Genomic DNA, 57671 nt, shown 5'->3' with positions numbered 1-57671 from the left:
TCGTTGGTCAGCGCGATGAAATGGTGCACCTGGCCGGGCATCGGGCCGAAGCCGCCCATCTGCCACATCAGCCATTCATAGACCGGAATCCGCTCGGCGAGGGATCTCGGCAGGAACTGCCCGGTCTTCTCAGCCAGATAGAGCAGGATGGCGCCGGATTCGAATACGCTGACCGGCTTGCCGTCGGGGCCGTCCGGATCCACGATGGCGGGAATCTTGTTGTTGGGGCTGATCGCCAGGAACTCCGGCGCCATCTGGGCGCCCTTGGTGATGTCGACCGGAACGACGCGGTATCGCAGCCCCATCTCCTCCAGCGCGACCGAGATTTTGCGCCCGTTCGGGGTGTTCCAGGTGTACAGCTCGATCGTCATGCGGGGCATCCTTCCCAATCGTCCTTGCTTGGTCGCGGGCTCCCATTAGCTCGAAACTGCATCCGGCTTCAAACGTACCGTTGTTGATGGGACATCGTGGCGGCTGGTCTCCGCCGCCCGCCCCCGATAGATTGCGCCACCCAAGAATCCACCCTCAGGGGAAAACGCCGTGTCCAAATCCGCCTCCCGCGCCCGCCTCCTCGAGATCATCCGCAGGCGCTCGTTCGGCCGTGGCGAGGTCACGCTGGCCTCCGGCCGCAAGAGCGATTTCTATTTCAACCTGAAGCCGACCATGATGGACCCGGAGGGCGCCACCTTGCTCGCCGAGCTCACCTATGAGGCGCTGAAGGACGAGGGCTTCGATTATATCGGCGGCCTGGAGATGGGCGCGGTGCCGCTCGCCGGCGCGATCGCCCAGATCTCCTGGATCAAGGGCCATCCGATCGCGGCCTTCTTCGTCCGCAAGAAGCCGAAGGAGCATGGCGCCAGGCTCGCGATCGAGGGCCTGACCCGCGACGAGACCCTGGCCGGCAAGCGCATCGTCGTGGTCGAGGACGTCACCACCACCGGCGGCTCGGCGATGAAGGCCGTGGAAACCCTGCGCGAGGCCGGCGCCGAGGTGACGCTGGTGTTCACGATGGTCGACCGCGAGGAAGGCGCCGCCGAGACCTTCGCCCAGGCCGGCCTGCCGTTCCAGGCGCTCTTCAAGGCGCACGAATTCCTCTGAGGCGCTTGGCGCGCGGCGCAATTCGCCGCCCGCGCATACCGCTCATTTACCAACGCCCGTTAAGGTTACCGCAAAGCTGATGGCGCCATGCCTTGGGCAAGGCGCGTTCGATCGCACATGATCGAGCGACGCGGGTTGCCGCGTCACGGCGTGGCTTTGCGGTGAAGATCCTGGCGATGGAGCGGGCGTTGCGTAGCGTGTTGTCGTTTCGGCGGAGGTCCCGCCACGTCGCTGTCGCGGCGACGGTCGGCCTCGTCGCGGCCGGCGCGCTGGCGCCGCGGATGGCGTCGGCCCAGGGCCTGTTCGACTTCCTGTTCGGCGGCTTCAACAAGCCGCAATCGCAGCGGCCGGCGGCGCAAGGCGGCCTCTTCGCCGATCCGTTCGGCACCAACCCGCAGGCCCCCGCCCAGCCGCGCGCCGCGAGCGGCGGATCGGGCGCAGCGTTCTGCGTGCGCACCTGCGACGGCCGCTATTTTCCGCTGGCGCGCGGCCTCGCCTCGCCGGCGCAGATGTGCCAGGCGTTCTGCCCGGCCAGTGCGACCAAGATCTATTTCGGCTCCAACATCGACTACGCCACGGCGGCGAACGGGGAACGCTATGCCGACAGCGAGAACGCGTTCGCCTATCGCCAGGCGCTGCGCGCCGACTGCACCTGCAACGGCCGCGATCCGGCCGGGCTGGCGCCGGTCGATCTGTCGCTCGACACCTCGCTGCGCCAGGGGGACGTCGTCGCCACGGCCGACGGGCTGGTGGCCTATTCCGGCGCGCGCGGCAGCGGCGGCCAGCCGGCCGACTTCAAGCCGGTCGCGTCCTATCCCGGGCTCAACTCGGACATGCGGGCCAAGCTGAGCGAGATGAAGGTCGCGCCGGTGCGCGCCGACATGGTCGGCGCAGACGCGCAGGCCATGGCTCTGCCGGCGGACGTCAATGTCAGCACCGCACCGCCGCCCCTGAGCATCGCGCCAAAGCCCGCCGCAAGCCGGCTGAAGCAGGCGGATGTGAATTGAACACGCGCTGCGCCAAGGCGCAGCGCCGGCGTCGGTGCAGGCCAGCTCGGCACAGCGACCTCTGGAGCTTGAGCGCGCGCTGTCCGCCGGGACTGACGGCCAGGGCTAGCGCGCGACGATCACGCCGATGACGTTCGGCGCTTCCAGATATTTCTCCTCGATCGCTGCCCGTGCTGCGGCGCGGTTGTCCGGCGTCAGCAGGCCGCGCTTCTCGGCCAGGATCATCCAGCAGAAGCCCCACCAATCGGTCAGCATGCCCTCGTCGTCGACCAGGTCATAGCCCTGCTCCGCGGCGAAGATGCGCGCTCGCGCCTCGTCGAGGCCATCGAGGAAGGTGTGGTCGGTGGCCGAGAACAGGTCGTCGGAAATGTCGTCGATGGTGTAGCCCCAGACCGACATGCACACCGCGTTGAAAGCGCGGTCGATCTGGTCGTCGTCGACGGCCCGCCGCCGCGCCGTCTTGTGCAGCCGCGTCAGGCTGCGCGCGAAATCGGCAATGCGGGTCAGGGCCAGGGGATCGAAGGCGATATGGGACATGGGTGTCCTCGCGGGATGCACTGATGCCGGTTTGTCTGGGGCGGATCGAATCGCAATCAGGATAATCGATCGCCTGCTGAATTGTTCTTAATTTGTTCTTGCGGAAAAAGGAAGTGCTGATTTATCGTCGTCCCGGCCCCCGAGCCGGGACCCAGAGCCACCGCAGCAGCCCTTTGGTTTGCACGGACCGATGAGCACCCAGACCGCATGGACGGTCTACATTCTTGCCAGCGGGCATCATGGCACGCTGTACATCGGCATCACCAATGATGTCAGAAGGCGCCTCGAAGACCATCGTGCCGGGCGAGGCGCCAAGTTCGTCAGCAGGTACAAGGTTTTTCGCCGGGTTCACGTCGAGAGCTTTCCAACTCCGATCGAGGCGATCGCTCGCGAGAAGCAGCTCAAGAACTGGCACCGCGACTGGAAGGTCGAGCTGATTGAAAGGGACAGCCCCGATTGGAGTGACTTGTCGGGCCTCATCCTCGGCCGGTGAGTCTGGATCCCGGCTTTCGCCGGGATGACGATGTGGAGAGTCCTTTCAACATCACCGCATATGCAACCAGCCGCCAGCGTGTTCCGCCCCCGGAACTCCGGCCCCGTTTTTGCATCATTTTCCATCACCTAGCTGTGCGGACCAGCCTTTCCCCGGGTTTCGGACCGCGCGCAACCATCGTATGCTTTTACCGGTTCCTCGTAGCATCACAGGTTTCCAAGGTGACAGATCAGCCGTCCCAGCGCAGCTTCGTAAGCACCGGCCAGCCCGTCGACGAATTGGCGGTCGCGGAGATCAAGAGCGACATCCTGGCCAAGCTTCGCCTCGCCATCGGCAAGGAAGCGAGCCAGGCGACGCAGCAGGACTGGTACCACGCCGCGGCGCTGACCTTGCGCGACCGCATCGTGCATCGCTGGCTGACCGCGGACAAGGAGAGCTACGACGCCGGGCGCAAGCGCGTCTACTATCTCAGCCTCGAATTCCTGATCGGCCGCCTGTTCAGCGACGCGCTCAACAACATGGGCCTGATGAAGGTGTTCGAGACCGCGCTCGGCGATCTCGGCGTCGGCCTGATGGACCTGCGCAAATGCGAGCCGGACGCCGCGCTCGGCAATGGCGGCCTCGGCCGCCTCGCGGCCTGCTTCATGGAGAGCATGGCGACCTTGCAGATCCCGGCGATCGGCTACGGCATCCGCTATGATTTCGGCCTGTTCCGCCAGGTGATCGTCGACGGCTGGCAGCACGAATATCCCGACGTCTGGCTGTCGTTCGGCAATCCCTGGGAATTCCAGCGCCCAGAGGTGGTCTATCACGTCCATTTCGGCGGCGGCGTCGAGCATGTCGACGACAAGGGCCGCGACCGCGCGATCTGGCACCCCGGCGAGACCGTGCAGGCGGTCGCCTATGACACCCCGATCGTCGGCTGGCGCGGCCAGCATGTGAATGCGCTCAGGCTGTGGTCGGCCCGCTCGCCCGACCCGCTGAAGCTCGACGTCTTCAACTCCGGCGACTATCTCGGCGCCTCGGCAGAAGAAGCGCGCGCCGAGGCGATCTGCAAGTTCCTCTATCCGAACGACGAGAGCCCGGCAGGACGCGAGCTGCGGCTGCGCCAGGAATATTTCTTCGTCTCGGCCTCGCTGCAGGATCTCGTCAAGCGCCATCTCGGCTCCGACGGCCAGCTGCGCAGCCTGGCGCAGAAGGCCGCGGTGCAGCTCAACGACACGCATCCTTCGCTCGCCGTGGCCGAGCTGATGCGGATCCTGGTCGACCTGCACAATTTCCGCTGGGACGAGGCCTGGAAGATCACCATCGCGACCTTGTCCTACACCAACCACACGCTGCTGCCGGAGGCGCTCGAGACCTGGCCGGTCGAGCTGTTCGAGCGGCTGCTGCCGCGGCATCTCGAGATCATCTACCACATCAATGCGCAGCATCTCGCGCTCGCCGAGCAGCGCGCACCGGGTGACATCGACTACCGCGCCTCGGTGTCCCTGATCGACGAGAAGAGCGGCCGTCGCGTGCGCATGGGCCAGCTCGCCTTCGTCGGCTCGCACCGCATCAACGGCGTCTCGGCGATGCATTCCGACCTGATGAAGGAGACCGTGTTCCACGATCTCAACCATCTCTATCCCGGCCGCATCACCAACAAGACCAACGGCATCACCTTCCGCCGCTGGCTGACCCTGGCCAATCCCAAGCTGACGAACCTCTTGCGCGAGGCCTGCGGCGACGCCGTCGTCGACGATCCGACGCTGCTGTCGAGCCTCGAGAGCTACGTTGCCGACGCCAGCTTCCACCAGAAGTTCCGCGCGGTGAAGCATCACAACAAGGTGCTGCTAACGCGTCTGATCGTCGAGCGCATGAACGTGCGTCTCGATCCGGGCGCGCTGTTCGACGTGCAGATCAAGCGCATTCACGAATACAAGCGCCAGCTCTTGAACATCCTCGAAGCCGTCGCGCTATATCAGGACATGAAGGACGACCCGCAACGCGACTGGGTGCCGCGGGTGAAAATCTTTGCCGGCAAGGCGGCGGCGAGCTACCGCTACGCCAAGCTGATCATCAAGCTGATCAACGACGTCGCCGACACCGTCAACAACGATCCCGCGATCGGCGGCAAGCTGAAGGTCGTGTTCATGGCCGACTACAATGTCAGCCTGGCGGAAACGATCATTCCCGCGGCCGACCTGTCCGAGCAGATCTCGACCGCCGGCATGGAGGCCTCCGGCACCGGCAACATGAAGCTGGCGCTGAACGGCGCCCTTACCATCGGCACGCTGGACGGCGCCAATATCGAGATCCGCGACAATGTCGGCGCCGACAACATCGCGATCTTCGGCATGGAGGCCGACGAGGTCATGCTCCGCCGCAAGCAGGGGCTGGACGCGTCCGACGTGATCCACCGGTCACCGCGGCTGGCGCGCGCGATCGATGCGATCGCGACCGCCGCGTTCTCGCCGGACGAGCCCGGCCGGTTCGAGCCGATCGCGCATGCGCTGCGCCATCTCGACCACTATATGGTCTCGGCCGATTTCGATTCCTACTACGAGGCCCAGCGCGGCATCGATGCACGCTGGCAGACCGTGCCGGCCTGGACCCGCGCCTCGATCCTGAACGTCGCGCGCATGGCGTGGTTCTCCTCCGACCGCACCATCCGCGAATATGCCGACGACATCTGGAACGTGCCGGTCGGCCCGGTGATGGCGCCGGTGCAAGCGCAGCGGGCGTGAGGTGGTGATTTCTTTCCGTCGTCATTGCGAGCGCAGCGAAGCAATCCAGGGCCGAACAAGAACGCTGGATTGCTTCGTCGCAAGGGCTCCTCGCAATGACGGCAGAGATCGAGAGTAGTCACTGTCGATGCAAGAGCGCGAATATGTCAGCCCCGACGGCCAGCTGAAGTTTCTCGTCATCTGCCCCGACGGCGATCTGACCATGGGGTTCGATGGCTGCCCCTGGCATACCCACGGCAGCATCCTGGCGGACCTGTCCGGATTGACTGAGGCCGAAGCCACCGAGCGCCTGGTGACCGACCTCATGACGAATATCAGCGTCATCACGGTCCGGCGTATCGGCGGCAACATCACCGACGCCTGGATCTCGGATGATCCGTCCGATGATCTTGCAAGCTATCAGCAATACGGCGAACCGACCGAAACGATTGAATTTCGGCGGTGGGACGGCACGCCAGTCGAGGTGCGGACGGATCATGCTTCCTGAAAACTCAACTCATCTGTTCGACGACGCCACCCGCGTCACCGCAGGCGACAGCCGCTGGCAGGGCCGGACCAGTCCGGACTACTGGGCCTTCGTCGGGCCGTTCGGCGGCGTCACCGCGGCGACCGTACTGCGCGCGTTGATCCAACATCCGCAAATTCAGGGCGATCCGCTGGCCGTGACGGTGAACTATTGTGCGCCGATCGCGGAAGGGCCGTTCGATCTCGACGTGCGGCTGGTGAAGGCCAACCGCTCCTCGCAACATTGGTGCGTCGAGCTGAGCCAGGGTGATGCAGACGCGGCGACGCTCGCCACCGTCGTGTTCGCCGAGCGCCGGCCGTCCTGGTCGCATCAGCCGGCCACAAAGCCCGAGGCGCCGCCGCTCGACCAGGTCAAGCGTCATCCCGACACGAACATGTCCTGGACCAAGCAGTACGATTTCCGCTTCATCGAGGGCCGTCCGGCATTTGGCGCATCGTCGTCGGGTGAGCCGCACAGCAGCTATTCCCGGCTCTGGATCTCCGACCGCAAGCCGCGCAAGCTCGACTGCCTGTCGCTGCTGTCGATGTCGGACGCCTTCTTCGGCCGCGTCTTCCACGCCCGCGGCGAGCTGGTGCCGTTCGGCACGGTGTCGCTGACGACCTATTTCCACGTCAGCCGGGACGAGCTCGCGGCCGAGGACATCACGCATGTGCTCGCGACGGCCGATGCCAAGATCTTCAACCGCAGCTATCAGGACCAGCACGGCGAGCTGTGGTCACCCTCCGGCCGCCTGCTCGCGACGACGACGCAGATCGCGTATTTCAAGGCGTGAAAGCCGGGACGCAAGCCAAGAAAACGGCGTCGTCCCGGCGTTCGCCGGGACGACAGCTGTGGGTATGGCTTGAGCCCGCGCCTCTCGTGCATTGAACGGGGCGGAGCGGGAAAATGTGGGGTCAGCCGCAACGCGACCGCCCCCTTGACGTTTGCAGCCCTACTCCGCCGCCAGCTTCAGATCCGGCGCGGCGTTACGGACCTCGGCATCGACCTGGGCTTCGAACTTGGCGAAGTTCTTCTGGAACATGCCGACCAGCGCGCGCGCAGTCTTGTCGAACTCGGCCTTGTCCTTCCAGGTATTGACCGGGTCGAGGATCTCGGTCGGCACGCCCGGTAGCGCGGTCGGCACCGCGAAGCCGAAATATTTGTCGGTGCGGAACTCGACGTTGCGCAAGCTGCCGTCGAGCGCCGCCGTCAGCAGCGCACGCGTCACCTTGATCGGCATGCGCGAGCCTGTGCCGTACTTGCCGCCGGTCCAGCCGGTGTTGACCAGCCAGCAGTCGACATTGTGGTCGGCGATCAGCTGCCGCAGCATGTTGCCGTAGACGGACGGATCGAGCGGCAGGAACGGCGAGCCGAAGCAGGTCGAGAATTCCGGCTGCGGCTCGGAGCCCAAGCCGCGCTCGGTGCCCGCGACCTTGGCGGTGTAGCCGGACAGGAAGTGGTACATCGCCTGCGCCGGCGAGAGCTTTGCGATCGGCGGCAGCACGCCGAAGGCGTCGGCGGCGAGCATCACGACGTTCTTCGGATGCGGCGCGCGGCCGGTGCGCGAGGCGTTCGGGATGTAGTCAAGCGGATAGGCCGAGCGGGTATTCTCGGTCTTGGAGCCGTCGTCGAAATCGGGAACGCGCGTATCCTCATCGAGCACGACGTTCTCGAGCACGGCGCCGAAGCGGGTCGACGCCGCGAAGATCTGCGGCTCGGCTTCCTTCGACAGCTTGATGCACTTGGCGTAGCAGCCACCCTCGAAATTGAACACGCCGGACGGACCCCAGCCATGCTCGTCGTCGCCGATCAGGGTGCGGTTCGGATCGGCCGACAGCGTGGTCTTGCCGGTGCCGGACAGGCCGAAGAAGACCGCGGTGTCGCCCTTCGGCCCGACATTGGCCGAGCAGTGCATCGGCATCACGCCGCGCTCGGGCAGATAGTAGTTGAGCGTCGTGAACACGCTCTTCTTCATCTCGCCGGCATAATAAGACCCGCCGATCAGGACGATCTTGCGGGTGAAATCGATCGCGACGACGTTCTGCGAGCGCACGCCATGACGTTTCGGATCGGCACGGAAGCTCGGCATGTCGATGATGGTGAGCTCCGGCACGAAGGTGTCGAGCTCGATGGTCTCGGGGCGGATCAGAAGGGTGCGGATGAACAGCGAGTGCCAGGCGAGCTCGGTGAAGACGCGCGTCTTGATGCGGAACGTGGGATCGGCGCCGCCATAGAGGTCCTGCGCGTACAGGGTCTTGCCTTCGGCGTGCTTGATGAAGTCCTGATGCAGCGCCTCGAACTGCTCGGGCGTGATCGCCTGGTTGCCCGCCCACCACATCTTTTCGGTGGAGGCGTCGCGCACCGTGAACTTGTCCTTCGGGCTGCGACCGGTGAACTCGCCAGTATCCGCGCACAGCGCTCCGTCGGCCGACAGCACAGCCTCGCCCGCCGCCAGCGAATACTGATAGAGCTGAGGAGCGCCGAGATTCCAGTGCACCTGCTTGAGGTTCTTTAAGCCGAACTTGTCGGCACCGAAGGCGCCGTTGCGAATACCCGTCTCTTGCACGAAGATCCCTCCTGAGAGCCCGCATCTGTTGCGCGCAGTCGCGCGCGTTGCGCGGTGACCGTTGCCGTTACATCGCCTTATCGAAGCGCGGTCGCCGACCTAATACTGATCAACGCTGGTCTTGCCAAGACGATCCGGCCCAATTGGTTATTGGCAAGCCGTGATGCACGTAGCTCATGTTTTGCCGCGTCATGCACATTCCAGCGGCAGCCGCCTGCGCTCCGCCGAGATGCTGCAACGCAACAGATATATCAGCGCGGTTGGGTTTCACGAGAACGACGAACGACGCTCAAATCGACGAATTCGCGTGGGCAAGCGAAGACCGAGCGACGAAATGCGTCGGTGATTAGCCGTGTCGTCGCCCACCCGATCAGCCAGCTTCCATTCACGATTGTCTCGCGCTTGCGGGATCACTTAATCCGATTCTCCCGGCCGCGACGTCAACGAGCTCACTCGCGCCCACGCCATGGGTTTGCGCGGCGCTCACCTTCTGCTGGGCAGGGAGCGTGCACATCGAGCTTCACCACAAACTGCGTTCATGGGTGAACTTCACGGTCTTTCGTCACGAGACGATGAGCACAGCCATCAAAGCCCGCTCGAACTACACCTCACTTCGCGCGTGCCTCGTCAGCAAGCCTCACCAGCATCTTGCGCAATGCCCCGGGCGTGGTCACGCGCTCGGGAAACTCCAGCCGCAGCGTCCTGCCGTCGGCCATCAGATCCAATCCCTCCGGGTCACAGCCGCTACACCGCCACTCCGCGGCTTCGGCGCCGAGCAGCGTCGTCGCGTAGAGGGCGAGCGCCTCGCGATGATCTTCGTTCATGTGATCGACGGCGCCCTGCTCTGCCAGAATCAGTTCGTCAGCATCGGATATATCCGTGAGAAACTGCTCGGGCTTGAGATCGACGATGCGGCCGAATCCGGCGACGAGATGTGTGCCTGACGGGCGAATCACGAAGAACGAGAAGTCGGCGAAATCCGCGTAGTCCGCAGCAGACGGATGCGCATTGAGATACCGACGGCGCAGCATCTCGCGATTGTCGTCGCTGGCCTGCTCGGCTTTTCCCGACAGCATGATGCGCGAACCTTCGAGCGGATCGCCGGGCGCGCGTTCATCGAGCATCAGCGACACGCGCGAATCGGCAAGTACATTCCTGGTGTGCACGGCTAATCGCGAGATCAGGATGATCGGAGCACCATCGGACGCCGTAGCGACATTGACCAGCGAGCAGTAGGGATCGCCCGAGCCAACCATCAAGGTTGCAAGTGCGCCCTGCCGGCTCCGGCGCAGCAGGGAATGCGTCACGCGGTTAGGGTTAAAGCTCGCAGACATCATCTTTCCCTCGTCCAAGCAGTTGCAATGAAGGCCTTTTTTCGGCTAAACGGACCACAAACTTGGGCGGGGCACAAACTTTGCCATGCTATTTGTGGAACTCGGTCACACTTCAGCCCAGCTTGCATTGCTCGTTGACCATGTTCGAAGCCCAGTTATGCGGCCCTTAGCTCGATTCTCGTGTCTCGGCTAACCAGACTCTGAAAGCAGGCTCATGCCCACAATCGCCTTGGTCGATGACGACCGCAACATTCTGACATCCGTCTCGATCGCGCTCGAGGCCGAAGGCTATCGCATCATGACCTATACCGATGGTGCATCGGCGCTCGACGGATTCCGGACCAGCCAACCCGACCTTGCCATCCTCGACATCAAGATGCCGCGCATGGACGGCATGGAGACGTTGCGGCGGCTGCGGCAGAAGTCCGACCTGCCCGTGATCTTCCTCACCTCCAAGGACGAGGAGATCGACGAGCTGTTCGGCCTGAAGATGGGTGCGGATGACTTCATCCGCAAACCGTTCTCGCAGCGCCTGCTGGTCGAGCGCGTCAAGGCCGTGCTGCGTCGCTCGCAGCCGAAGGATCCGACGGCGCTGCCGAAGGAGAACGACGCCAAGGCGCTCGATCGCGGCCTGCTGCGCATGGATCCGGAGCGTCACACCTGCACCTGGAAGAACGAGCCGGTCACGCTGACCGTCACCGAGTTCCTGATCCTGCAGGCGCTGGCGCAGCGTCCGGGCGTGGTCAAGAGCCGCAATGCGCTCATGGACGCGGCCTATGACGACCAAGTCTATGTCGACGACCGCACCATCGACAGCCACATCAAGCGGCTGCGCAAGAAGTTCAAGATGGTCGATGAGGAGTTCGAGATGATCGAGACCCTCTACGGCGTCGGCTATCGCTTCAAGGAAACCTGAAACGATAGCTCTGAAGCCCTGGCCCTGAAGCAAGGGACCTGAAGCATTGCCTTGCGCGACGTCATGCGAAATTGCGCGCTGACGTCGCGGTCTCGATTGGATAGGCTACGCCTCCTGCGCGTTTGTCCGAGCGCAGATGCCGGAACGGGGCCATTGTTGCGGCGAATTCGGGTGCGGCAAGTCGAGTTCTCACGGGAATTCGCCGCACGACCCCTACGAAATTCGGAATCGGAGCACTCACATTGCTCGATCGCACGCAGCTTGACCCAGCCGTGAATGCCCACGACGCCGCGGCGACGATCGCGTCCGAGGCGGCGGACGAGACCCCGCAGGTCTCCGGCTGGCAGCGTCCGCTGAGCTGGCTGCGCCGCGCCGGACAGTTCCTGTTCGCACTGTCGTTCTCGAGCCTCACCCGCCGCATCGTCTCGCTGAACATCGCCGGCCTGCTCGCACTGGTTGCAAGCATTCTGTACCTGTCGCAGTTCCGCGCCGGACTGATCGATGCCCGCGCGCAGAGCCTTCTGGTGCAGGCCGAGATCATCGCCGGCGCCATCGCCGCCTCGGCCACGGTGCAGACCAACACCATCACCATCGATCCCGAGCGCCTGCTCGATCTCAAGCCCGGCGAGAGCTACGGCGCGCCGGACGAATATTCGCCGCTCGACTTCCCGATCAATCCGGAACGCGTCGCGCCGGTGCTGCGCACGCTGATCTCGCCGACCAAGACCCGCGCACGCATCTATGACCCGAATGGCGGCCTGTTGCTCGATAGCCGCAATCTCGAGAACGTGCTGCGCTTCGACCTGCCACCGCCGTCGAGCGAGAAGCCCGGCTTCGTCGAGCGCGCGCTGATCTCGGTACGCACCTGGCTCAATCGCGGCGACCTGCCGCTGTACCGCGAATATGGCCCCGAGAACGGCAACGGCTACGAGGAAGTCGCCGACGCGCTGAAGGGCCAGAAGCGCAGCATGGTCCGGGTCAATTCGCGCGGCGAAGTCATCGTCTCGGTCGCGGTGTCGGTGCAGCGCTCGCGCACCATCCACGGCGCCTTGATGCTGTCGACGCAGGGCGACGACATCGATCAGATGGTCACCGCCGAGCGTCTCGCCATTCTGAAGGTCGGCGGTGTTGCCTCCGCGGTCATGATCGTGCTGTCGCTCTTGCTCGCCAGCACCATCGCCGGGCCGGTGCGCCGGCTCGCCGACAGTGCCGAGCGGGTCCGCCGCCGCATCAAGACCCGCGTCGAGATTCCCGATTTCACCCGCCGCCGCGACGAGATCGGCCATCTCTCCGGCGCGCTGCGCGACATGACGGACGCGCTCTACAACCGCATCGAGGCGATCGAGATGTTCGCCGCCGACGTCGCCCACGAACTCAAGAACCCGCTGACCTCGCTGCGCTCGGCGGTCGAGACCCTGCCGCTGGCGCGCAACGACAACAGCCGCGCCCGCCTGCTCGCCGTGATCGAGCACGACGTGAAGCGGCTCGACCGGCTGATCTCCGACATTTCCGACGCCAGCCGGCTCGATGCCGAGCTGCAGCGCCAGGACATGACTCTGGTCGATCTGCGCCGCCTCCTGAACACGCTGACCTCGGTCGCCAACGAGACCAAGCTCGGCACCGACGTCGCCGTCGAGGTCCGGTTCGAGGGCCGCGGCGCCAACGACACGTTCTCGGTGCCCGGTCATGATTCGCGGCTCGGCCAGGTGATCTCCAACCTGCTGTCGAATGCGCAGTCGTTCTCCGCCGCCGGCGGCAAGGTGCGCATCACCTGCCGGCGCGTGCGCTCGGAGATCGAGATCACGGTCGATGATGACGGTCCCGGCATTCGCGAGGACGCCCTGCAGCGCATCTTCGAGCGGTTCTATACCGACCGGCCGCACCAAGGCTTTGGCCAGAATTCCGGCCTGGGCCTATCGATCTCCAAGCAGATCATCGACGCCCATGGCGGGCGGATCTGGGCCGAGAACCGGCCCGGCCCTGTCGACGCCGACGGACATCCGACCTCGGCCGGGGCCCGCTTCATCGTCCGGCTGCCGGCGTCGTGACGAACGAAGCGGCGAGCATCCATGCGTCTGCCGTCCAGGTGGGGGAACTGGCCGTCCTGATCCGGGGTCCCTCCGGGTCCGGCAAATCCCGTCTCGCCTTCGATCTGATGCTCGCCGGACGCGCGGGACAGCTGCCGCCGACGGTTCTGGTGGGCGACGACCGTGTTCATCTCGCCACACGCGGCGGGGAAATGTGGGTAAGTCCCGCACCCGCTCTGGCCGGACTGATCGAGATCCGCGGCCTTGGAATCCGCGCCTGCGACCATGTGTCGGAGGCGAAACTGGGGCTGGTGGTCGACCTGATGGCCGAGGATGCCGCCCGCCTGCCGAACGCCGAATCGCTTCGCATTCATCTCAACGGTATCAAATTGCCACGCATACCGGTTGGGCCGGGTTTTCCACCCCTCCCTTTGGTTGTAGCGGAGCTTATTACCACTCCGACTTTCATGTTCCGGTAATCTTTCGGCCGATTGTGTGGAGCAAATTGGTAACCATATCAGCCCCACTATCGCGACCGATTAGACCGCCGCCAGCTCCCATTCTGTATGCCAGAATCCGGGAGGCTCATGAATATGCCCTCTTGCGCGGGGGCTCCGGATGGTCAAAGTGGCGCGTTCGTGCGGTGCACCCAAGGCGCCCGCGAGGAGTATCCGATGATTGGCCTGGTACTGGTGACCCATGGGCGCCTCGCCGACGAGTTCAAGGCGGCGCTGGAACACGTCATGGGCCCTCAAAAACAAATCGAAGCAGTCACGATTGGCGCCGACGATGATTCCGATCTCTGTCGCAGCGACATCATCGAAGCCGTGAACCGCGTCGACACCGGCGACGGTGTCGCCATTCTCACCGACATGTTCGGCGGCACGCCTTCGAACCTCGCCATCTCCTGCATGAGCCGGCCCAAGGTCGAGGTGCTCGCGGGCATCAACCTGCCCATGCTGGTGAAGCTCGCCAAGGTGCGCGAGGAGCGCTCGCTGCCCGACGCCATCGCCATGGCGCAGGAGGCAGGACGCAAATACGTCACCATCGCCAGCCGCGTGCTCGCCGGCAAATGAGCGACGAGGACGCCCCGCAGGACAACGTCGCCGGCCCGGCGGTCCCTGCCGGAGCCCTCTCGCGAGAGCTGCTGATCACCAACAAGCGCGGCCTGCACGCGCGGGCCTCGGCGAAATTCGTGCAGATGGTCGAAAAGTTCCAGGCCGAGGTCTGGGTGACGCGCGGCGGCGAGACCGTCGGCGGCCGCTCGATCATGGGCCTGATGATGCTGGCGGCGGCGCCGGGAACCAAGATTCTGGTCTCCGCCACCGGGCCCGAGGCGGAGGCCGCGCTGCAGGCGATCACCGACCTGGTGAACGACAAGTTCCACGAAGAAGGCGTGTGAGGGACTCCCGAACCTCGCTTTGCCTGCAGCAATGGGCATTCTACCCGATGTGCGCCTATCCTCGCATAGCGACGCGGTAAGGATGGCATGTCCAATAGCGCTATTCGGCTGAGCGAGGCAGACCTGCGAGCCGTGGCTGAATACGCAGCCCTCTCTGCACTTCCCGCGCTGGCGATCTTCGAATGCGACCGACCGGATGATCTTCGTGCACGAGCCGCAATACAGGCCGCCCGAAGCTTTGCGAGCGGTGGGAATCGGAGCAAATCCCTACGGGATAGCGCGTGGGCGGCGCAGCGGGCGGCAATCGAGGCCCGCGATGAGGGGTTGCGCGCGGCCTATGAGGCCGCTCGCGCTGCCCTCGCCGCGGCGGGCGCGGGCTTCCTTCATCCCCTCCCGAACCCTTCCCAGGTCAAGCACATCCTCGGAGCTGCCGGCCACGCGGCGCGAGCTTTCGAAATCTCAGCCGGAGACGTTCCCGCCGTCGGCGCTGACTACCTCGCGCGATCACGGCTTCTTGCTTCTCAAGCGGTCGTGGACGTCCTCAGACGTTATCCTTGTCCACCGCCCGGCGGAGGCCGGGTCGGAGAGCTGATCCGCCAGCTCGATACCCTGCTCCGGTGATCGGGAGGCCTCGCGCGCAGGAGCGCTTGGCCGGGACGGCAGCGGAGCTATCTCCCCGGTCCCTGAATATACACCCTCCAAACGATTGCAGGACCCGCCTGGCCGTGGAAGAAGCGCTGGGTGGTCATCACCAGCGGCTCGGCCTTCGGCGCCTCCTTGGCCATCCAGGCCTCGCAGGCCGCGATCCGGTTGTCGGTGGTGTCGCAGATGCCGATGAATCCCTCGCGCTTGAGGTCCTCCAGCGTGCTCAGGCCGGAACTCCAGGTCTCCTCCGCCGTGGTGGGCACCGTGAACGGCCGCGGGTGGTCCGGGCTATAGAAGGTCATCGGCGTGTTCATCTCGGAAAAGCCGGCCACGAGGGGCCAGGGCGAGCCGAACCGGGCGTGCCAGGCCTTGGTCAGCTCCCGCGCCAGCTCCGAACGGGCGCCATAGCCGGTGGCGCCGTTCGGATTGGCGGCCATCTCGCGCCGGGCAATCCAGGGCGAGGCGACCAGCGTCAGCAGCGACAGCACCAGCCAGACAGCGGCGAGCCGCGGCACCATGACCCGCCGCAGCCGCAGCGCGGGGATCGCGACCAGCGCCAGCGGCACCAGGAAGAACAGCGAGATGCCCCAATCGGTCTTCATGTAGATCGTGAAAGCGAGCCCGCCGAGCGGCGGCCCGACGGCGACGATCGCCTGCACCAGCCAGACATTGATCGCCTGGCTCACATTCACGCCGGGATTGGGACCGCCGCGCCAGTTGTGAAACGCAAAGCGCGGCGGCCAGGCCAACACGAGGGCCGCCAACACGACCGGCAAAGCGAGCAGCGCGAGATTGTGGCCGACATAGCCGAGCACGAGCTCGGCGGCCCGGCCGCGGTCCGACAGCGTATAGACATCCCCGGCATAGGTGATGGCGACGAAATCGACCCGCCACAGCCACACCAGATGCGGGATCATCGCCACCAGCATGGTGACGATCGCGACCCACGGCGCGGGCGACGCCAGGAAGCGCAACCGTTCCGGGTGCAGCAGTGCCGCAAGGCCGATGGCGCCGATCATGGTCAGCACCCAGTATTTGGTCATCAGCGCCGCCGCGCCGGCGAGGCCGAGCCACAGGCCGGAGGCGGCGCTGCGCTTTTCGAACGCGTTGAGATAGGCCAGCACCAACAGCGGCAGGGTCAGCAGCTGGACCAGGTCGGCGTTGTACTTGAAGCCCTTGAAATTGAAGATCGGGTACAGCGCGACCATCACCACGACGAAGAAGGCGCGACGGCGGTCGACCACCTTGAGGCTCGCGAGCCAGACGATCACGAGGCCGCTGCCATTCACGGCCATCGCCAACGCATAGGTCGCCCAGTCCTTGATCGGAAACACTGCGAACCACAGCCCGGCGATCCAGCCCGACAGCGGCGGATGCTTGCCGTAGCCGAGCAGGAAGCGGCTGCCCCAGGCATAGGCCTCGGCGACGTCCATGTGGACGTCCTGCGCTGCCTTCAGATTGGTGAGGATCGCCGTCCACAGCACCGCGTGGACCACCGCGAAGCCGATGACGACCCAGATCGACGTTGCCGGCGCCGTGGCGCGCGCCACCAGCCAGGCGGCGATCCGCCGCGGTCCGAAACGGCCGCGCATGCGCGCCGCGAGAGGCGGGAGAGAGGTACTCGACATCCGCCCTCGGTAGCCTGTTTTCAGCGCCCGGGGAATCAGCTTGCCGTGAAGAAAGGCCCTGGAAATTCAGCAATATGGTTGCTGGTTGGGGGCTCGGGGTGCTATCTGCGCGACCCATGACGACCGTCCCCATTCCCAACATCCGTAACTTCTCCATCGTCGCCCATATCGACCATGGAAAGTCCACCTTGGCCGATCGCCTGATCCAGATGACGGGCGGGCTGTCGGACCGCGAGATGGCGGGCAAGGAGCAGGTGCTCGATTCGATGGACATCGAGCGCGAGCGCGGCATCACCATCAAGGCGCAGACCGTGCGCCTGCGCTACCGCGCCAAGGACGGCAAGGATTACATCTTCAACCTGATGGACACGCCCGGCCACGTCGACTTCGCCTACGAAGTCTCCCGGTCGCTGGCGGCGTGCGAGGGCTCGCTGCTGGTGGTCGACGCTAGCCAGGGCGTCGAGGCGCAGACGCTCGCCAACGTCTACCAGGCGCTCGACAACAACCACGAGATCGTCCCGGTCCTCAACAAGATCGACCTGCCGGCGGCGGAGCCCGAGAAGATCAAGCAGCAGATCGAGGACGTCATCGGCATCGATGCCTCCGATGCCGTGATGATCTCGGCCAAGACCGGCCTCGGCATTCCCGACGTGCTGGAGGCGATCGTCACCCGGCTGCCGCCGCCGAAGGGCGATCGCGACGCCACCCTGAAGGCGCTGCTGGTCGACAGCTGGTACGACGTCTATCTCGGCGTCGTCGTGCTGGTGCGCATCGTCGACGGCGTGATGAAGAAGGGCCAGCGCATCCGGATGATGGGCACGGGTGCGGCCTATGACGTCGAGCGCGTCGGCTTCTTCACGCCGAAGATGACCCAGGTCGACGAACTCGGCCCCGGCGAGGTCGGCTTCATCACCGCCGCGATCAAGGAAGTGGCGGACACCCGCGTCGGCGACACCATCACCGACGACCGCAAGCCGGTGACGGAGATGTTGCCGGGCTTCAAGCCGGCGATCCCTGTGGTGTTCTGCGGCCTGTTCCCGGTCGATGCCGATGATTTCGAGACCCTTCGCGCCGCGATGGGCAAGCTCCGCCTCAACGACGCCAGCTTCTCCTTCGAGATGGAAACGTCGGCCGCGCTCGGCTTCGGCTTCCGCTGCGGCTTCCTCGGCCTGTTGCACCTCGAGATCATCCAGGAGCGCCTCTCCCGCGAGTTCGATCTCAACCTGATCGCGACCGCGCCAAGCGTCATCTACAAGATGAAGCTGACCGACGGCGAGGAGATCGAGATCCACAACCCGGTCGACATGCCCGACGTGGTCAAGATCGCCGAGATCCAGGAGCCGTGGATCGAGGCCACCATCCTGACGCCTGACGAATATCTCGGCAGCGTGCTCAAGCTCTGCCAGGACCGCCGCGGCAATCAGAAGGAGCTCACTTACGTGGGCAGCCGCGCCATGGTCAAATACGACCTGCCGCTCAACGAGGTGGTGTTCGACTTCTACGACCGGCTGAAATCGGTCTCCAAGGGCTACGCCTCGTTCGACTATCACCTGACCGACTACAAGCCGGCCGACCTCGTCAAGATGCAGATCCTCGTCAACAACGAGCCGGTCGATGCGCTGTCGATGCTGGTGCACCGGACCCGCGCCGAAGGCCGGGGACGCGCCATGGTCGAGAAGATGAAGGACCTGATCCCGCCGCACATGTTCCAGATCCCGATCCAGGCGGCGATCGGCGGCAAGGTGATCGCGCGCGAGACCGTGCGCGCGCTGCGCAAGGACGTCACCGCGAAGTGCTACGGCGGCGACATCACGCGCAAGCGCAAGCTTCTGGAGAAGCAGAAGGAAGGCAAGAAGAAGATGCGGCAGTTCGGCAAGGTCGACATCCCGCAGGAAGCCTTCATCGCCGCGCTCAAGGTGGATAGCTGAGGCAGTGTGGTGTCCCGACACAACCGGCGTGCTACCTTAGATAAGTCCGTCGTTAGAGATCGGGAGACCAATAATGAGTTTATTGAGGGATATTCAAGGATCATTAGTCGAAGGAAAGCCGTTAGGTCCAATTCTGCTTAAGCTGCGTCTTCTAGCATCACGTTTAGGTAGCGAGACTCTTGAGGAATGGGTCAAACACGAGTCTGAGGGCTACCCTTCCGATATTGATTTACCGGACTACAGAAAGATCCCGATAGCTTACAAAGCCACCTTTACAGGTCCGTTTGGGAGCGGAATGCAGAATGCTCCCATACCTCCGTACTTAATTGAGAAATTTGCGGGCGCCAGCTGGAATTTCAGCCACATGCGCCAAAGCATCGCAGGCATCGATAAACTTGTAGGTGCAGAGCAAGACCCAGGACAGACTCTGCATATCAATGCGTCAAACCTGATCCTTCTGCTACAAGGTAACGTATACGAAGATTATGCCTGCAACAGCGTAACCGGCATAATATCGGCCGGGGCTCTGGTAGAAATACAGAACGTTGTTCGAGCCAAGATTCTCGAACTGACTATCCAGTTGGAAAAGTCAGTTCCTGATGCGGTCGAGATTGGCTTGGGTATCTCGCCGACAAATCAATTCAGCAAGGATCATGATCGAGTGACACAGATTACGCACCAGGTAATCAACGGCAATGTAACATCAATTTCGAACACTGGGGACAACGCTCTATTCTCTTTCAACAATTCAGCAGGCGACCGAGATGCTTTCGTAAACACGTTGACAAAGGCAGGCATAGCGAAATCGGACGCGCAAGAACTAGCCACGGTTATTGCTTCCGAGAAGCCAGATAGCAAAGCTGAGCCGTTTGGGCCTAGGGCCAAGGGGTGGATCGTGAAGAACATTGGCAAAGCTGCCGACGGAACCTGGAAAGCAGGAATGGCTGTTGCTACTAATGTGCTGACCGAAGCGGCATTGCGGTACTACGGACTGAAGTGAGCTCTTGAGCGGCTTGTTGATTTTGGGCAACGAGATCAGACGCGCCCTTCTCCAACATTCGCCATCGAGCGGATCGGCGGTCGGAGACGCATTCGCGCCAGCCGACTGCTCTGACGGACTGCCGCCCTGCCCGGCGCAGCCCGACAACATCAATCCCAGGAGCGCCACGACAGCGCGCGGTGGCACTCGCCCTTGGCGCGAGCCCGATATAAAGGCACAGCCTACACGCTCGTTTCAGAGGTATTGCACTCGCGTACGGACGACGTGTGGACCAGTGAGAAGCAATCACGGCCCTGCAACCCGCGCGGAGAGGAGGGGATGTCCGTAAGGATGATCAACAATCCGCGCCCCCGTAGAATCACGGTATTCGTTCCTTAATGGTATTCTGGGACCCTTGCTGCAAAGCAAGGAATGCCCCGAATGTCCCGCCTCCGGTCCATCTCCGCCCGCCTCATCGTCGCGCTCTCGCTCACCGTCGCCATCGCCTGTGCCGTGCTCGGCACCTTCTCCGTCATCCAGCAGCGCGCCCTGACCCGGCTGGCGCTGGAGCAGCAACTCAAGCTGCAGTTCGACAGCGTGTCGGCCGGCATCGACTATGAAGGCCGCGCCGCGCTGGCGGTCAGCTCCACCCTGGCGGCGCTGCCGCCGATCGCCGATGCCTACCTCAAGGGCGACCGCGACGCGCTGGGCGCCCTGCTCGGCGGCGCCATGACATCGCTGAAGGCGCAAGGCATTCCGCTGGTGAACGTATGGGCGCCGCCGGCCACCAATTTCTATCGCGTGCACGAGCCCAAGGTGTTCGGCGACGACACCTCCAAGCGCCGCATCACCGTGGTGCAGGCCAACCAGACCGGCCGCCTGATCGCCGGCGTCGAGCAGAGCCGGCTGTCGCTCGGCATCTTCGGGATGACGCCGATCGTGCGCGACGGCAAGGTGATCGCGACCGTCGACGTCGGCGCCGCCTTCGGCAAGGAATTCGTCGAGCGCGCCAAGCAGCGCTTCGGCATCGATCTCGCGGTCTACTGGATCGACAACGGGCAGCCGAAGCGGCTGTCGTCGACGTTCGGCGACGATGTCGTCGCCACGCCGGACGAGGTGCTCGCGGTGTTCAAGGGCACGGCGCTGCTGCGCGACGCCACCCTGGCCGGCAAGCCCGCCGCGGTCTATGCCGGCCAGATCAGGAACTACGCCGGCGACCCGATCGCCGTGCTCGAGCTGATCAAGGACACCACGGCCTATGAGGCCGCAGCCAGCAGCGCGCAGCAGCAGCTGATCATCGGCACGGTCGTGATCCTGCTGCTCGCCGTCATCGTCGCGCTGTTCGTCGCCCGCGGCATCTCGCGGCCGCTGGTCGCGATCACCGCCGTCATGCACCGGCTGTCGAGCGGCGACACCGAGGTCGCGATCCCCGGCGGCCAGCGCAAGGACGAGCTCGGCACGATGGCGCAGGCGGTCGACGTGTTCCGCCGCAACATGATCGAGACGGCCAGCCTGCGCGAGGCGCAGGAGGCGACGCAACAGCGCGCCGAGCAGGAGAAGCAGGCGCTGCAGCGGCAGATGGCCGACCGGTTCGAGGCCGACGTCAAGGGCGTGGTGTCCTCGGTGGCCAAAGCCACGGCGGACATGGAGCGCGTCGTCCACGAGATCACCGTCAGCGTCAACGGCACCTCGCAGCGCGCAGCGGCCGCCGCTGCCGCATCCGAGGAAGCCTCGAGCGGCGTGTCGACCGTCGCTGCGGCCTCTGAGGAGCTCGCCTCCTCGGTGACCGAGATCGGCCGCCAGGTCGCGCATTCCAGCAAGGTCGCCGATGCCGCGGTCGTCAAGGCGCGCCAGACCACCGAGATGGTCGGCAGCCTCGCCGCAGCCGCCGAGAGGATCGGCGACGTGCTGCGCCTGATCGACGCGATCGCGAGCCAGACCAACCTGCTGGCGCTCAACGCGACCATCGAGGCGGCGCGTGCCGGCGAGGCGGGCCGCGGCTTCGCGGTCGTGGCCGCCGAGGTCAAGGAGCTGGCCGGCCAGACCGCCAAGGCGACGGAAGAGATCGCCGGCCAGGTCAGCTCGATCCAGGCCGCGACGTCCGACTGCGTGACCGCCATCGGCGGCATCAGCACAACGATCCAGGAGATCAGCGGCATTGCCGCGACGATCGCCGCCGCCGTCGAGCAGCAAGATTCGGCGACGCGCGAGATCGCGCGCAGCGTCCAGCAGGCGGCGTCAGGCACCAACGAGGTGTCGCAGAACGTCGTCGGCGCCAGCGACGCAGCCGAGCAGTCACGCCAGCTCGCCGACCACGTCATGGTCGCCACGCGCGACCTCGGCAAGCGTGCGAACGACCTGTTCAAGAGCGTCGACACCTTCCTCGCCGGCCTGCGCAAGGCCGCGTAGCTGGCGGGCCGCTTGCGCTCAGCCGCCCGGCGTGAGCGCAAAGCCCTCGTCGAGCCAGCCGGCAATGCCGCCGATCATCATCTTGACCGGCAGCCCGAGCTGCGCGAGGCGGATGGCCGCCCGGTTGGCGCCGTTGCAATGCGGACCGGCGCAGTAGACGACGAAAAGCCCGGTCTTCGGATACTCTGCCATCCGCTCCGCGGTCATGGTCCGGTGCGGAATGTTGATGGCGCCCGCGATGTGGCCCTTCGCGAACGAGGCCGGGCCGCGGACGTCGACCAGGATGAAGTCCGGAGCGGCCGCGCGGAGGCTCTCGTGAACGTCCCAGCAATCGGTCTCGAATCCGAGCATCGTCTCGAAATGCTGGAGCGCCAGCGCTGAGGGAGCGGCGGGTACTTCGGTAACATGCGTGGTCATTGGGTCTCCATTCGGTGATGTAAACAGACCCGAAGCTCGCCCGAGATGCCCGGCGCCCCAAGTGACGGATCCGACAAAGTCCGGTAAGTTTCCGCCAATGCCTCCAGCCGCAGCCAGCAGCCATCGTCAGGATCCCGGCCTCGTCGCCGTCATTGCCTATGACGGGCTGTGCACGTTCGAGTTCGGCATCGCGGTCGAAGTGTTCGGACTGCCGCGGCCGGAGTTCGATTTCTCCTGGTATCGGTTCAAGGTGGTCTCGGCCGAGGGACGGCGGTCACGCGCGATCGGCGGCATCGTCGTTGAGGCCGGCGCGCCGCTCTCGCGCCTGAAGGACGCCCGCACGATCATCGTGCCGGGGTGGCGCGATCGCACCGAGCGGCCGCCCGAGCGCCTGCTGCGCGCCATCTCGCAGGCGGCTGCGCGCGGCGCGCGATGCCTGTCGATCTGCTCCGGCGTGTTCGTGCTCGCAGCCGCAGGCCTGCTGGACGGCAAACGCGCCACGACGCATTGGCGGCACATCCCCGACCTGAAGCGGCTCTACCCCCGCATTCAGGTCGAGGAGGACACGCTCTATGTCGACGAGGGCAACGTCATCACCTCGGCCGGCAGCGCGGCGGGCATCGACGCCTGCCTGCATCTGGTCCGGCGTGATTTCGGCAGCAAGGTTGCGAACACCGTTGCGCGGCGGTTGGTGATGCCGCCGCACCGGGACGGCGGGCAGGCGCAGTACGTTGTCGCACCGGTCCAGGCGCGCCCGGGACGGACGATCGGCGAGGTCATGGACTGGGCACGGGCGCGACTAGCGCAGCCGATTGCGATCAGCGCGATGGCAAAACGCGCCGGGATGAGCGAGCGGACTTTGCTGCGGTCGTTCAAGGACAGCACCGGCGCGAGCCCTGCGGCTTGGCTGCAGCAGGAGCGCATGGCGCGGGCGCGGGAGCTGCTGGAGACTGCGACGCTCTCCCTGGCGGACATCTCGGCGCAGTGCGGCTACCGGTCGCTCGAAACGTTTCGCGTCGCTTTCCGTCGCATCGTCGGAACATCGCCCGCGGCGTATCGCCGGCGCTTCGAGGCGCGCCCGACATCAGCCAGCGTCGCTCGCTCAAGCCACCAGCGCGTTGCCAGATGAGGCACCGTCCATGGCATCTCGCTGCGCCTGCAACAGCCGGACGATGTCGACATTGGGCCGGGGCCGGCTGAACAGATAACCCTGCCCTTCATGGCAGCCCTCGGCGCGCAGGCAGCGCAGCTCGGCCTCGGTCTCGACGCCCTCGGCCGTGATGATGACGCCGAGCCCCTTGCCGAGGCTGACGATCGAGCGGACGATCGCCTGCGCCTCGCGATTGGCGGCGAGATCGCGGATGAAGGATTGGTCGACCTTGATCTTGTCGAACGGAAAGCTGCGCAGATAACTCAAGCTGGAATAGCCGGTGCCGAAATCATCCATCGAGATGCGGACGCCGAGCGCGCGTAGCGCATGCAGGGTCGCCAGCACCTGGCCGCTCTTTTCAAGCACCAGGGTCTCGGTGATCTCGAGCTCGAGCCGGCTCGGTGGCAGGCCCGACTGCTTCAGCACGTCCATGACCAGCGACAGCACGTTGCCGACGCGAAACTGCAGCGGCGACATGTTCACGGCGACGCGGACGTCGTCCGGCCATTTTGCAGCGTCGCTGCAGGCCTGGCGCAGCATCGCGCGGCCAAGCGCCGAGATCAGGCCGGTGTCCTCGGCGACCGGGATGAACTCCGACGGCGGGATCATGCCGCGCTCGGGATGCGGCCAGCGCACCAGCGCCTCGAACCCGGTGATGCGTCCGGTCGAGAGGTCGATCAGCGGCTGATAATGCGGCTGCAGCACGTCGCGCTGGATGGCCTCGCGCAGCTCGGATTCGATCTTGCGCCGGCTCTGCGCGCGGGCATCCATGCCGGGTTCGAAATAGCTGAAGGTGCCGCGCGTCTCGTTCTTGGCACGCGACAGCGCCATGTCGGCATTCTTGAGCAGCTTCTCGGCATCGTCGCCGTCGTTCGGCGCCATGGCGATGCCGATCGTGGCGCCGATCGTCACCGAGCTGCCGTCGATGAGATAAGGATCGGCGATCGCCTGCAACAGCCGGCGGCAGAGCTGGGCCGCATCCTCCGGCCGTGCCTGCCCGCCTTGCACCACCGCGAACTCGTCGGAGTTGAGACGGGCGACGATGTCCTCCTGGCGCAGGATCGAGCGCAGCCGCTTGCCGACCCCGCGCAGCAGCCGGTCGCCGACGGCGTGGCCCAGCGTGTCGTTGATCGACTTGAAATGGTCGAGGCCGAGCACCAGCACGGCGATTTTCTCGGAGCCGCGCCGCATCTGGGCGAGCTTGTCATCGATCTTCTGGCGCAGCAGGTTGCGGCTCGGCAGGCCGGTCAGTGCATCGTGCTGGGCCAGGAAGGCGAGCCGCGCCTCGGCGCGCTTGCGTTCGGTGATGTCCATCAGCGCCAGCAGCACGGCGGGCTGGCTGTTGTGGACGAGATGGCGTGAATAGATCGCGAGATCGATCAGGGCGCCATCGGCGCGGACATGCTTCCAGGTGCGCGCCGCCTGCTCCTCGCCGGACTGCTCGCCGGCCCAGGGCGGCTCGCTCTCATAGGCCTGCAGGTTGCGGATGCCGAGCCGCTCGAAGGCGGCGCGGCTATAGCCGTAATGCTGGGCCGCCGCTTCGTTGACGCCGAGCACGCGCCCATCATCCGTCGCGCAGACGATCATCGGCACCGGATTGCCGTCGAATAGCAGGCGGAACGACTCCTCGCGCTGCTTCAATTCGGTGATGTCGACGCGCAGGCCGACGATCCCGCCATCGCCGGTCAGGCGCTCCTCGATCAGGATGGTGCGGCCGTCGGACAATTTCTGCTCGTGGCGGCCGCTCGGCTGGAACAGCCTCTCCAGCCGCTCGGCGATCCATTCCTCCTCGCGCCCGGCGGCTTCCGGATAATCGCCCCGCGCCACGCCGACCCGGATGGTGTCCTGCAGCCGCGCGCCGGCTTCGAACAGGTCCGAGCTGCGGTTGTAGATTTCGGCGTATTTCTTGTTCCAGAGAATGTAGCGGCCGTCGGCGTCGAGGAACACGATCCCCTCGGGAAGAATGTCGATCGCTTCGATGAGACGATCATGCGCCTTCTTCGCCTCCGCCATCGCCACTTCGGCGCACTTGCCCGCGCTCTCATCGACGGGGCCGAGGTTGCGCAGGTTGTGCCGCCGCAATTTCGGGCTCGGCTTGACCGGGTGAATTGCATCGCGGGCGCTTGGCACGCGATTGCGCTTTTTTGCCGTGGGTGGCCGAACGGGCCGCATTGCGTGCCTCACTCTCCTTCTCGACGAGCAGTTTTCGGCCACGTTTCTGAAAAAATGGTATCTTGATGCAGGGCACGACAGCCACTGGTTACGGGAACAGGCAGATGCACTCGCGTATTTGGAGAGCTGAGACTTGCGCAGAGGATCAACCAAGGGCTGCGGTACAACCAGCGATAAGTGACGTCGGTTGCCGCAGACCAAAAAAGACCCGCATACCGTGCAATGGCCCCGCGCACGGTGTTCATTTACCGAACGAACTCACGCAATTGAGCCGTGTTCAGCCGGTTCCGCCAATCCGGCAGCAGGGTTAAAGTCAGGTTAAAGTGGCTCGAATGCCTGACGTGACGCAGAATTGGACATCTCGACCGGTCGGCAGCCGCTACACTCGCTCCATGCATGTCCGCCTGATTCTGGTCGCCATCATCAGTTCGGCCGTCATTGCCGCGACGGCTCCGGCCCATGCCCAGGACAAGGGCAGCGTCGAGCCGAAGACCCTGCCGCCCTTGGCGCATCCGGACGATCCGGATACACCGGCCAAGGAGCTGTTCGCCCGCAGGATCCTGCCGTCGGCGCAACCGACCAAGGTGATTGGAACCTATAATCGCGGCTGCATCGCCGGCGCCGAGCGAATGCCGATCAATGGCGAGGGCTGGCAGGTGATGCGGCTGTCGCGCAACCGCAATTTCGGTCATCCCAACCTGATCGCGCTGCTGAAACGGCTGGCGACCCGCGCGCACAAGGATGCCGGCTGGCCCGGCATCCTGGTCGGCGACATCAGCCAGCCGCGCGGCGGGCCAGCGCTGAGCGGCCATGCCAGCCATCAGATCGGGCTCGACGCCGACATCTGGCTGACGCCCATGCCCGACCATCGGCTGTCGCGCAACGAGCGCGAGGAGATGTCGGCGGTCATGATGGTGCGGCCCGATCGCCTCGACGTCGATCCGCGCGTGTTCACGAAGGGCCACCTCGCCGTGATCCGCACCGCCGCGCAGGAGCGGTCGGTGCAACGCATCTTCGTCAACGCTGCGATCAAGAAGGCGCTGTGCCGTGACGCTAGGGGGGACCGCAGCTGGCTCACCAAGGTGCGACCGTGGTGGGGTCACGACTATCATTTCCACATCCGCATGGTGTGCCCGCCGGGCAACCCGGACTGTCATGGCCAGACCGACCAGGAGGGCGGCGACGGCTGCGGCGACCTCGACTATTGGTTCTCGGACGCGGTGCTGCATCCGCCGCCGCCGAAAGAGCCGCCCAAGCCGCCGCAACCGATCACGATGGCGCAACTGCCGCCTGGCTGCCGGGCGGTGCTGCATGCGCCGGACGCCAAGAATTGATGCGACCGAAAGCCGACACGACGAAGGAGTCGCAGGAGCGGCTGGATCGCTCTCGGATGACGGCGCTCGCACCGTGAGCGCGACGATCGAAGGGGATGACGGTCCCTCCACCTCCTGTTATCGCGGTATCGAAATGCCGCGGGTTGCTGCGCGGCGTAACGGTAGCGAGTCCGTCATGATCCTGATCCGTCCCGCCGTGACTGCCCTCCTCCTCACGCTGGCCGCCAGCACGGTCGCGCTCGCCGCCGAGCCGAGCGGCTGCGACAAGTTCAAATGGGACATCGCGCGCGAGCGTGCCGCCCTGACCGCAGCCGACCGCGAGAAGCTCGCATCGGGTGTGGAGGTCGCCACCATCCCTGCGACCGGCATCGTGCTGGAGCTGCGTCCGGCGGCTGAGGCCAAGCTGGCGGTGCCGCCGGAACGCGCGCCCAAGGACGGCACTTTCGCCGGCCTCGCGCGGATTACCGCGGCGCCCAAAGCCGGCGTGTACACGATCAGCCTATCAGCCGCGGCCTGGATCGACGTCGTGCAGGACGGCAAGATCCTCAAGCCGGCCGGCTTCAGCGGCGCCACCGATTGCGACGGCATCCGCAAGACCATGAAGTACGAACTGAGATCGCAGCCCCTCGTGCTGCAGGTCAGCGGCGCGCCGGAGAATACGATCTCGATCGCCGTCCTGCCGGCGGCAGAATGACGCTCACACCCCCGCGACCGACGACCAGACACTGGCCAGCCTGCGCTTCATCCGCTCCTTGCGCGTCAGCACCGGCACATCCTCCTCGTCCTCCGGCAGGCGCAGGCCGACCACATTGACGCGGCCGCCGGAGATCGAGCGAGCGACCAGCACGATGGTATCGAGCGCCACGGTCGCGCCTTCCCTCGGCGCGTTGTCGAGGTGAATGTCGAAATAGTCGGCGAGCGTCAGCTTGTCCTCGCCCTCGTCGAGCTTGACGCCATAGATGCCGGCGACCTCGTCGAGCGTATGCTCGGCCGAGACCATGAAGTCGCCGAGCAGATGCGGGTCGGGCGCCGCCGACGGCGGCATGTCGACGAAGAAACGGTCGAGCGACTCGGCCTTTTCCGGCGGTGCCAGCAGATAGAGATAGTCGCCCGGCGCGATCGGCTCGGCCTCGGGCGGCGACAGAATCTGCTCGTTGCGGATCACCAGCGTCGGCTTCGACCAGGACGGGATCAGGCCGCGGCGGAAGTACAGGCTCTTGGAGCGGATCGAATAGCCGACCAGCTGCTGCTCGAGCTGGCCGGGCAGATCGAGCTCGATGCGGCGCGGGCCCCGATCGGTGCGCGGCAGCGCCACGTGCAGCTTGCGCGCGGCCACGCCGAGCGTCCAGCCCTGCGCGAGCAGCGAGATGATCACGACCACGAACGCGACGTCGAAATAGAGATAGGCCTTGGACAGCCCGACCAGCAGCGGGATCGAGGCGAGGAAGATCGCGACCGCGCCGCGCAGGCCGGTCCAGGCGATGAACGCCTTCTCCCGCCAGTTGAAGCGGAACGGATAGAGGCAGAGAAACACCGCGACAGGTCGCGCCACCAGCATCAGCATCAGTGCAACAGCGATCGCCGGCAGCAGGCTGTCGAGCAGCCGCTGCGGCGACACCAGCAGCCCGAGCAGCACGAACATCACGATCTGGGCGAGCCAGGTCGCGGCATCGAGGAAGGTGACGACAGAGTTGTGCGCGCGGGTCGGACGGTTGCCGACGATGAGGCCGGCGAGATAGACCGCGAGGAAGCCGGAGCCGTGGGCGATCTGCGCCATGCCGAAGATGACCAAAGCGGCCGTGGTCACGAACGGCGCGTGCAGACCCTGCGGCAGCGCCACCCGGTTGAGGCCGATGACGACGAGGCGGCCGCCGACGATGCCGAACAGCGTGCCGAGCACCGCTTCGCGGACCAGCTCGAACGCGAAATGTCCGAACGAGCCGTGACCGACCGAGATCAGCTCGACCAGCATCAGCGTGAGGAACACCGCGAACGGATCGTTGCTGCCGGACTCCGCCTCCAGCGTGGCGCCGACGCGCGGGCGCAGCCGCAAGCCCTGGGCGTGCACCAGCAGGAACACGGCCGCGGCATCGGTCGAGGCGATGACGGCGCCGACCAGCATCGCCTCGGTCCAGCCGAGGTCGAGGGCATATTTCGCCACCGGCGCGGTGATGAACGCGGTCATCAGCACGCCCACGGTGGCGAGCACCATCGAGGGCGCCAGCACGGTGCGGATGCTCTGGAAGCGCGTGCGCAGGCCGCCGTCGAACAGGATCAGCGCCAGCGCGACGGAGCCGACCAGATAGGTGGTACGGACGTCCTGAAATTCGATATGACCAGGGCCGGAATCGCCCGCCAGCATACCGATGACCAGGAACACCAGCAGCAGCGGTGCGCCGAAGCGCAGCGCCAGCAGGCTCGACAGGATACCGGCCATAACGAGGACCGCACCGAGGAGGATGGCAATGCTGACGGCGTCGAGGGATGTCATGAAAAAACGCTGATGAATCCGAGTTTTACATCCTTATCGTCGCCACACTTGCACGCCAACCGGATTTGCTCCTATCGCGGCGATATGCCCATTTTTCCATCCTTGGCCGTGTTCGGGGTATATTTCGCGGCAATCGCCCGTGACGAACACGAACTAAATCCCGCTGATCCCGCCAACCCGCGCCACTGTTCCCCTCCGAGACCCCGCTGATGGACCTCGACCTGAAAGACGTTCTCGAATTCCTGCAGACCGTTGGCCGCTCGATCGGCGCCGAGGTCACCTCGCCGTGGTTCTATCTTCAACTCGGGCTGGTGCTGAGCGGCGCCGGCATTGCCTTTGCGGCACGCGCCGCCGTGCGCGCGCGCATCGACATGACCTCGCTGGCGATGGGCTGGCCGGGCCCGCTGCGGCAGCTGCTACGGGTGCTGCTGGAGAGCGTCGCCACGGTCGTGTTCGTGATCCTGATGCGGATCGCCCGCACCGGCATGTTGCTGTGGACCTGGCCGAGCCGCAGCTACCTGCTCGCCGTCGCGCTCAAGCTGGCGCTGGCCTGGCTCGTGATCCGGCTGATCACCTCGGTGATCCGCAGCACCTTCATCGTGCAGATCGTGTCGATCTCGGCCTGGCTGGTCGCCGCGCTCAGCATCATCGGCCAGCTCGACAACGTGGTCGACGCGCTCGATTCCATCTCGGTCGTGCTCGGCGGCCTCAGGCTGACGCCGCTGCTGGTGATCAAGCTCGGCGTGCTGCTGCTGGGCGTGCTGTGGCTGACCAACATCGCCAGCAATTTCGTCGAGAGCCGCATCACCCGCTCGACCGACCTGACACCGTCCATCCAGGTGCTCTTGATCAAGATGGTCCGCATGGGCCTGATGATCCTCGGCGTCGCGATTGCGATCAGCGCGGTCGGCATCAACCTGTCGGCGCTCGCGATCTTCTCGGGCGCCGCCGGTGTCGGTATCGGCCTCGGCCTGCAGCGCATCGTCGCCAATTTCGTCGCCGGCATCATCCTGCTGGCCGACAAATCGGTGAAGCCGGGCGATCTCGTCACCATCGGCGACAGCTCGGGGCGCATCAGCGCGATGAACACGCGCTACATCTCGGTCGCCGCCGGCGACGGCCGCGAGTTCCTGATCCCGAACGAGGACCTTGTCACCCAGAAGGTGACCAACTGGACCTACACCGACAAGAACACGCTGGTGAAGGTCAATTTCGGCACCAACTACGACGCCGATCCCAGGGTCGTCTGCAAGCTCGCCACCGAGATCGCGGCCGAGACGCCGCGCACCTTGAAATCGAAGGCGCCGAACTGCCTGCTGACCGAGTTCACCGAGGCCGGCATGAAGTTCTCGCTGACCACATGGATCGCCGACCCCAGCTACATGGACAGCGTCAAGAGCGAGGTGATGCTGGCGCTGTGGGAGGCATTCAAGCGCGAGGGCATCAGGGTGCCGTATCCGGTGCGAGAGCTTCGCGTTCGCGGCGGTGCGCTGCCGGTGGAGACCACGCTGGAGGTGCCGACCGGCTAGGCGGCAGATCCGGCCGTGCACACCCGGCTTGCACCGGCCGGCACGATCATTAAATTAGGCGATCACCCCGCGACACCCCTGAGAACGAAACAGGCCCATGAACTATATCGAAGCGACCGACACCACTGCGCGCAAGAACGGCCAGATCAAGCTGCACGGCCCGAGCGGCTTTGCCGGCATGCGCAAGGCCGGCGCGCTGGTGTCGAGGTGCCTCGATGCGCTCACCGACATCGTCAAGCCGGGCGTGCCGACCTCGCGGATCGACGATTTCGTCCGCGACTTCGCCTTCAGCCACGGCGCCTATCCGGCGACGCTGATGTATCGCGGCTATCGCTACTCGACCTGCACGTCGATCAACCACGTGGTCTGCCACGGCATGCCGAACGACCGGCCGCTGAAGGAAGGCGACATCATCAATGTCGACGTCACCTTCATCGTCGACGGCTGGTACGGCGATTCGAGCCGCATGTATGGGATCGGCCCGATCGCGCGCAAGGCCGAGCGGCTGATCGAGGTCACCTACGAATCGATGATGCGCGGCATCGCCGCGGTGAAGCCCGGCGCCACCACCGGCGACATCGGCCATGCGATCCAGAGCTTCGTCGAGCCGCAGGGCATGAGCGTGGTGCGCGACTTCTGCGGCCATGGCCTCGGCCGGCTGTTCCACGACGAGCCGAACATCATCCATGTCGGCCGCCCCGGCGAGGGCGTGCTGCTCAAGCCCGGCATGTTCTTCACCATCGAGCCGATGATCAATCTCGGCAAGCCGCATGTGAAGATCCTGTCCGACGGCTGGACCGCGGTGACGCGGGACCGCTCGCTGTCGGCGCAGTTCGAGCATTCGGTCGGCGTCACCGCCGACGGCGTCGAGATCTTCACGCTGTCGGAGCGCCATGGCGAGAAGCCGCTGACGCAGGTGTGAGCGCCGCCTCGGGCCGAATGGTCGCCGGGCGTCCGATTGTTGCCATGTCCGGCTGATCGACTGCCGCCTCCATAGCATGCGATTGCGGGAGGCAGCTCTGACCATCGCAACACGCCGTGGCGTTCTCGGCCTTCTCTCCGCGGGCGCAGCGCTGCTGACGCCGCCGGCGCGCGCCGCGTCGGAGACAGTTCCTGCATTGGCGAATGCCGACGATGCCTGCATCCTGACGCCGCAGTCGGAGTCGGGACCCTATTATCTCGATCCCAAGCTGGTGCGCGCCGAGATCGCCGAGGACCGGCCGGGCGTCCCGCTCAGGCTGCGCCTTCGCGTCATCGAGGCCGGCTCCTGCGCACCGATCCCGGGCGCACGGGTCGACGTCTGGCACTGCGACGCCCGCGGCATCTATTCGGGCTATCCCGGCCAGAGCGACAATCACAAGCTCGACCAGAGCGGCAAGACGTTCCTGCGCGGCACCCAGATGGCCGATGCCGCCGGCTGGGCCGGCTTCAGGACGATCTATCCCGGCTGGTATGCCGGCCGCGCCACCCACATCCACTTTAGGGTGTTTGTCGACGAGGCCACGGTGTTGACGGGACAGACCTTCTTTCCCGAGGCGCTGAACGAGTTCATCTACACCAACGTGCCCGACTACACCGGACGGCCTAAGCAGCGGCTCGTCATCAACGCCAACGACCGCGTCGCGACCGAGGCCGATCCCGATCACCGCGCGCATTGCGCGGTGAAGGAGGAGCGCGACCATTATCTCGCAACATTGACGCTGGCTGTGAGCCGCAACCCGGCCGCCGCGGTCGAGATGCCCACCGGCAAGCTGCCCCCGGCGCCGTGGATCAAGGACCGGCTGGCGGCGCTGGTGCCCGGGCTGAAGCGCAGCCCGTTCTGATCAATCCGGCTCGGTGAACTGATAGGCCAGCGCGGCGAGCGGCAGCGCCGTGCCGAATGCGGCGGCGGCCGTCCAGCCGCCATGCACATAGGCCCACGCACCGAGGCCCGACCCTGCAGCGCCCGCGACGAAGAAGGTGGTCATGTAGAGCCCGTTGAGTCGGCTGCGCTGGCCGGCGCCGAGCACGAACAGCACGCGATAGCCGAGAATGAGGCTGAGCTGCGCGCCGCAATCGATCGCGATGGCGGCGATCACCAGCGAGATCAACGACCAATTCGTTCCGAGCGGGACCGTCAGTGTCAGCGCGAACCCGGCAGCGCACAGCACCATCGACGCAACCGTCGCCGGCCTCGTCCAGCCGCGGTCGGCGATGCGGCCGGCGACCGGCGCCATGATCGCGCCGGCGACGCCGGCCAGCGCGAACAGGGCGATGCCGGTCTGCGACATCCGGAAATCGGACCCGGCCAGCAGCAGCGGTGACGTGGTCCAGAACACGCTGAAGCCGCCGAACAGCGCGGCCTGGTACAGTGCCCGGCGGCGCAGCGCCGGCGTGTCGCGATAGAGCTCGACCATCGAGCCGAGCAGCTGGCCGTAGCTCAGCCGCGCCTGCGGCTCACGCGGCGGCAGGGCTAGGCGCAGCACGACGGCAAGGATCAGCATGGCAAGCGCCGAGGCCGCATAGATGACGTGCCAGGAGGCATGGGCCGCGACGAAGCTCGCGAGCGGCCGCGCCAGCATGATGCCGAGCATCAGACCGGTGGTGACATTGCCGACGACGCGGCCGCGGATCGCCTCCGGCGCCATATGGCCGGCATACGGGATCAGGATCTGCACCGCGACCGAGCCGAAGCCGATCAGCAGCGCCGAGAGCAGGAATGTCGATGGGCTCGTCGCCAGGGCCGCACAGCCGAGTGCGGCGGCGCCGACGATGATAGTCGTGATGACGAGCTTGCGGTTTTCGATGAGGTCGCCGAGCGGCACCACGAACAAGAGACCTGCGCCGTAGCCGATCTGGCTCATCGTCACCAGCAGTCCCGCGAGCTGCGGCCGCAGCCCGAGGTCGGCGCTGATCGGCCCGATCAACGGCTGCGCATAATAGATGTTGGCGACGATCAGCCCGCAGGAAAAGGCCAATAGCAGCGTGATCCAGGCGGACAGCGAGTCGCCGGAATCGGACGTGATGGTGGTCAACGCGGATCTCTCTCGGGCGGAAACGGCAGGCCATAGGGCCTTATGAGAACAGAGGCTGTCGAGCTGTGATTTTGCATCGCAGCATTCAAGCCCGACATAGGTGCTGAGGTCCCCCGCACCAATTCACGTCTACGTGGGCGCTGCATCGCCCAAGCCGGAGCGGAGGGGGCAGGCAATCGAGGCCGCTAGCGCATGCCACGCGCTGACGTTTCGGTCTCTTCGGTGCGCCGGCCGCCGATCAGCCGCGGCAGCAGCATCGGCACCCGCTGGCGGTAGCGCCGATAGCTCTCGCCGAACTCGACAATCAGGTCCCGCTCCTCGAGCTGCAGCCCGATCAGGATGTAGGCCGTGCTGAGGACCGCGAACAGCAAATGACCGACCGACATCTCCGGCGTGGCCCAGAACGCGAGCAGGAAGCCCAGCATCAGCGGGTGGCGCACCAGGCGATACAGCAGCGGGGTCTTGAACGGCTGCGCCGTCGCATCGGTGCCGCGGAGGGCGAGGACGGCCTGCCGCAGGCCGAACAGATCGAAATGATCGATCATGTAGGTCGAGCTGAGCGCGATGAGCCAGCCGAGCCAGTGGACGCCGGTCAGCACGGCCGCGGCGACGCCCTCGACGCGCCAGACCGGGATCGGGATCGGACGCCATTGCCAGAACAGCAGCAGCAGGATCACGCTGGACAGCAGCACATAGGTGCTACGCTCGGCCGCCGCCGGAATGATGCGCGTGAACCACCGTTTGAAGGCCGGACGCGCCATCACGCTGTGCTGGGCCGCAAACAGCGCCAGCAGCAGCACGTCGACGACGACGGCCTCGGTCACGGTGCTGGACTCGCCCACGTCGATCGACTTGGCCGTGAGATAGTTGTAATTGCCGACGAAACCGACCGCCCAGACGAACGACCCAAGAAAGACGGCATAGCTCGTGATGGCGTAGAGCATGATGAGGAGACGTCCGGACATGAATGTTTCCTTGTTGCATCGAGGACGGCATGGCCGTGATCGAGACGCCCGATCCTGGGATCGTTCACGTCCCGCGCGAGCCTGAGCCTTACCAATCGACCGTCCCCCGAGCGTCCCCCGGACGCAGCCATGCAGGTCGCACGACAATGGTTCAGTTCCGCGTCCGGACATTCGGCTTTCCCGAGCTGCATCGCGACGGCCAGCCATGCCCGCTGTCGCTGCGCAAGGGCCTCGCTCTGCTGGTCTATCTGGCGGAGGCCAAGGGCCCCGTCGCGCGGGACGTTCTGGCGACGATGCTCTGGCCCGAGAGTTCCGAGGAGGTGGCGCGGGCGCGGCTGCGGCGCCTGCTGCACCGGCTCCAGCTCACGCTCGGCGACGGCTGCCTCACCATCGATCGCGCGACGATTCGGTGGGCGGCCGCGGTCGAGCTGGAGGTCGAATCCGGGCTGTTCGAAACGGCCTGCGACCGCGGCGAATTCGAGCTGGCCTGCCGCCTCTATGCAGGTGACTTCCTCGACGGCTTCACGCCCGGCGATTGTCCGCAGTTCGAGGAATGGGCCTTCTTCCGGCGCGAAGCCTTGCGCGGCCGGGCGGTCCAGGCGCTGGAGCGCGTGGTGCAGGATCGCAGCGCGGCCGGTGACCATTCCGCGGCGGCGGCCCACGCCCGGCGCCTCGTCGCGTTCGATCCGCTCAGCGAGGTCTATGGCCGCGCCCTGATCCGCAGCCTGCTGCTGGCCGGCGACCGCGCCGCCGCCGAGCGTCATCTCGACGCCCTGACACAGCGCCTGCGCGACGAGCTCGGCGTCTCCCCCGAACCGGATACGCTGGCGCTGCTGACGCAGGGCGTCGCGGCGCAAGGCGAGAGCGCGCCGCCGACGCGCTATGTCCTGGGCGACGGCGTTCATCTGGCCTATCAGACCTACGGCACCGGTCCGCTGGACATTCTGCTGCTGCCCGGCTTCGTCTCGCATGTCGAGCGGATCTGGGAGGAGCCGCGCTGTCGGGCCTTGCTGTCCGCGCTCGCCAGAATCGGCCGTCTGATCCTGTTCGATCGCCGCGGCATCGGGCTCTCCGACCGGGTCGGTTTCAGCCCGAGCGTGGAGGCGACGGCGCGCGACATCGCGACCGTGCTCGACGCCGCCGGCAGCCGGCGCACGGTGCTGCTCGGCGCCTCCGAGGGCGGACCGGCCTGCATCACCTTCGCGGCCGACCATCCCGAGCGTGTCGCCGGGCTGATCCTGTTCGCCTCGCTGGCCAAGGGCAGCGCGACATCAGACTATCCGCATGCGCTGCAGGCCGGCCAGTACGGCATCTGGCTGCGACAGCTCGTGGCCGAATGGGGCGGACCGGCGGGCATCGAGACGTTCGCACCGAGCCTGGCCGGCGATCCCCAGGCGCGGGCCTGGTGGGCCGGACTGCTTCGCGCGGCATCCAGCCCCGGCGCCATCAAGGGCCTGCTCGAAGCCTTCAGGGATATGGACGTCCGCCACCTGCTCGCCCGGGTCTCTGCACCGACCCTGGTGCTGCACCGACGCCGTGACCGCGCCGTACTCGTCGGGGCCGGGCGACATCTCGCCAGCCATATCCGCCACGCGCGCTTCGTCGAGCTCGACGGCGCCGACCATTGGATGTTCGCCGGCGATCAGAGGCCCGTCCTCGCCAGCATCGAAGCCTTTATCGGCAGTCTGCAGCCATAAGCAGGATCGCCCGGACGAGATGGACGTCGTCCGGTGCTGCTCACGCTCGTGATCCTGTTCGGCCTCGGGCGGCTGCTGTTCTGGCTCGGCTATGCCAGGGGCGCGGCGGGCCGCGCCTTCGGCGTTGCGCTCACCTTCTACCCCACAGCGTTCTCGCTCATCATCGGCCTCATCCTCGTGCTGACCGGGCGCGCGGCCTAGCAAGGCGCGCCCTGCGGCGCGCGAGCACTTCGAGGTTGCAAAAATGCGGCATCACGGCATGCTGACGCCGATGCCCGAGAAAGCCCCTCCTCCCAACGATACGCCGCCGGACACGCCGCACTATCACGGCCACCGGCAGCGGCTGCGCGAGCGCTTCCACAGCGCCGGCCCCGACGCGCTCAACGACTACGAGCTGCTGGAGATGGTGCTGTTCGCCGCGCTGCCGCGGCGCGACGTCAAGCCGCTGGCGAAGGCGCTGCTGAAGACGTTCGGATCGTTCGCCGAGGTGATCCACGCGCCGGAGCCGCGGCTGCGCGAGATCGACGGCGTCGGCGACGCCTCGATCACCCAGCTCAAGCTGATCGCCGCCGCCGCGCACCGCATCGCCAAGGGCGAGGTGCGGCAGAAGCACGCGCTGGCGTCATGGCAGGACGTCATCACCTATTGCCGCACCAGCATGGCGTTCGCCGACAAGGAGCAGTTCAGGCTGTTGTTTCTCGACAAGCGCAACCAGCTGATCGCCGACGAGGTGCAGCAGACCGGCACCGTCGATCACACGCCGGTCTATCCGCGCGAGGTGATCAAGCGCGCGCTCGAATTGTCGGCCACTGCGATCATCCTGGTGCACAATCACCCTTCGGGCGATCCGACGCCGTCGCAGGCCGACATCCGGATGACCAAGACGATCGTGGAGATCGCCAAGCCGCTCGGCATCACGGTTCACGATCACATCATCGTCGGCAAGAACGGCCACACCAGCCTGAAGAGCATCGGGGTGATGTGAAGGCGCGACGCCGACGAGACGACGCATGCAGCGTGCCGCGGTCGGAGCTGCCAAAAGATCGCCGCGGGATAGACGAAACGTCGGGCCGCGTTGAACCGGCCGTCTTCCCACGTCGGCTAATGCTGGCGAAGCGTGGAGAGGAATGACGGATGCGCGCGGCCTTCATCGGACTGATCCTCGGCGGCCTGACCGTCACCGCGGCGGCTGCCTACGACGCCAACGATCCCGCCAATTGCAATGGCATCGGCTGGGACGATGCGCGGCCACTCGTCGTCGCCAAAGTGAGCGGCCAGCCGCGCGTGAATTTCGTCAAGAGCCCCTATGACGATGGCTTCAAGGCCGCAGGCTGTCCCGCTGCGACCGACGCCTGCCGGAAGAAGGCGTACCTCGTCGGCGACGACCTCGTGCTGGTCGGCAGGACCCACGGCGATTTCGTCTGCGTCAGCTACCAGGCGCCGCGTGCGAAGGCCCAGATCTGGACCACCGGCTGGCTGCCGCGCGCAGCCCTCACCACCGTCGCGCCGATGGCCGCGCCGGCAATGTCCGACTGGGCCGGAAGCTGGGAGCATCCGGGAGGGGGACTGACGATCAGGAAAGCGGCCGGCAACCGGCTCAGGATCGAAGGCGATCAGGTGCTGCCGGCCGGTCGCGAGTTGCGCAACGGATCGCTCGGCGCGACGGCAGAGCCCAAGGGCGGCCTCATCGCCTTCGTCGACGACGGCAGCACGCCGTTCGATCGGCCGAATGCCGGCGACGAGTGCCGCGTGCGTCTGCAGCGCATCGGCGCGCTTTTGCTGGTCGAGGACAACAATGATTGCGGCGGTGCCGGCGTCAGCTTCACTGGACTCTATCACCGCAAATAGCCGCTGACGGCTTACGCCCAGCGACGCGCCATCGCCACACAGACGACGACGATTCCGGCTGCGGCGATCATCGTGGCCGACACCGGCTCATGCAGCAGCAGGCTCGCAAAACCGAGGCCGAGGAAGGGCTGCAGCAATTGCAGCTGGCCCACCGTCGCAGTGCCGCCGCGCGCGAGCCCGCGGTACCAGAAGGCGAAGCCGATGAACATGCTGAAGACGGAGACATAGGCAAGGCCCAGCCACGCCGCGGCCGTGATGTCATGTGACGCGCCGGGTAGCGTCAGCACCGCCATCGACAGCATCAGCGGTGCGGACAACAGCAGCGCCCACGAGATCACCTGCCAGCCGCCGAGCCGGCGCGTGAGCATGGCGCCCTCGGCATAGCCCAGGCCGCAGACGATGATCGCGGCGATCATGGCGAGATCGCCGATCGGCGCCGCGACGCCGTCCTGCGACAGGGCGAAGCCCGAGACCGCCGCAGCGCCAAGGACTGCGAACAGCCAGAACAACGGCCGCGGCCGCTCGCCGCCGCGCAGCACGCCGAACAAGGCGGTCGACAACGGCAGCAGACCGACGAACACGATCGCATGGGCCGAGGTGATGTGCTGGAGCGCGAGCGCCGTGAGCAGCGGAAAGCCGATGACCACACCGAGCGATACGATCCCGAGCGACACCAGATCACGCCGGCTGGGCAGCGGCTGCCGCAACAGCAAAAGACAAAGCGCAGCCAGCACGGCCGCGAGCGTCGCGCGTGCGCCCGTCAGGAACAGCGGCGCAAAACCCTCCAGCGCCGCCCGCGTGGCCGGCAGCGAGCCGCTGAAGATCGTCATGCCGACGATGCCGCTCCCCCAACCTTCGATCGATCCCTTCATGCACGGCTCCTCCTCGCAGATCCCTTAGCCGGATCGGGCTTGTTGCGGCAGTCACAGACCGATACAATTTCGACATTCTGTACTGATGCCGAAAGCAATACACTTTGGAATCAAGGACGCTCGAGTCCCGCCGAGACGGCACGCGGACCACCGCCGTGGTCGATGCGATCCGGCAGCGTCTGGCGACGCGCGCGCTCGACGTCGGCCAGCGCCTGCCGTCGATCCGCGCCTTCGCCGCGGCGATGGGCGTCTCGCCGGCCACCGTCGTCGAGGCCTATGACCGGCTCGCCGCCGAGGGTGTGATCCGGGCCCGGCGCGGCTCCGGCTTCTATGTCGCCGACACCGCGCTGCCGCCGTTGGCCCTCGCCGATCGCGAGCCGCACCGTCCGCGGGCGGTCGATCCGTTCTGGGTGTCGCGGCAGTCGCTCGACGCCGGGCCGGGAACGCTGACGCCCGGCTGCGGCTGGCTGCCGGCCGAGTGGATGCCGCAGGACGCGCTGCGGCGCGCGGTCCGCACGCTGGCGCGCGGCGGCGGCCCAGTGCTGAGCGACTACGGCGCGGCGCGAGGATCGGCGGCGCTACGACGGCTGCTGCAGGGCCGCCTTGCCGGCCTCGGCATCGACGCGTTCAGCGAGCAGCTGGTGCTGACCTCGTCCGGCACGCAGGCGATCGACCTGATCTGCCGCATGCTGCTGCGTCCCGGCGACGCCGTGCTCGTCGACGATCCCTGCTACTTCAATTTCCTGGCGTTGCTGCGCGCGCATCAGGCGCGGATCGTCAGCGTGCCGATGACGCCGGGCGGACCCGACGTCGCGCGGTTCGAGGCGATGCTCGCAGCCGAGCACCCGCGGCTCTACATCACCAATTCGGGCCTGCACAATCCGACCGGCGCGACGCTGTCGCTGCAGACGGCGCACCGGCTGCTCAACGCCGCGGCGGCGCATGACACGATCATCGTCGAGGACGACATCTACGGCGATTTCGAGCCGGAGCCGTCGCCGCGGCTCGCGGCGCTCGACGGGCTGACGCGGGTGATCCTGGTCGGCAGCTTCTCCAAGACGCTGTCGGCCTCGGTGCGCTGCGGCTACATCGCCGCGCGCGCCGACTGGATCGAGCCGCTGATCGACCTGCAGATCGCGACCGGCTTCGGCGGCCCCGGACAGTTCGCCGCGGAGACACTGACCCAGGTGCTGACCAGCGGCAGCTACCGCAAGCACATCGAGGAGCTGCGCGCTCGGCTTGCGCGGGCGCGGCCGCGCGTGGCAGCACGGCTGCAGCGCATCGGCATCGCGCCCTGGCTGATGCCACGCGGCGGCTTTCATCTGTGGTGCAGGTTGCCGGACGGCTGTACGGCGATCGAGGTGGCCCAGGCCGCGCTCGAGGAACATGTGGTGCTCGCGCCCGGCGACGTCTTCAGCGCGGCGCAATCCGCCGCGACGATGATGCGCTTCAACGTCGCGCATTGCGAGGATCCGCGCGTCATCCACGCGCTGGAGCGCGCGACAAAGCCACCGGCAGCGCGTTCGTCGCGCCGCCAGGCGGCCAATTCGGCCGACGGATAAGGCTTAGTAGCAGTAGCGCGGGTGTGCGCGGACCCATGACCCGTCGCCGCGCTGCAAATAGCAGCCATTGCGATAGGAATAATAACCGCCACGACGGCGCTCGCCATCGGCCGCGATTGCAGCTCCGGTGCCGGCCCCGATCACGGCGCCGATCGCAGCGCCCCGGCCGCCGCCGATCGCGCCGCCCAGGATCGCTCCGCCGGCGCCGCCGAGGATCGCTCCGCCGAGCACGTCCTGCGCGACAGCCTGATGCACCGGCGCGACGACGGCGAGCGTGAGCAGCGCCGCAGCGCCAAGGCGGGTAGCAAAGGGAATCCCCAGACGTCGGATCATGAACAGGCCTCCGTTCCGAGCACGCTAGTCCGCCCGGCGTGGCCGTTCTTGATGCAGATCAAGGCGACCTCAAGGCAGGGCAATCCCCGGCGTTGCCACGTGACGCATCATGCCGCCACGCGCTGATCCTGCGTGCGGTCCTCGATGATGCTGAGCAGATATTTCGGCTCGCCCTCGCCGATCGAGACCGGCAGCCGGCGCACGACGATGTCGCGCGGACCATTTCCGGGTGTGAGGATGCTATGGGCTCGCGGCTCATCGTCGCCGCGCCCTGCGAGCTGTTCGCGGGCGGCTTCCTCGAGGATCGCGCCGGTCGGCGCGGAGAACAGTTCGCCCGGCGTGCGGTCGATGATGTCGGTGCGTGGCACGCCGAACAGACGCTCGGCGGCGCGATTGACGAACATGTAGCGCAGCGACTGCGCATCCTTGGCCAGCACCGCCTGCGGGATGTTCTCCAGCAATGCGGCGAGGAAATATTCGGCGCGCGCGAGCTTGCGCTCGGCACGGCGCTGCGCGGTGAAATCCTCATGCGTCGCGATCCAGCCGCCGCCGTCCATCGGACGCTCCGAGATGCGGATGATGCGGCCGTCGGCGAGCTCGACCTCGACGACCTCGGCCCTTCGCTCCTTCATGCGCTCCCGTAGCGCGGCGAGGAACTCCGACGGCTTCTCACGCAGCAGGCCGAGCTTGGCGCGGTGCGCGAGGATCTCGCGCACATGCGCACCGGGCTTCGCAACCGAGGCAGGAACGCCGTACAGCTCGCGGTACTGCTCGTTGACCATCAGCACGTAGCCGAAGCTGTCGAGCATGATCAGGCCCTGGGCCATGTTGGCGACCGCGGCATCCAGACGCTGCTGGTTGCTGAGCGCGCCCTGCTCCAGCCGCTCGTGCTCGCGCAGGATGTCGGCGTGCTGGCGCTCGATCTCGACCTCGTGCTGCTCGAGCTCCTGAATCCGGAAGGCGCCGTTCTGGAAAGTCTCCACCGCATGCGCGACCCGTCCGATCTCGTCATGGCGCCGCGCATGGGGAATCTTGAGCTTGATGCGGCCGGCGGCGATGCGGTCGGTGACGCGGGCGATGTCCAGCAGCGGCATCAGCACGCCCCAGCGCAGCGCCAGCGCCGCGGCCGCGATCAGCACGATGATCACCGCCCCGAGCGCGCCCAGATAGAACGCGGCCATGCCGCGCGCGTCGGCCGCCTCGCCGAGCTCGCGGGTGCGGTCGGCATAGAGCCGCGACAATTTCTCGAGGTCCTCGTTGAGCGCGGTGCGCACCGCGCGATTCTCGTCATTGTCGCCGAGCTCGCGCGCCGCCGACGATCCGACCGAGATCGTCTGCCGCGCCATCTCGGTGCGGAATGCGACGAACTGATCGATCCGCTTCCTGAACGGGGCGAACAGCGCGGCGTCGTCATCGGTGACCCGGCTTTCCCATTCGTCGACCACCTTGCTCAGCTGCGCAATCTTCGCAAGCTGCGAGTCGGCGTAGCGCCGCGCGACGGTGCGGTCCAACGACATGTAGATGCCGCGCGATTCCATCACGACCGCGTAGATCAGCGCGTTGGTGCGCTCGATGTTGCGGGCCGCAATGGAAAGCGCTTCGAGCCGGTCGTAGAACAGGCGCTGCTCGCGCAGCGCCGACAGCGCGCCCAGTGTCGACAGCATCACCAGGACGGCGAACGCGGCCGCAGCCGCAGAGATCTTGTCGTTGAGGCTGAACGACGGCAGCGACCTGTTGAACCGGCGCAACAACTCACGCATGACGGGCCCCCTCGATGGAATGCAACCATCAGACGCAAGATGCGTAAACAACAAGTTCCAATTGGTGGAACAGGCACGTAACCGACCGCTAACCAAATCCGATGCCGGAAGAGGCTTGCCCGACGCGCGGCAAGGGCGCTCAACGGCGCGCGTCTCGCCCTACTGCCTGAGCATGATCAGCGGATTGGCGCTGTCGGGCACCAGCCGCCACTGCGCATTGTCGTCCGCCTCGAACCGCCAGGTCTCGCCGCGATCCGACATCAGCATCATCTGGCCGTGCTCGAGCCGCCACTGGCTCGGTGCGAACGCTGCGATGGCGGCGTCGCATTTCGGCTTCACGAACACCTGGAAATTGTCGTGGCCGGCGTCGTTGTTGGTCAGCACCAGGCTGCAGATCGTGGCGCCGTTGCCGCGGACCATGGCCCAATCGCCGATCATCTGGTCCATCGATTTGGCCAGCGACCGCGCCGCCGCGAGGTTCTGCAGGATGTAGACGCCTTCGCCCTGGCGCAGGCCCTCGAAGATGCCGGCCTCGACCTCGGTGAAGTCGATCACCGCCTCGCCATTGGCGGCCTGGAGACTGACGATGTCGAGGCCCTTCACGTTCCAGCCGGCGATGTCCTTGGTGAAGGGCAGCGCGGCGGCGCAGCCCGGCTCCAGCTCGAGCTTCTGCCCGCGCGGCGCAGCGTCCGGCTTCAAGGTCACGACGCAGGTCTTGCTGCGCTCGGTGGTCGCAAGCTCCCACTGCCCGATCATCGCTTTCTTCAGGCCGGCGGCGTCCTGCGCAACGGCAGGGACGCCCGCCACTGACGACAGCAGCGCGATCAGCATTGGGAGCGAACGTTTCATCAGCGGCCTTTCACCGGCGTTTCCGGAACGGGCGTCAGCGGCGGCTTGCCGGCAAACCAGACCTTGAGATTGTCGACCACCAGCTGATCCATCGCGTTGCGGGTTACGATGGCAGCCGAGCCGATGTGTGGCAGCAGCACGACATTGTCCATCGCCTTGAGCGCGTCGGGCACCACCGGCTCCTTCTCGAACACGTCGAGGCCAGCCGCGAGAATCGTGCCGGATTTCAGCGCCTCGACCAAAGCCTGTTCGTCGATGACCGAGCCGCGGGCGACGTTGACGACGACGCCGCGCGGTCCGAGCGCCTTCAGCACCTCGGCATTGACGATCCGGTTGGTGCCGGCGCCGCCGGGCACGATCACGATGAGCGTGTCGACGTCCTTCGCCATCGCGAGCAGGTCGGGATAGTGCTTGTTGGCGACACCGGCCGCCGGATTGCGCGAGTGATAGACGACGGGGACCAGCGAGGCTTCGAGCCGGCGCGCGATCGCCTGGCCGATGCGGCCCATGCCGACCATGCCGACGGTGCGGTCGCGCAGCGAGCCGACGCTGAGCGGATAGGGCTTCGACGTCCACTCGCCGGAGCGCACGAAGCGGTCGGCCTTGATGAACTCGCGGCAGGTGGCGATCAACAGGCCCATCGCGACGTCGGCGACCTCCTCGGTCAGGACATCGGGCGTGTTGGTGACGATGATGCCGTGCTGACCGGCATGGGCGGCCGCGATGTGGTCATAGCCGACGCCGAAGCTTGCGATCATCTCCAGCTTCGGCAGCATCGCCATCACGGCGGCATCGGTCTTCACGGTGTGGAAGGTCACGGCGACGCCGCGGATCCGCCCTTTCACGTCCGCTGGCAGCGCTTCGAGATCGGCCTGTGTCGTCGCATGGTGCACAGTGAAGCTGTCCGGGAAACCCTTTTCCAGGATCGGCCGCAGCGGCCCATAGATCAGAACATCGATCTTGTCAGACGAAGTGGCCGCCATCAGTTGTCCTTTCCAAGAGCACTTTCGTGCCAGCGCCGCAAAACGAGGTGCGAAACTAGCGCCAGCAAGCCATAGATGACAATCCCGGCGACCGACAGCAGCACCAGCGCGGCGAACATGCGGGGTATGTTGAGACGATAGCCGGATTCTGCGATGCGATAGGCGAGGCCTGATCCCGCGCCGGCGCTGCCGGCGGCGATCTCGGCGACGACGGCGCCGATCAGCGACAGGCCGCCGGCGATGCGCAGACCGCCGAGAATATAGGGCAGAGCGGCGGGCAATTTCAGATGGCGCAAGGTCTGCCAGCGCGAGGCGCCGTAGAGCTGGAACAGGCCAGCGAGATTGCGATCGACCGAGTTGAGCCCGAGCGCGGTGTTGGACAGCACGGGGAAGAAGCCGACGATCCAGGCGCACACGACCACCGCGGTCTGCTGCGGCAGATAGATCAGGAGCAGCGGCGCGACCGCGATCACGGGCGTCACCTGCAGCACCACGGCATAGGGAAACAACGCCCATTCCAGCCATCTCGACTGGTTGAACAGCAGCGCCAGCGCGATGCCGCCGAGGGCGGCGGCGATGAAGCCTTCGAGCGTCGTGATCAGTGTCGTCAGCAGCGACTGCGCCAGAATGTCCCAGTCGGCAACCAAGGTCTTCAGGATGAGCAGCGGCCCCGGCAGCACATAAGGCTGGATGCCGTTGACGCGCACCACCAACTCCCACGCCGTCATCGCTGCGACGAAAACCAAGGCCGGAAAGGCGAGGCTCGCCAGCCGCGCTGCCGCGACAAACGTTCTCTGCTCTCGTACGCCGCTCACAGCGCATGCACCCCGGTGTAGGCCGGCGCCAACGCGTCCGAGACGCGGCGGCAATATGCGGCGTAGTCCGGCGAGGCGCGGAACGCATCATCGCGCGCGTCGACGTCGATCCGGATCTCGGCGCTGAGCCGGCCGGGCCGCGCCGTCATCACCAGGACGCGCTGCGACAGGTAGACCGACTCGAACACCGAATGGGTGACGAACAGGACGGTCATGTTCAGGCTGCGCCACAGCGCCAGCAGGTCGTTGTTGAGGCGGAAGCGCGTGATCTCGTCGAGGGCCGCGAACGGCTCGTCCATCAGCAGGATGTCGGGCCGTGTCACCAGCGCTCGCGCCAGCGAGGCGCGCATCTTCATGCCGCCGGACAATTCGCGCGGGAATGCATCGGCAAAATCCGGCAGGCCGACCTGCGCCAAGGCGGCATCGATCCGCGGCCGTGCCTCCGTGGCCGGGACATGCGCAAGCTTCAACGGCAAGCCGACATTGTCGCGCACGCTGGTCCAGGGCATCAAGGTCGGCTCCTGAAACACGAAGCCGATGCGATGGCCCGGATGCGTCTCGGACGCCGCGACGTCGACCGTACCGCCGCTCGGGCTCGCAAGCCCGGCGATCAACCGCAGCGCCGTCGACTTGCCGCAGCCGGAGGGGCCGAGCAGCGAGACGAACTCGCCTTTGGAAATCGTCAGGTCGATCGGCCCCAGCGCGACGACGCCGGACTCGTACACCTTGGTGACGCCGCGCAGGCGTACCGCGGTCGCAACGGCGCGCTCGGACGAGGGAGGTGAGCTCATGTGCTGAAAGCGCCGCTCAAGCGTCCTACTTCTTCGGCCGGAGATCGATGCCAACGCCCTTGTTGACGAAACGCAGCGTATAGGACTTGCGATAGTCGATCGTCGACTTGACCACGCCGGCTCGCACCATCTTGTCGAAGAAGCTGGCGATGCGCTCCTCCGTCATGGCGCCGATGCCCTTGTCCACGCTGTCGCCGGAATCGACGATGCCATACTCCTTCATCTTGGCGACCGAATAGGCCAGCAGGTCGTCGGTCATCTCCGGGTTCATCTTCTTGATCAGCGCATTGCCGGCGGAATTGTCGCCGTAGATGTAATTGTACCAGCCGACGATCGAGGCATCGACGAAACGCTGCACCAGGTCCGGCTTGCTCTCGATCAGGTCGCGCCGCGTCTCGATCAGGGTCGAATAGGTGTTGAAGCCGTTGTCTGCGAGCAGGATCACGCCGGGCTTGAAGCCGGCGGCGCGCTCGACCGCGAACGGCTCTGATGTCACGTAGCCCTGCATCGCGCTCTGCGCGGTGGCGATGAACGGCTGCGGATTGAACGTGTAGGGACGCACGTTCTTCTCCGAGAAGCCGTATTCGGACTTCAGCCACTGATAGTAGCTGGAGATGCCTTCCTTGGAGACGAACAGGGTCAGCGGCTTCAGCTCTTCGAGCTTGGTGATCCTGGACTCCGGATGCGTCAGGAACACCTGCGGGTCCTTCTGGAACATCGCGGCGATCGACACCACCGGCACGTTGTTGGCCACCGCGTCGAACGACATCAGCGTGTTCGCGGCCATGAAGAACTCGATCTTGCCGGAGATCAGCAGCATGCGGTTGTTCTCGTTCGGACCGCCCGGCACGATCGTCACGTCCAGACCGTAGCGCTTGTAGGTGCCGTCGGCGACCGCCTGGAAGAAGCCGCCATGCTCGGCCTCGGCGACCCAGTTGGTGCCGAACGAGACCTTGTCCAGGGTCTGGGCCTGGGCCGCCGGGACCAGCGCACCCGCGACGAGCAAAGCCGCCATTAACGTTCGCGACAGAAGCCCCTGCGTCATGATTGGATTCCCCGGTTAGTCTCGCCCAAGATGCCGTTCGAAGTGCTATGGTCGGGCGATAAGTACCCTGCCCGAGGCACGAAAGAAACAGCCAGCACGATGACCACCCCGCCCCACGACTGGACCGAGCTGCACTGGCCCTTGATCGGAACGTCCGAGGCGGCGCGCTGGATCGCAGTGCTGCCGCTCGCGGCCACCGAGCAGCACGGACCGCATCTGCCGCTCGGCACAGATGTTTACATTGCGGAAGCCTATCTCGCCCGCGTGCGCGCGCTGCTGCCGCCGGCACTGCCGGTCACCTTCCTGCCGGTGCAGCCGGTCGGCATTTCCACCGAGCATATCGATTATCCGGGCACGCTGACCTTGCCGACCGAGACCGCGCTGCGGAGCTGGCGCGCGCTCGGCGACAGCGTGGCGCGCGCGGGAATCAGGAAGCTCGTGATCGTCACCAGCCATGGCGGCAACAGCGCCGCGATGACCCTGGTCGCGCAGGACCTGCGCGCCGCCTTTCGGATGCTGGTGGTGACGACATCTTGGTCGCGCTTCGGCGCGCCCGACGGCCTGTTTTCTTCCGACGAGCTGCGGCACGGCATCCATGGCGGCGCCGTCGAGACCTCGATCATGCAGGCCTGTCATCCGGAGCTGGTGCGTGGCGACGCCATCGCTGCCTTCGCGTCATCTGGCGCTGAGATCGAGAAGAACAATCGCGTGCTGTCGACGCAGCGGCCGGCGCCGATGGCCTGGCAGACGCAGGACCTGAATGCGAGCGGTGCGGTCGGCGATGCCACGCAGGCGTCGGCGGAGAAGGGCGAGCGCGTGCTCGACCACGGCGCGCGGGCGTTCTGTGCGCTGCTCGAGGATATCGATAACTTCGACGTGAACGGGCTCGGCGGCGGCCCGCTGGCGAGCCGTTGGATTGGGCCCAACTAGAGCATGATCCGGAAAAGTGGAAACCGGTTTTCCGGAAAGATCATGCTCAAACAAAGAGATGAGATCATGATGCGATTCCGTGGAATCGCATCATGATCTAACTGGATTTTCAAACGAATCTCTGAACCGCCCCGGCCTTGTTCGGGCGATTCGAACCGCTTTCGAGAAGCCTCCGTCCAATTTGACAGACGGCCAGCACCGGCCGCCCAACGGAAAACAGGAGCCTTCCATGTCCATCAAGACCAAGCTTGCCGCCCTGACCCTCGCCGCCCTGACCGTGACCGGCGGCGTCGCCGCGACCTCCACGCCTGCCGAGGCCCATGGCTTCCATCACGGCTGGGGCTGGGGCGTCGGAGCCGGCCTCGTCGGCGCCGCTGTCGTCGGCAGCGCCATCGCCGCCAGCAACGACGGCTATTACTACGGCGGTTATCGGTACTGCCACTGGGTGGCCCAGTACGACGCGTTCGGACGTTACGTCGGCCGGGTCAGAGCCTGCGGCTATTGATGGCGCGACGGTCACCTTGCCCAACCGAATCCACCAGGGCTCGCCACGTCGGCTCGTGAACGCGCTGCAGCACCGGTCCCGCGTCTGATACGGGTGTCCCCATCAGCTCAGACCCGTGTCCCAACCCGCCCGGCTATCCCCCCCGGGCGGATTGTCGGGGTGGCAGGTCGTTCGACTCAGAACTGCGCGTGCAGCCGCGACCCGATGATCGAGACCGGCCCGCGATCGCGGCTGTAGGCCGGGTTGACGATGAACTGATAGTCAAACGTCAACTGCCAATTGAACACCGGCAGCGAGTAATACGCTTCGAGGATCTTCTCGGCCCCGGGGTGCGGCAGCTGCCCATCACCAATCAGCGCCGTATAGCCGCCCGCGGCCAAATAGGCCTGATGCGCCGGCGAGATCTGATTGACCACCCCTGCGAGGCCGAACGTGTCGTCCGGCCGTCCCCAGAATCTGCCTGACACCGAGGTGCCGGCGGCAAGGGTCGTGTCAACGTCGGTGAACGCGTAGGCCTCCAGCTTCCCGGGCGTGTAGCCGGCGCGCGCGAACACGCCGAGCCCCGGCAGGATCTGCTGCTCCCAATTGGCGGAGATGCCGGGCTTGCTCTTGTAGGTCCGGACCGCCGCGAGATCCGGAGCGGCTCCAGTCTGCGCCGCCAGGGTCACCGCATGCTGGAAATTGCCGAGGCGGGCCCGCGTCAGATAGCCGGTGACCAGGATCTTGCCCGGCTGCCCCCAAAGCTCGTAGCGGCGTTCGAGTTCGCCGACCATCTGGAATTGGCCGAGCTTGGCATCGAGATCGGTGCTGTTTGGGACGGCCGGACCATCGAAGATACCGGCGCGGACCGTCCACGGGCCGGTGTACCACTCGGCCGCTGCGCCATAGGTGAACGCCCAGGCATCCGCGGCATAGTCGAACGTGCCGGTATTGACCAAGGTCCAGTTCAGGAAGTCGGCACGCGGGTCGTGGGCGTATTTGTTCTGGTCGAAGATATCGACGACGCCGAACTTGCCGACGGTGAAGACGAGACGATCGGATGTCTGTGATCCCGCGAACTGGTTGATGCCGGCCTCGACCTTCTGGCTCTCGCCGCCGAGATCGATGGTCTGGCGCAGGAAGGCGCGCGGAATGCGGGCATAGGGATAGCTTGAGCCGACCTTGTAGGCCTCAGCACTCGGGAAGCCGGCGACGCCGAACGTGCCGCTCAGGCCAAAGCCCTGGTCGATTTCGGGGTTGATCCAGATCTCGGCGCCGTCCCAGGGGCGGAAACCGACGTACAGGTCGAGGTCAAAGGTTTCGCGGCCGATATTGGGATCCAGGCTGTTCCGGCCGGCATAGGGGGCACGGAACGGAAAGTCGTACTGCGTCGTGATCGTGGTCTGGCCATGCACGGCGAAATTGTCGAGCTCGGGTGGCACGATGCCCTTGCCGAGCAGATCCTTCTTGGCCGGATCCGTGCCCAGCTGGTAGTTGAGCCCGAGTTGCAGCCTTTGGATCGACAAATCGGAGTCGTAGAGCTGGCCGGCCGCGGTGAAGCGTTTCCGATGATGCCCGAACTCGGAGTCCAGGAATTCGAGCTTGGCGCTCCAGGCCGGCGCGATCGGCACTTCCACCCCGAGACCGGCGACCCAGCCGAGCCGCCAGGTCAGCGCCGTATCGACGTCGCCCACCGCCGCATTGCCGGCCGTGCCCGCGAGCTGAGTCCGCTCCAGACGGTCGTAGCTCCAGGCGAGGCCGCCGGTCGCGTAGACCAGCCATGGATTGAAGTCGTAACCGATACGCCCGCGCAGCGTACCCGTCCCCAGCACCGTATCGCGATAGGCCGCCTGGCCAGTTGCCGGGGAGGTCGGGGCCCGCACGCCGGCGAGCGTGTTCGGAGCCGAGAAGTCCCCCTCCACGCCGAGCAGGAGGCGCGGCGACAGCATCCGGTTGTAGCCGGCCTGCAGGCCGAACAGATAGCTGCCGGTCCCCTTGAAGGCATCATAGGAGTTAAACAGGCCGGTCGATCCCGAGAGCATCGGGACGCCGGCGCCGGCCTCGAGGGCGGTCCAGCCGGACTTGCCTGCGGCGTAGCCGAGGTGCCCGCCGATATAGAATCCGTTCCAGTCAGGGGCCGCCGAATTGTCATACGACTGCGGCCGCGAATTTACCGACCCGAGATCGGCCGCTGTCGCGGTTTTGGACAAAGTGAGCAGGAGACCGAGCGTCGCCCGAGCCAGGAGCCGGTGGTCCATCTTGTTCAATTCACGTGAGAATTACGATCAGTGCCGTTCTGACATCATCTCGTAACGGATTTGCAACACGCGGGTCTCCCACCATGCGGCAGTTCCGTCTTCGAATCGCTCGTCAGCTCGATTGCCTTGCGACGTCATGTCACAAGCGAGCTCGATCGCGAAGGGCCGACACCCGTTCCCACAGCCGATAGGGCCATCGAAAATCACCGCTTCCGCGCGCGAGCCGTGACGTGTGACTTCAAAGTCATTGCAAGTAACTTGCAATATTCGCTAGGGTCCGCATCACCAGCGCCTCTGTTCACTCCTGCTCTTGCGGTCCATACGCTTGCCGACGGTTACGCCAATACGATCCGGACGATCGCGCGTCCGAAGCTGGACCGGGCTTGCCGCCGTCGTCGTCCTCGGCTCGGGAGCTGCGGCCCAGGCCGCGGATTTGGCGCTGAAAGCGCCGGTCGCACAGACGGAGTTCGATTGGACGGGTGTCTATGTCGGCGGCCACGCCGGCTATACGCGCGATCGGAATCACGAAGCTCGTGATTGTCACCAGCCATGGCGGCAACAGCGCCGCGATGACCCTGGTCGCGCAGGATCTGCGCGCAGATCACCGCATGCTGGTGGTGACGACGTCATGGTCGCGCTTCGGCGCGCCCGATGGCCTGTTCTCCGCCGACGAGCTGCGTCACGGCATCCATGGCGGTGCCGTCGAGACCTCGATCATGCTGGCCCGCCATCCCACGCTGGTGCGCAGCGATGCCATCGCCGCTTTCCCCTCGCGCGGCGCTGAGATGGAAACGACCTACAAGGTGCTTTCGACGCAGCGGCCGGCGCCGATGGCCTGGCAGACGCAGGACCTGAATGCGGGCGGCGCGGTCGGCGATGCCACGCAGGCCTCGGCGGAGAAGGGCGAGCGCGTGCTGGACCACGGCGCGCGGGCGTTCTGCGCGCTGCTGGAGGACGTCGATAACTTCGACGTGACCACGCTCGGCCACGGCCCGCTGCCGGGCTCCTGAGCCAAAGATAACATTCTGGATCTTCTGATGAATCTCCGGATGGCGTCGATCGCCATCAGGCGATTCGAACCGGTTTCGAAAAGGCTCCGTCCAATTTGGCGAGCGGCCGACGCCGGCCGCCGCAACATCAAACAGGAGCCTTCACCATGTCGATCAAGACCAAGATTGCCACCCTCGCGCTGACCGCGCTCGCCGTGACCGGCAGCATCGCCGCAACGTCGACGCCTGCGGCGGCCAACGGCTTCCATCATCATCACCATTGGGGCTGGGGCGTCGGTGCCGGCCTCGTCGGAGCCGCCGTCGTCGGCAGCGCCATCGCCGCCAGCAACGACAGCTACTCCTATGGCGGTGGCTATCGGTACTGCCGCTGGGTGCCGCAGTACAACGTCTACGGCCAGTATGTCGGCCGCGTCAGGGCCTGCGGCTATTGATGCCGGGCGTTCGTCGCGTCCCGCCCGGCCCCGGCCAAGGCCCGCCTCGCCAATTCGCCAAGGCCGGGCGTCTACCACCCCGATCTGCGATCTCGACAGCCCGCCCGGCCGCCCGGGCGGGCTGATTGTTGCGTGGGCGCCACACCCTCAATCGGAAACCGGATGAGACCGCCCCACGCTTGCTGTTGCGAATTAATCGCAATATAAATCATCCACAAATTACCGCGTGCCGTCCACACTTCCGATCGAACATCGACGACTCCGTAATCTTCTCGTGACTGTGCGCGGGCAATCAGTTGTGACGTTTGCCTGTGTCGTTTGCCTCGCCTTGGGAATCCGCCGCCATGATCCGTTCGAACTGCACCCGGGAGATGATCGCGGCCGGCGCCATGATCGCCGCGCTCGCTGCCCCCGCCGCTGCCGCCGACCTGCCGGTCAAGGCGCGGATGGCGCAGACGGTGTTCGACTGGACCGGCCTCTATGTCGGCGTCCATGCCGGCTATACGCGCGACCGCGCCCAGGCGACGCTGACCGACCCGAGCGGGACGGTCAGCGCCGGTAGCCCGTTCAGCGGTCTCACTGGCGGCGTGCAGGCCGGCTACAACTGGGTCACCCGGTCTGGCCTGCTGCTCGGGCTCGAGGGCGATTTCAGCTTCCCCAACTATCTCACCTCCAACCACACCGTCGCGATGCTCGGCACGCCCGGCTCGAACGTCTCGGAGCTGTGGGACTATGTCGCCACCGCCCGCGGCCGCGTCGGCTACATCAGGGGCGACTGGCTGGTCTATGCCACCGGCGGCCTCGCCTGGACCGGCGGCCGCTTCATCAACACGACGGCAGCCGGCGACACCGAGAAGCTGCTGACGACGCGGCTCGGCTGGGCCGCCGGCGCCGGCATCGAGCGCAGCTTTGCGCCGCATTGGAGCTGGCGCCTCGAATATCTCTACAGCCATTTCGAGAACGGCGGCGTCCGCTTCTCCAACGGCGCCAGCTACAATTCGCAACTCGACTTCCAGACCCTGCGGGTCGGGCTCAACCGCAAGCTCGATTTCGTGGGCGGTCCCGACCTGAAGCTCAAGAGCGATCCGTCCGATCCCGAATCCGACCGCTGGGAGATCCACGGCCAGGCGACCGTGATCGGCCAGGGCTATCCGGCGTTCCGCGCCGCCTACACCGGCGCCAACAGCCTGACACCCGCGCGTCAATTCCAGGAGACCTGGAGCAACAGCCTGTACATCAACGCGCGGCTGTGGGACGGCGGCGAGGTCTACTACAATCCCGAGCTGCTGCAGGGCTTCGGCCTCAGCAACACCGTCGGAGCAGGCGGCTTCCCCAATGGCGAAGCGCAGAAGTCCGACTTCCCCTATCCGCACTACAACACCTCGCGGCTGTTCCTGCGCCAGACCTTCGGCTTCGGCGGCGAGCAGGAGCAGCTCGGCAGCGGCCAGCTGCAGCTGTCCGGCAAGCAGGACATCTCGCGTCTCACGCTTCAGATCGGAAAATTCCCCGTGCTCGACGTGTTCGACGGCAACGCCTACGCCAAGGACGCACGCAAGGACTTCATGAACTGGTCGGTCTGGGCGCCCGGCGCCTTCGACTATGCCGCTGACAAGCTCGGACTGACCTATGGCGCCACCGCCGAGTTGAACCAGAAGAACTGGGCGCTGCGCGCCGGCTATTTCCTGGTCGATGCCGAGTCAAACTCGAACAATTTCGACACGAAGGTTTTCAGACGCGGCAGCTACGTCGTCGAGCTGGAGACCCGCTATCAGCTGTTCTCGCAGCCGGGACATTTGCGCACGATCGGCTGGTTCAACAGCGTGTTCGCCGGCAGCTATCGCGAGACGCTGGACAATCCCGCGCTCAATCTCGACATCGGCCAGACCCGCCGCGGCCGCGGCAAATTCGGCTACGTCATCAGCTTCGACCAGGCGCTCTCCGACGATGTCGGCCTGTTCGGACGCTGGAGCTGGAACGACGGCAAGAACGAGATCATGGCGTTCACCGACATCGACAGCAGCCTGTCGTTGGGCACCTCGATCAAGGGCGCGCGCTGGGGCCGTCCCGACGACACCATCGGCCTCGCCGGCGTGACCAACGGGCTGTCGCGCGACCACCGCGCATTCCTCGCCGCCGGTGGCCTTGGCCCCTTGATCGGCGACGGCGCGCTGAACTACCGGCGCGAGAACATCATCGAGGCCTACTACGCCTACTCGATCAACAAATACCTGACCTTCACGGCGGACTATCAGTTCATCAGCAATCCCGCCTACAACGCCGACCGCGGTCCGGTGTCGATCTTCTCGGGGCGGCTGCACGGGGATTTCTGAGCGGCGGCTGTTTTTATTTGCGCAGGCCATAGCTCCTCACTCGGTGTCGTCCCCGCAAACGCGGGGACCCATACCGCGGAAGCTATCGAGGGACGTCACTGCCGATTGCCCGCCTCATGACGGTCGGTGGCGATGGGTCCCGGCTCAAGGCCGGGACGACAGCGGAGGTCCAGGCGCGGCAAGCCCCAATCTGACCGCCCACCCGTCTCCAGCCATGCGCCCACCGCAGCGCGGCATTGGGCGATTGCCATCCCCATATGCTAGGACCTGTCCCCATCCCGCCCCCTCCGGGCGCCAGACCAGGTCGAAATGCTCTCCGTCGAACTCGCCATCATCGTCGTCCTCATCGTCGTCAACGGGCTGTTGTCGATGTCCGAACTCGCGATCGTCTCGTCGCGGCCGGCACGCCTCGCCATGCTGGCCGAAAAGGGCATCGCCGGCGCGCGGCGGGCGCTGACGCTGGCGTCCGATCCGGGGAGGTTCCTGTCGACGGTGCAGATCGGCATCACCCTGGTCGGCGTGCTCTCCGGCGCGTTCTCGGGCGCCACGCTCGGCCAGCGCCTGACGCAGTGGCTGCTGGAGCTCGGCCTGTCCGCCTCCGTTGCCGACATCATCGGCGTCGGCCTGGTCGTCACCACCATCACCTATGCGACCCTGATCGTCGGCGAGCTGGTGCCGAAGCAGCTGGCGCTGCGCGACCCCGAGGCCGTGGCGGTCCGCGTCGCGCCCGCCATGCAGGTGCTCGCCAAGGTGTCGCTGCCGCTCGTGGTGCTGCTCGATCTCTCCGGCAAGTTGATCCTGACGCTGCTCGGCCGCTCCGGCGAGGCCGAGGAGAAGGTGTCGGAGGCGGAGATCCACCATCTGGTGCGCGAGGCCGAGACCGCAGGCGTGCTCGAGCCCGGCGAGAAGGAGATGATCGCCGGCGTGATGCGGCTCGGCGACCGCCCGGTCGGCGCCATCATGACGCCGCGCCCCGAGGTCGACGTCGTCGACCTCAACGACGATCCCAAGACCATTCGCGAGCTGCTCGCCAAGAGCCCGCATTCGCGCCTGCCGGTGTCGGACGGCGAGCGCGACCGTCCGATCGGCGTGCTCCAGGCCAAGGACCTGCTGGCCGCCTATCTGCGCGACGAGACGCCGGACCTGCGCAGCCTGGTGCGCGAGGTGCCGATCATTCCCTCCACCGTCGATGCGCGCGACGTGATCGCGATTCTCAAGGTGGCGCCCGTGCATATGGGGCTGGTCCACGACGAATACGGCGCGTTCGAAGGCGTCGTGACCGCGGCGGATATTCTGGAGTCGATCGTCGGCGCGTTCTCCTCCGAGGAAGGCCCGCCGGAGCCGGCCTGCCTCCGCCGCGACGACGGATCGCTGCTCGTCTCCGGCTGGATGCAACTCGACGAGTTCGCCGACGTCCTCGCCATCGAGGTGCCGCCACATCGCGGCTACCACACCGTCGCCGGCCTGGTGCTGCAGCATTTCGGCAGCGTGCCCGCGGTCGGCCAGAGCTTCGAGCTGCAAGGGTGGCGCTTCGAGATCATCGACCTCGACGGCCGCCGCATCGACAAGATCCTGGCGACCAGGCTCGCCCCGGAGGGCGGCGAGCCGAACGTGGGGTAGCGCTCACTCAATTGCGCCAGGGCGTTTCATGATGCGTATCTCGGCCCGCATCATCGAGAGACCCGCGCAGGCGCGGCACCGGCGGTGCGCCCCCTCTCCCGCTTGCGGGGGAGGGCTGGGGTGGGGGTGCCACAGCGGCAGTCTTTCCGGAGCAATCCCCCACCCGCATCGCATCTGACGATGCGATGCGACCTCCCCCGCACGCGGGGGGAGGCGCTGACCGATCGCGCCGCGCCTGCGTGCCACAAACAACTTTGCAATCCCCGATTCGCCCGTCGGGCGGAGTGCCGATCTCCAACACGCCGGCGGACGGCCGATGCGCCACGCATGTCGCCTGCGCCAAAACACTCATTTCCCCCGCGCCCTCAATATGAAGACCCACTTCAAGAGCCTCTGCGAAAAATAAACAGCTTCCGAAAATCATAATTCCTGTCCTATGCTCCTCCCATTCCGGTCCTGATGAGGGGCGTACGCGCGTCGTCACGAACGTTGGACCGGCAATGCGATGGACGTGACGGCGGCGCTGGACGAGCGCTGTCGTCGCGGACGGCGAAATCGTGTGGTCCTGACCTCCCGACGCTGAGGTCCGCGGCAGCGCGCGTGATGCGCGCGTTGTCGCCACGGTGGCCAGAAAGCCGGCGCACCGGGGAGATCACGTATAAGCCGTTAAAACCGATCGCGCAGGGAGGGCCGGGTCGTTCCGGCTGAACCTTGTATGGGGAGTAAGTTGTCAAGAGGGGCGTCGTTTGTTGGGGGCGGTCTTTGGCGCCAAGGAGAG

The 57671-nt window shown here is 66.0% G+C and carries 50 protein-coding genes and 1 pseudogene (1 of these 51 running past the window's edge); 32 read left to right on the top strand and 19 right to left on the bottom strand.

Annotated features, from left to right (window positions below):
* Nucleotides 1-371, bottom strand: the 5' portion of a protein-coding gene (locus QX135_RS23985; RefSeq protein ID WP_316177486.1) for a glutathione S-transferase family protein. 256 nt of this gene lie to the left of the window's left edge; only the first 371 of its 627 coding nucleotides appear in the window; the start codon lies at nt 369-371; its stop codon lies off the left edge, out of view.
* A 169-nt stretch (nt 372-540) separates the two neighbouring features.
* On the opposite strand from QX135_RS23985, the gene pyrE reads away from it, so the two are divergent.
* Nucleotides 541-1098, top strand: coding sequence for an orotate phosphoribosyltransferase (pyrE, locus tag QX135_RS23980; RefSeq protein ID WP_315734978.1), 558 nt, complete (start codon nt 541-543; stop codon nt 1096-1098).
* Between the two features lie 188 nt (nt 1099-1286).
* Complete coding sequence (locus QX135_RS23975) at nt 1287-2105, top strand: DUF2865 domain-containing protein (RefSeq protein ID WP_315734980.1); 819 nt, start codon at nt 1287-1289, stop codon at nt 2103-2105.
* A 105-nt stretch (nt 2106-2210) separates the two neighbouring features.
* On the opposite strand, the gene QX135_RS23970 is transcribed toward QX135_RS23975, so the two are convergent.
* Nucleotides 2211-2642: a hypothetical protein gene (locus QX135_RS23970; protein ID WP_315734982.1), complete on the bottom strand. Its 432-nt coding sequence runs from the start codon at nt 2640-2642 to the stop codon at nt 2211-2213.
* 190 nt (nt 2643-2832) lie between these two features.
* Between QX135_RS23970 and QX135_RS23965 the strand changes: the two genes are divergently transcribed.
* The 4 genes from QX135_RS23965 to QX135_RS23950 all read left to right on the top strand — a co-directional run bounded on the left by QX135_RS23965 (nt 2833) and on the right by QX135_RS23950 (nt 7162).
* Complete coding sequence (locus QX135_RS23965) at nt 2833-3135, top strand: GIY-YIG nuclease family protein (protein WP_316177488.1); 303 nt, start codon at nt 2833-2835, stop codon at nt 3133-3135.
* Between the two features lie 221 nt (nt 3136-3356).
* Complete coding sequence (locus tag QX135_RS23960) at nt 3357-5864, top strand: glycogen/starch/alpha-glucan phosphorylase (RefSeq protein ID WP_316177491.1); 2508 nt, start codon at nt 3357-3359, stop codon at nt 5862-5864.
* Nucleotides 5865-5991: 127 nt separating this feature from the next.
* Nucleotides 5992-6351, top strand: a complete 360-nt coding sequence (locus tag QX135_RS23955; protein ID WP_316177493.1) for a hypothetical protein — start codon at nt 5992-5994, stop codon at nt 6349-6351.
* Nucleotides 6341-7162, top strand: a complete 822-nt coding sequence (locus tag QX135_RS23950; RefSeq protein ID WP_316177495.1) for a thioesterase family protein — start codon at nt 6341-6343, stop codon at nt 7160-7162. Before QX135_RS23955 ends, QX135_RS23950 begins: the two co-directional genes overlap by 11 nt.
* Before the next feature lie 159 nt (nt 7163-7321).
* On the opposite strand, the gene QX135_RS23945 is transcribed toward QX135_RS23950, so the two are convergent.
* Together QX135_RS23945 and QX135_RS23940 are read right to left on the bottom strand one after the other, a co-directional pair.
* Entirely contained in the window at nt 7322-8935 is a 1614-nt protein-coding gene (locus QX135_RS23945; RefSeq protein ID WP_315734988.1) for a phosphoenolpyruvate carboxykinase, read from the bottom strand.
* Nucleotides 8936-9543: 608 nt separating this feature from the next.
* Nucleotides 9544-10269 (bottom strand): HugZ family protein, encoded by a 726-nt coding sequence (locus tag QX135_RS23940; RefSeq protein WP_315735716.1) that lies wholly within the window; start codon nt 10267-10269, stop codon nt 9544-9546.
* 214 nt (nt 10270-10483) lie between these two features.
* On the opposite strand from QX135_RS23940, the gene QX135_RS23935 reads away from it, so the two are divergent.
* The 6 genes from QX135_RS23935 (at nt 10484) to QX135_RS32460 (ending at nt 15235) form a co-directional block, all read left to right on the top strand.
* On the top strand, nt 10484-11185 hold the full coding sequence (locus tag QX135_RS23935; protein WP_006611449.1) for a response regulator transcription factor: 702 nt from the start codon (nt 10484-10486) through the stop codon (nt 11183-11185).
* A 242-nt stretch (nt 11186-11427) separates the two neighbouring features.
* Nucleotides 11428-13233, top strand: coding sequence for a sensor histidine kinase (locus QX135_RS23930; protein WP_315734990.1), 1806 nt, complete (start codon nt 11428-11430; stop codon nt 13231-13233).
* Nucleotides 13230-13691 carry an HPr kinase/phosphatase C-terminal domain-containing protein gene (locus tag QX135_RS23925; RefSeq protein ID WP_315734992.1) on the top strand — a complete coding sequence of 154 codons (462 nt, stop codon included), beginning with the start codon at nt 13230-13232 and terminating at the stop codon, nt 13689-13691. Before QX135_RS23930 ends, QX135_RS23925 begins: the two co-directional genes overlap by 4 nt.
* 195 nt (nt 13692-13886) lie before the next feature.
* Nucleotides 13887-14288, top strand: coding sequence for a PTS sugar transporter subunit IIA (locus tag QX135_RS23920; RefSeq protein WP_315734995.1), 402 nt, complete (start codon nt 13887-13889; stop codon nt 14286-14288).
* The gene (locus QX135_RS23915) at nt 14285-14614 is read left to right on the top strand and encodes an HPr family phosphocarrier protein (RefSeq protein ID WP_315734997.1); all 330 of its coding nucleotides are present in this window, start codon (nt 14285-14287) and stop codon (nt 14612-14614) included. The genes QX135_RS23920 and QX135_RS23915 overlap by 4 nt, the downstream gene beginning before the upstream one ends.
* 87 nt (nt 14615-14701) lie before the next feature.
* Complete coding sequence (locus QX135_RS32460; RefSeq protein WP_409999345.1) at nt 14702-15235, top strand: putative immunity protein; 534 nt, start codon at nt 14702-14704, stop codon at nt 15233-15235.
* A 47-nt stretch (nt 15236-15282) separates the two neighbouring features.
* Here the strand turns inward: QX135_RS32460 and QX135_RS23910 are convergent, their stop codons facing one another.
* Complete coding sequence (locus QX135_RS23910; RefSeq protein WP_315812559.1) at nt 15283-16887, bottom strand: glycosyltransferase family 39 protein; 1605 nt, start codon at nt 16885-16887, stop codon at nt 15283-15285.
* Between the two features lie 116 nt (nt 16888-17003).
* Here QX135_RS23910 and lepA point away from each other — a divergent pair, with 116 nt between their 5' ends.
* The 3 genes from lepA (at nt 17004) to QX135_RS23895 (ending at nt 22203) form a co-directional block, all read left to right on the top strand.
* The gene (gene lepA / locus QX135_RS23905; RefSeq protein ID WP_315775624.1) at nt 17004-18815 is read left to right on the top strand and encodes a translation elongation factor 4; all 1812 of its coding nucleotides are present in this window, start codon (nt 17004-17006) and stop codon (nt 18813-18815) included.
* Nucleotides 18816-18888: 73 nt separating this feature from the next.
* Nucleotides 18889-19815, top strand: coding sequence for a hypothetical protein (locus QX135_RS23900; RefSeq protein ID WP_315812560.1), 927 nt, complete (start codon nt 18889-18891; stop codon nt 19813-19815).
* A 420-nt stretch (nt 19816-20235) separates the two neighbouring features.
* A complete protein-coding gene (locus tag QX135_RS23895; RefSeq protein ID WP_316177499.1) occupies nt 20236-22203 on the top strand; it encodes a methyl-accepting chemotaxis protein in 1968 nt (655 codons plus the stop codon).
* 18 nt (nt 22204-22221) lie between these two features.
* Here the strand turns inward: QX135_RS23895 and QX135_RS23890 are convergent, their stop codons facing one another.
* Nucleotides 22222-22620, bottom strand: a complete 399-nt coding sequence (locus tag QX135_RS23890; RefSeq protein ID WP_316177501.1) for a rhodanese-like domain-containing protein — start codon at nt 22618-22620, stop codon at nt 22222-22224.
* A gap of 97 nt (nt 22621-22717) precedes the next feature.
* Here QX135_RS23890 and ftrA point away from each other — a divergent pair, with 97 nt between their 5' ends.
* On the top strand, nt 22718-23749 hold the full coding sequence (gene ftrA, locus QX135_RS23885) for a transcriptional regulator FtrA (protein WP_316177504.1): 1032 nt from the start codon (nt 22718-22720) through the stop codon (nt 23747-23749).
* Here the strand turns inward: ftrA and QX135_RS23880 are convergent.
* Entirely contained in the window at nt 23723-25942 is a 2220-nt protein-coding gene (locus tag QX135_RS23880; protein WP_315775627.1) for a putative bifunctional diguanylate cyclase/phosphodiesterase, read from the bottom strand. The two genes, ftrA and QX135_RS23880, sit on opposite strands and share 27 nt — an antisense overlap.
* Before the next feature lie 392 nt (nt 25943-26334).
* Here QX135_RS23880 and mepA point away from each other — a divergent pair, with 392 nt between their 5' ends.
* Together mepA and QX135_RS23870 are read left to right on the top strand one after the other, a co-directional pair.
* Nucleotides 26335-27276: a penicillin-insensitive murein endopeptidase gene (mepA, locus tag QX135_RS23875; protein WP_316177868.1), complete on the top strand. Its 942-nt coding sequence runs from the start codon at nt 26335-26337 to the stop codon at nt 27274-27276.
* A gap of 175 nt (nt 27277-27451) precedes the next feature.
* Nucleotides 27452-27970 carry a hypothetical protein gene (locus QX135_RS23870; protein ID WP_316177506.1) on the top strand — a complete coding sequence of 173 codons (519 nt, stop codon included), beginning with the start codon at nt 27452-27454 and terminating at the stop codon, nt 27968-27970.
* A gap of 3 nt (nt 27971-27973) precedes the next feature.
* Here the strand turns inward: QX135_RS23870 and QX135_RS23865 are convergent, their stop codons facing one another.
* The gene (locus tag QX135_RS23865) at nt 27974-29767 is read right to left on the bottom strand and encodes a potassium/proton antiporter (protein ID WP_316177509.1); all 1794 of its coding nucleotides are present in this window, start codon (nt 29765-29767) and stop codon (nt 27974-27976) included.
* Between the two features lie 209 nt (nt 29768-29976).
* Between QX135_RS23865 and QX135_RS23860 the strand changes: the two genes are divergently transcribed.
* From QX135_RS23860 to QX135_RS23850, 3 genes are all read left to right on the top strand, one after another.
* The gene (locus QX135_RS23860) at nt 29977-31296 is read left to right on the top strand and encodes a mechanosensitive ion channel family protein (protein WP_315812564.1); all 1320 of its coding nucleotides are present in this window, start codon (nt 29977-29979) and stop codon (nt 31294-31296) included.
* A gap of 97 nt (nt 31297-31393) precedes the next feature.
* The gene (gene map, locus QX135_RS23855; protein ID WP_315735018.1) at nt 31394-32218 is read left to right on the top strand and encodes a type I methionyl aminopeptidase; all 825 of its coding nucleotides are present in this window, start codon (nt 31394-31396) and stop codon (nt 32216-32218) included.
* A gap of 97 nt (nt 32219-32315) precedes the next feature.
* Nucleotides 32316-33119: an intradiol ring-cleavage dioxygenase gene (locus tag QX135_RS23850; protein WP_316177870.1), complete on the top strand. Its 804-nt coding sequence runs from the start codon at nt 32316-32318 to the stop codon at nt 33117-33119.
* On the opposite strand, the gene QX135_RS23845 is transcribed toward QX135_RS23850, so the two are convergent.
* On the bottom strand, nt 33120-34310 hold the full coding sequence (locus QX135_RS23845) for an MFS transporter (RefSeq protein WP_316177511.1): 1191 nt from the start codon (nt 34308-34310) through the stop codon (nt 33120-33122).
* A 185-nt stretch (nt 34311-34495) separates the two neighbouring features.
* The gene (gene mddA, locus QX135_RS23840) at nt 34496-35275 is read right to left on the bottom strand and encodes a methanethiol S-methyltransferase (protein ID WP_316177513.1); all 780 of its coding nucleotides are present in this window, start codon (nt 35273-35275) and stop codon (nt 34496-34498) included.
* Between the two features lie 146 nt (nt 35276-35421).
* On the opposite strand from mddA, the gene QX135_RS23835 reads away from it, so the two are divergent.
* From QX135_RS23835 to QX135_RS23820, 4 genes are all read left to right on the top strand, one after another.
* Nucleotides 35422-36972 carry an alpha/beta fold hydrolase gene (locus tag QX135_RS23835; RefSeq protein ID WP_316177515.1) on the top strand — a complete coding sequence of 517 codons (1551 nt, stop codon included), beginning with the start codon at nt 35422-35424 and terminating at the stop codon, nt 36970-36972.
* Nucleotides 36973-37005: 33 nt separating this feature from the next.
* Nucleotides 37006-37173: a hypothetical protein gene (locus QX135_RS23830; protein WP_315735026.1), complete on the top strand. Its 168-nt coding sequence runs from the start codon at nt 37006-37008 to the stop codon at nt 37171-37173.
* 70 nt (nt 37174-37243) lie between these two features.
* Entirely contained in the window at nt 37244-37957 is a 714-nt protein-coding gene (radC, locus tag QX135_RS23825; RefSeq protein ID WP_315735722.1) for a RadC family protein, read from the top strand.
* Nucleotides 37958-38106: 149 nt separating this feature from the next.
* On the top strand, nt 38107-38820 hold the full coding sequence (locus tag QX135_RS23820; protein ID WP_315783963.1) for a hypothetical protein: 714 nt from the start codon (nt 38107-38109) through the stop codon (nt 38818-38820).
* A gap of 11 nt (nt 38821-38831) precedes the next feature.
* On the opposite strand, the gene QX135_RS23815 is transcribed toward QX135_RS23820, so the two are convergent.
* Complete coding sequence (locus QX135_RS23815) at nt 38832-39692, bottom strand: DMT family transporter (protein WP_315783965.1); 861 nt, start codon at nt 39690-39692, stop codon at nt 38832-38834.
* Nucleotides 39693-39847: 155 nt separating this feature from the next.
* Here QX135_RS23815 and QX135_RS23810 point away from each other — a divergent pair, with 155 nt between their 5' ends.
* Nucleotides 39848-41254 carry a PLP-dependent aminotransferase family protein gene (locus tag QX135_RS23810; RefSeq protein ID WP_315783967.1) on the top strand — a complete coding sequence of 469 codons (1407 nt, stop codon included), beginning with the start codon at nt 39848-39850 and terminating at the stop codon, nt 41252-41254.
* Between the two features lie 3 nt (nt 41255-41257).
* Here the strand turns inward: QX135_RS23810 and QX135_RS23805 are convergent, their stop codons facing one another.
* From QX135_RS23805 to QX135_RS23775, 7 genes are all read right to left on the bottom strand, one after another.
* Nucleotides 41258-41587 carry a hypothetical protein gene (locus QX135_RS23805; RefSeq protein WP_315753882.1) on the bottom strand — a complete coding sequence of 110 codons (330 nt, stop codon included), beginning with the start codon at nt 41585-41587 and terminating at the stop codon, nt 41258-41260.
* 107 nt (nt 41588-41694) lie between these two features.
* Entirely contained in the window at nt 41695-43347 is a 1653-nt protein-coding gene (locus QX135_RS23800) for a PAS-domain containing protein (protein ID WP_315783969.1), read from the bottom strand.
* A 159-nt stretch (nt 43348-43506) separates the two neighbouring features.
* Nucleotides 43507-44103 carry an AprI/Inh family metalloprotease inhibitor gene (locus QX135_RS23795; RefSeq protein WP_315774075.1) on the bottom strand — a complete coding sequence of 199 codons (597 nt, stop codon included), beginning with the start codon at nt 44101-44103 and terminating at the stop codon, nt 43507-43509.
* A gap of 92 nt (nt 44104-44195) precedes the next feature.
* Nucleotides 44196-45179, bottom strand: a complete 984-nt coding sequence (locus QX135_RS23790; RefSeq protein WP_315783971.1) for a 2-hydroxyacid dehydrogenase — start codon at nt 45177-45179, stop codon at nt 44196-44198.
* Nucleotides 45179-45907 carry an ABC transporter permease gene (locus QX135_RS23785; protein ID WP_409997693.1) on the bottom strand — a complete coding sequence of 243 codons (729 nt, stop codon included), beginning with the start codon at nt 45905-45907 and terminating at the stop codon, nt 45179-45181. Before QX135_RS23785 ends, QX135_RS23790 begins: the two co-directional genes overlap by 1 nt.
* 83 nt (nt 45908-45990) lie before the next feature.
* A complete protein-coding gene (locus tag QX135_RS23780; RefSeq protein ID WP_315783973.1) occupies nt 45991-46785 on the bottom strand; it encodes an ABC transporter ATP-binding protein in 795 nt (264 codons plus the stop codon).
* A 25-nt stretch (nt 46786-46810) separates the two neighbouring features.
* Complete coding sequence (locus QX135_RS23775; RefSeq protein WP_315783995.1) at nt 46811-47800, bottom strand: ABC transporter substrate-binding protein; 990 nt, start codon at nt 47798-47800, stop codon at nt 46811-46813.
* Between the two features lie 129 nt (nt 47801-47929).
* Between QX135_RS23775 and QX135_RS23770 the strand changes: the two genes are divergently transcribed.
* The gene (locus QX135_RS23770; protein WP_315783975.1) at nt 47930-48760 is read left to right on the top strand and encodes a creatininase family protein; all 831 of its coding nucleotides are present in this window, start codon (nt 47930-47932) and stop codon (nt 48758-48760) included.
* Nucleotides 48761-48989: 229 nt separating this feature from the next.
* On the top strand, nt 48990-49265 hold the full coding sequence (locus tag QX135_RS23765; RefSeq protein ID WP_315783977.1) for a hypothetical protein: 276 nt from the start codon (nt 48990-48992) through the stop codon (nt 49263-49265).
* Nucleotides 49266-49441: 176 nt separating this feature from the next.
* Here the strand turns inward: QX135_RS23765 and QX135_RS23760 are convergent, their stop codons facing one another.
* On the bottom strand, nt 49442-51502 hold the full coding sequence (locus QX135_RS23760; protein ID WP_315783978.1) for a carbohydrate porin: 2061 nt from the start codon (nt 51500-51502) through the stop codon (nt 49442-49444).
* Between the two features lie 518 nt (nt 51503-52020).
* Here QX135_RS23760 and QX135_RS23755 point away from each other — a divergent pair.
* The 4 genes and pseudogenes from QX135_RS23755 to QX135_RS23740 all read left to right on the top strand — a co-directional run.
* Nucleotides 52021-52512 (top strand): annotated as a pseudogene (locus QX135_RS23755) (creatininase family protein); the annotation flags it as partial.
* Nucleotides 52513-52658: 146 nt separating this feature from the next.
* Nucleotides 52659-52943: a hypothetical protein gene (locus tag QX135_RS23750; RefSeq protein ID WP_315735045.1), complete on the top strand. Its 285-nt coding sequence runs from the start codon at nt 52659-52661 to the stop codon at nt 52941-52943.
* Nucleotides 52944-53287: 344 nt separating this feature from the next.
* A complete protein-coding gene (locus tag QX135_RS23745; protein ID WP_316177530.1) occupies nt 53288-55273 on the top strand; it encodes a carbohydrate porin in 1986 nt (661 codons plus the stop codon).
* A gap of 309 nt (nt 55274-55582) precedes the next feature.
* Nucleotides 55583-56893 (top strand): hemolysin family protein, encoded by a 1311-nt coding sequence (locus QX135_RS23740; RefSeq protein ID WP_315735049.1) that lies wholly within the window; start codon nt 55583-55585, stop codon nt 56891-56893.
* The last annotated feature ends 778 nt before the right edge of the window (nt 56894-57671 follow it).

The sequence above is a fragment of the Bradyrhizobium sp. SZCCHNR1098 genome (assembly GCF_032489375.1).
Classification (GTDB): Bacteria; Pseudomonadota; Alphaproteobacteria; order Rhizobiales; family Xanthobacteraceae; genus Bradyrhizobium.
This window is presented reverse-complemented; position numbering and strand designations above follow the sequence as displayed.

Excerpts from the sequence above, each read along its gene's own strand:
- QX135_RS23970 (WP_315734982.1), bottom strand. The coding sequence starts at position 2,642 with ATGTCCCATATCGCCTTCGATCCCCTGGCCCTGACCCGCATTGCCGAT.
- QX135_RS23965 (WP_316177488.1), top strand. The coding sequence starts at position 2,833 with ATGAGCACCCAGACCGCATGGACGGTCTACATTCTTGCCAGCGGGCAT.
- QX135_RS23955 (WP_316177493.1), top strand. The coding sequence starts at position 5,992 with ATGCAAGAGCGCGAATATGTCAGCCCCGACGGCCAGCTGAAGTTTCTC.
- QX135_RS23950 (WP_316177495.1), top strand. The coding sequence starts at position 6,341 with ATGCTTCCTGAAAACTCAACTCATCTGTTCGACGACGCCACCCGCGTC.
- QX135_RS23940 (WP_315735716.1), bottom strand. The coding sequence starts at position 10,269 with ATGTCTGCGAGCTTTAACCCTAACCGCGTGACGCATTCCCTGCTGCGC.
- QX135_RS23935 (WP_006611449.1), top strand. The coding sequence starts at position 10,484 with ATGCCCACAATCGCCTTGGTCGATGACGACCGCAACATTCTGACATCC.
- QX135_RS23920 (WP_315734995.1), top strand. The coding sequence starts at position 13,887 with ATGATTGGCCTGGTACTGGTGACCCATGGGCGCCTCGCCGACGAGTTC.
- QX135_RS23915 (WP_315734997.1), top strand. The coding sequence starts at position 14,285 with ATGAGCGACGAGGACGCCCCGCAGGACAACGTCGCCGGCCCGGCGGTC.
- QX135_RS32460 (WP_409999345.1), top strand. The coding sequence starts at position 14,702 with ATGTCCAATAGCGCTATTCGGCTGAGCGAGGCAGACCTGCGAGCCGTG.
- QX135_RS23910 (WP_315812559.1), bottom strand. The coding sequence starts at position 16,887 with ATGTCGAGTACCTCTCTCCCGCCTCTCGCGGCGCGCATGCGCGGCCGT.
- lepA (WP_315775624.1), top strand. The coding sequence starts at position 17,004 with ATGACGACCGTCCCCATTCCCAACATCCGTAACTTCTCCATCGTCGCC.
- QX135_RS23900 (WP_315812560.1), top strand. The coding sequence starts at position 18,889 with ATGAGTTTATTGAGGGATATTCAAGGATCATTAGTCGAAGGAAAGCCG.
- QX135_RS23895 (WP_316177499.1), top strand. The coding sequence starts at position 20,236 with ATGTCCCGCCTCCGGTCCATCTCCGCCCGCCTCATCGTCGCGCTCTCG.
- QX135_RS23890 (WP_316177501.1), bottom strand. The coding sequence starts at position 22,620 with ATGACCACGCATGTTACCGAAGTACCCGCCGCTCCCTCAGCGCTGGCG.
- ftrA (WP_316177504.1), top strand. The coding sequence starts at position 22,718 with ATGCCTCCAGCCGCAGCCAGCAGCCATCGTCAGGATCCCGGCCTCGTC.
- QX135_RS23880 (WP_315775627.1), bottom strand. The coding sequence starts at position 25,942 with ATGCGGCCCGTTCGGCCACCCACGGCAAAAAAGCGCAATCGCGTGCCA.
- mepA (WP_316177868.1), top strand. The coding sequence starts at position 26,335 with ATGCATGTCCGCCTGATTCTGGTCGCCATCATCAGTTCGGCCGTCATT.
- QX135_RS23870 (WP_316177506.1), top strand. The coding sequence starts at position 27,452 with ATGATCCTGATCCGTCCCGCCGTGACTGCCCTCCTCCTCACGCTGGCC.
- QX135_RS23865 (WP_316177509.1), bottom strand. The coding sequence starts at position 29,767 with ATGACATCCCTCGACGCCGTCAGCATTGCCATCCTCCTCGGTGCGGTC.
- QX135_RS23860 (WP_315812564.1), top strand. The coding sequence starts at position 29,977 with ATGGACCTCGACCTGAAAGACGTTCTCGAATTCCTGCAGACCGTTGGC.
- map (WP_315735018.1), top strand. The coding sequence starts at position 31,394 with ATGAACTATATCGAAGCGACCGACACCACTGCGCGCAAGAACGGCCAG.
- mddA (WP_316177513.1), bottom strand. The coding sequence starts at position 35,275 with ATGTCCGGACGTCTCCTCATCATGCTCTACGCCATCACGAGCTATGCC.
- QX135_RS23835 (WP_316177515.1), top strand. The coding sequence starts at position 35,422 with ATGGTTCAGTTCCGCGTCCGGACATTCGGCTTTCCCGAGCTGCATCGC.
- radC (WP_315735722.1), top strand. The coding sequence starts at position 37,244 with ATGCCCGAGAAAGCCCCTCCTCCCAACGATACGCCGCCGGACACGCCG.
- QX135_RS23820 (WP_315783963.1), top strand. The coding sequence starts at position 38,107 with ATGCGCGCGGCCTTCATCGGACTGATCCTCGGCGGCCTGACCGTCACC.
- QX135_RS23815 (WP_315783965.1), bottom strand. The coding sequence starts at position 39,692 with ATGAAGGGATCGATCGAAGGTTGGGGGAGCGGCATCGTCGGCATGACG.
- QX135_RS23805 (WP_315753882.1), bottom strand. The coding sequence starts at position 41,587 with ATGATCCGACGTCTGGGGATTCCCTTTGCTACCCGCCTTGGCGCTGCG.
- QX135_RS23800 (WP_315783969.1), bottom strand. The coding sequence starts at position 43,347 with ATGCGTGAGTTGTTGCGCCGGTTCAACAGGTCGCTGCCGTCGTTCAGC.
- QX135_RS23795 (WP_315774075.1), bottom strand. The coding sequence starts at position 44,103 with ATGATCGGGCAGTGGGAGCTTGCGACCACCGAGCGCAGCAAGACCTGC.
- QX135_RS23790 (WP_315783971.1), bottom strand. The coding sequence starts at position 45,179 with ATGGCGGCCACTTCGTCTGACAAGATCGATGTTCTGATCTATGGGCCG.
- QX135_RS23785 (WP_409997693.1), bottom strand. The coding sequence starts at position 45,907 with ATGACGGCGTGGGAGTTGGTGGTGCGCGTCAACGGCATCCAGCCTTAT.
- QX135_RS23780 (WP_315783973.1), bottom strand. The coding sequence starts at position 46,785 with ATGAGCTCACCTCCCTCGTCCGAGCGCGCCGTTGCGACCGCGGTACGC.
- QX135_RS23775 (WP_315783995.1), bottom strand. The coding sequence starts at position 47,800 with ATGGCGGCTTTGCTCGTCGCGGGTGCGCTGGTCCCGGCGGCCCAGGCC.
- QX135_RS23770 (WP_315783975.1), top strand. The coding sequence starts at position 47,930 with ATGACCACCCCGCCCCACGACTGGACCGAGCTGCACTGGCCCTTGATC.
- QX135_RS23765 (WP_315783977.1), top strand. The coding sequence starts at position 48,990 with ATGTCCATCAAGACCAAGCTTGCCGCCCTGACCCTCGCCGCCCTGACC.
- QX135_RS23760 (WP_315783978.1), bottom strand. The coding sequence starts at position 51,502 with ATGGACCACCGGCTCCTGGCTCGGGCGACGCTCGGTCTCCTGCTCACT.
- QX135_RS23750 (WP_315735045.1), top strand. The coding sequence starts at position 52,659 with ATGTCGATCAAGACCAAGATTGCCACCCTCGCGCTGACCGCGCTCGCC.
- QX135_RS23745 (WP_316177530.1), top strand. The coding sequence starts at position 53,288 with ATGATCCGTTCGAACTGCACCCGGGAGATGATCGCGGCCGGCGCCATG.
- QX135_RS23740 (WP_315735049.1), top strand. The coding sequence starts at position 55,583 with ATGCTCTCCGTCGAACTCGCCATCATCGTCGTCCTCATCGTCGTCAAC.